Raw genomic sequence first — 44,052 nt, 5'->3', positions numbered from 1 at the left:
CTTAATACCGCTTGACAATTCTCTATATTTATTGATGTTCCAACTATTGCACTGTCATGAAGATCACCAAAAATGACTAAATGTCACTATTTTATTTTTTATTTTTAATATAATTCTTCCTTACGATGCCATACATCATAAGGTGCGTCACAACTAGGCAAATAATGAAGTGGAGGATTATATTTTTTTCTTCAAAACCTCCGATAAAATAGTCTACTGCTAAAAAACCTAGGGCTGTCAGAAAAGCAGGTAAAACAACTTTTTTGATGATAATGTTATTTTTCACGTTATTTCCTCACCTATAAATAATTGTAAACTGTTTTATAAGTTGTTGTCTGAAATTTATTAACTGAATCTTGGGAATTATGTTTATATTATACCAAAGGGTATGATCATTTCGAAAATCTGAAATAGGAAGTTCATTTCTCCCTTTTAAACAGTACGGATTTATTACAAAGGAAAAATAATCTTTTCCCTGCAATCTTGTTTGAGTATACAGAAAAAATGAATATAATAATTTCATACGTTATTTCATACGTCGCTTGTGAAAGGAGGGATATTTGGTGAAAAATGTCGTCATTCATAAAGTCGTCACGTTTATTTTTACAGAGGAACAACTGAAAGCCTATTGGGAAAGGAAGAAAGTGAACGTTCCGTTCTCTTCCTTAACCGATGAGCAATACATGCAATTAGCCGAAGAAATGCTATCCCAAACTTCCCATAGCCAGCTACAGCAGCACCTCATCGGCCAAGGATGGCGGACGGAAGAGGAAGCGACAGGGCTTGTCCTTGCTGAAGACGATTCTCGCGTACATATGCATGTAGAAATTGTCGATACATCCATACCTGCTAATCCGTTGCAGCCGTTATTTATCGACCGCGTAACAGAAATCATATGTCCGCATTGTTCGTTTTCTTTTTATTTGCGTCATGATGTGAAACGTCCGTCTTGGATGTGTCCATCATGCGGAAATTCCATTGATGGATCGCGCTAACGCGCAAGAAAGGAGTAACTTGTCATGCACGAAGCCGCATCCAATGAAATATCAAATATGCAATACTATGCCGCGATCGCCATTTTTCTCGTGACGTATGCGATAATTATTTCGGAAAAAATCAACCGTGCTGTCATCGCCCTAATTGGTGCCGCACTCATGATTATATTAGGCATTGTCGATGTACATAAAGCGTTTACACACCATATCGAGTGGGGGACGATCACCCTTCTGATCGGAATGATGATTCTTGTCGGCATTACAAGCAAATCAGGATTTTTCCAATATGTTGCGATTAAAACAGCTAAGCTCGCCAAAGGACGCCCGCTGCGCATTTTAATCATGTTGTCGTTGCTGACCGCTGTATTATCCGCGTTCCTTGATAATGTGACGACCGTATTATTAATCGTGCCGGTCACATTTTCAATTACACGTATGTTAAACGTCAATCCCGTTCCTTACTTAATATCAGAAGTACTGTTTTCCAATATCGGGGGAACGGCGACATTAATTGGCGACCCACCAAATATTATGATTGGTTCAGCCAATAAGCATCTTGATTTCAATGAATTTTTAGTGAATTTAGCACCAGTTGTCGTCATCATTATGATCGTTACTGTCATTATTCTCGCTTTTATCTATCGCCAGCAGCTAAAGTCTGACGAGAAGCTCATTCACCAATTAATGAACATTAACGAAATTGATTACATTAAAGATGCAACATTATTAAAGAAATCTGTGTCTATATTATCGTTAACCATTTTAGGATTTATTCTACATTCCATCATTCATGTTGATGCCGCTGTCATCGCCATGACAGGAGCAATTATATTGATGCTTATCGGCGTAAAAGAACATGAAATCGAAGACGTATTTATGTCGGTAGAGTGGGTAACGATTTTCTTCTTTGCTGGCCTCTTTACATTAGTCGGCGGGCTTGTGGACATTGGATTGATTAAAAGCCTTGCTGAAAAGGCTCTCGAAGTAACCGGAGGCGACATTTCCACCGCGGCGTACTTTATTCTTTGGATATCCGGAATCGCTTCCGCCACGATCGATAACATTCCGTTTGTTGCTACCATGATCCCGCTGATTAAAGATATGGCGGTCGGAATGGGATTATCACCAGATTCCCCGCAAATTGAAGTGCTGTGGTGGGCGTTATCGTTAGGCGCTTGTTTGGGCGGAAACGGATCGTTAATCGGCGCATCTGCAAACGTGATTGTTGCCGGCATCGCTTCTCGCGAAGGTCACGGCTTCAGCTATATGGATTTCTTAAAAGTTGGTGCACCGTTAACGTTTATCGCACTTTTGTTATCTCATGTTTATTTATTCGTCCGTTATTTGTAGAGGATGGGAAAAGGAGCGATTTCTCTTTGCAAAATCGCCCCTTTTTTCTTTTGTATATATCTGTCGGACAAAAGTTAACGATCTCTGCAAAAATAAGGGTAAAACTTTAAAAAGTAAATGATCAAAAAAAGGTAAGTGCATACTAACTTGTTTAATATGTATACTTACCTTTTTTCATTTTCCTAGTGTATTATTTGGAGCCTTGGTTCAAACATTAATACAACATAATAGCCATTATGTCACATCAGATCAATTTAACTAATCGCATAATATACATTATACGCAATTTAAAATGGCGCTTTTATGATATAATCGCCCCCTTGATGTTTCAAGGAGGATGATTTCTGGAGAAGTTTGGAATGCAACATAATCAAGATTATAGGAAGTTCATTCAGTGACATACGCCGTTTAATTCTAAGGATAACTAAAAAAATTAATAATAAAACGCAAAAAGTCCCTCTTAATAAAGAGGGACTTTTACCTTCACAGCTCCTATAAAAATAAGTGGAGGGCAATTGATGGTCTTTAAAAACCATGAATTGCCCTCCTACACAAGCATCGCAACCGATCGCTTGTTATTATTATTATATGCATGTTAAGCAGATTTGATACGTGTAGGAACGTCGCAACCGACCATTCCTATTAGAGCTGAACTAATTGTCGGCTGTTCGTAAACACCGAGAATTAGTTAGCGTCTATAATGATATTATATCTAAGCTTATCTGTCAACTATTTAGGTAGTTTTTTATAAAGATCTTTTTCGACAACTTTTGGTTTGATTTTCTTATAATAAAGTCGTTGTATCGCTTTAAAATTTTGTTTATGGGAGGCGTTTGTGTATACCAAATAATAACAATAAGTTATAATATCTATTAATTGGGTAAAAGCGTTTGAATATGATTCAACCACTATAGGTTCCGACCAGAAAAAGTCAGAATTGATCATATTAATCTTTTCGACAAACTTATCTCTTAAACCTGAATCGAGCTTATCTGGGATAAGAGCCCCTTTTTTGTTGAGTTTTTTAAGCCACGTATCATACTCCTCTATAATGAACTCAATGATTTTTTCATCAACATAATTGTCATCTATATTAATTCCTTTCTTATTTCCATAATTCAGAATGTTTGACTTGTCAATTTTAAAAATTAATATCTCTGAGATATAAGGAGTTAGTTTATCTATCAATGTATTTAAAATATTAAATGTTTCTCGAGGGTCTGAATATTTCCAAGGATTGTAACGTTTAATTTGTCCCTTTCTTATTGTGTGATCTGGGTTAAAAATTTGGGCAGCATGCAGTTCAAATTTATCAAATACTGTCTTCATAATCTTACCTTTATCTGGATTGCCTTTAAGGTGTTGTTTCATCCTCTCTTTTAGATAATTTTTGGCTCTTTGATATATGCCCTTAAAATCACTTAGTGCAGCATGAACATCCTTTTTATCTATAATCATGCCACCATATATATATACAGTATGATTATGATTGCTTATAAGATTTTTACAACATTCATCCATGTACATAAACTTCATTTTTAACTCTCCTTGTTTGTTATAAAAATAAAAATTTACAATATAAATTTACAACTTTTACATTTTTTCTACAAAGAAAAATTTTGAAGTATGTGATCTATCATATCATCATTAATGCCAATATACCTTAAGGTGATCGAAGGTGCAGAATGTCCAAATATTTGTTGCAACATTGCCACATCCTTCGTCTGTTGATAAAAGTGATATCCGAAGGTTTTTCTCATCGTATGGGTGCCAATCGGTCCTTCCACGCCACACGCTTTGGCTGCCTCGTTAATGATCCGCCAAGCCGTTTCTCGGCTAATCGGACGATTTCCTTTGCGTGACGGGAATAAATAATCGGAATCGGCCATTCCTCGCGTGTATTTCTCAATTTCCTGCTTTAAGGCTGCAGTCATTTTAATTTTCCGGACGTTACCGGTCTTTTTTTCTTTGACGCGCAAATGCTCGGTATATTTTACATCCATCACACGTAAAGGTAAGATATCGCTAATCCGAAGACCGGAATTAATTCCAAAGGTAAATAAAAAGTAATCTCGATATGATCTATGTAATAAATACTCTTTCATCGCTCGAATTTTTTCTGGATCTCGAATCGGTTCAACAGCCTGTTGTCCTACTCGTTCTGCCATAAAAATACCTCCAAAACGTTAGATTCAATACAACAAACATATTCTATATGTTACATTGAAGCTCCTTCCGAAGTCGAGAAAAATCAAAAACCCCTTGAAACTCAAGGGGTTTTTCTTATTTTGCAGGATATTGGCGAATGTAACATAATAGCCATTATGTTGCATTAAAAATTACAATTTTTATAAATCTAATAAATCATTAAAGATTTGTCGTCTTTCCTTATTGGATTTATTTGCAAAATCAACTTTATTATACCATTCAATAAGTTTTTGTTTACTTAAATCCGATAGATGCATGCCTTTTTTATAAACAAAATACCCAGTAAGATATGTGATGTAATCAATTCTTGAAGGCGCGGGTAAATTGTTTTCGTTAATAAAATCCAATGTTCTATCTAAGGCTGTTAGTGTCATTTCAAAACATTTTCTTAATTTATCAGGCTCCATATCACTAATAGTTGAGTCTTTTTTAGTGTCAGACGGAATAGGACTGTAATTAGATGTGTGTTTCTTACCAAGAATTATTTCAAAAGCCGGATTTAGCGTAGCTAAAGGAATGGAAACTTCAGTATTTTTTTGTACAAATAAATTATCAAATCCAGCAAGCTCTAGTTTTTCTCGGAATACATTTGAGTATTCTTTATAAAAGTCCAATCCTTTTATTTGTAAACGGGTAAGTTTCATTTGAATTTCAGGTACTCGACTGCCAGCTAGGTTTAGGACATCAAACCATTGAATTTGTTCTTCACCACTCAAATCTTGTGCGATGTTTATAGTGTAAAAATAATTAAAAAATTTTGTACGTATTTGTCCTAGTAAAGAAGACACTTCGAATTCAGCTAGTAAAGGATTGGCTTTAATGTAATCTGTAAAAACCCTAGGGTTTTTATTATATAGGATACCTACCGGTATTTGATTTTTTTTGATATCCTTTCCTTTTAAATCTAAAAAGTAGCCTTTAGTTATATCTAATACAATGTCTCTAATTGATTCATCGTTCGTGTACGCTTGATAGTTAGTCGAAATTCTTTGTTGTCCATCTATCACACTTAGTTTTCCTTCAGGATTTTCTACTTCGAGTCTATCTATCATACTAACATGTGGCATATCTAAACTTCTTGGTCCAATTTTATTAATAGAAATTGGAGATACTGGTGCAAAGCCATTTAATTGGAAATTATATAGTTCTACTTTTTTGGCTGTTGTCCATGCTAAATCTCGTTGAAAAATAGGCATAATAATTTGCCCTATATCTACCTCATTACATAATTGACTAATAGATTTCTGAACAGTTTCTTTAGTAGGATCACGAAATGCATTTTTTTGTAATGATCGGTTAATCCTAATAGCCATTTCCTAACTCTCCCATCCGTAAAATAATAAGCAGCTTCTTTAAAAAATTATAGTTATCATCAATGATAAAGTCAATTATTTTAAGCAGCTTCTTTATTTTTTTAAAAAAATCAATATTTCGCTCTAAAAATATATAGCAGCTATTTTAAGCTGCGTAATAAAAATATCAAAAAATTGTGGGGTGAATCATAATACAATTCATAACAATTCTTATGAATAAGACCGTTAGCAATCTTCATATAGACATATTGTCATTCTTTTTAATTATGTTGTATAAGGGGTGAGGACTATTTCATCGATGGATTCTGAATGAAATATAATATCCATTATGTGACATTAGACCAATTTAACTAGACGTATAATTTACGTTATATGTCTAACAATCTCGTCTTTTTTATGATATACTCGTCATATAATATTATTTTTTCAATCAATTATTTGCTCTTTGAATCTATTTAAACTCGTCGTATAAGTGAAAGGGTGGAAAAGATGCTAAACGAGTATGTTACCTACCTTCAGGAAAAAGGTGCTTCCCCGAACACCATCATCTCTTATACCAATGACTTGAATATCTTTTTCCAAGATTTACATATCGGCCCGGGTGATTACGTTACATCGGCCGACATTCGCAAATGGATTCAGCAAATGTTGAATCCGACCGAAGGGAAACCGTTGGCTATCTCTACCATAAACCGCCGGCTCAATTCCCTGCGAAGCTTTTATTCGTGGGCGGTCGAACATCATAAGCTTGAACAGAACCCAATGAAAGACATCCAGGATTTAAAATCGGCCGATGAAGAGAACGAAAAGATTATGTGGCTCACGGAAGAAGAATTTGAGGACTTGTTGCATCGGATGCGGAAAAAACCGGTTCGCAGCAGAGGAGTGGATCCCGAGGAGAAATATCGCCGTGATCGGGCTGTTGTATATCTGCTTACCTATGCAGGATTGCGGGTCGAAGAGCTATCGAATCTCAAATTAACGGACTTAGATTTAGAAATGAAACGAATTCGAATCGTGGGAAAAGGGATGAAGGTACGAACGGTGCCGATCTCGAATATCTTGTTGGCCGAACTCGAGGATTGGCTGAAATTTCGCGCGGAAATGGCGAAAAAGAAACCGCATGTGGCCGAATCGCCATACGTCTTTTACAGCCAGCGCTCACCAAAGTTTTCGGTGCGAGGTATTCAGCGAATGATTGAAAACTACAGCCTACCGAACAAAAAGCTCACGCCCCACATGTTCCGGCATACGTTTTGTAAGTGGATGTTAAAGGCGACGAACAACGATATTGAGAAAGTGCGGAGGCTCGCCGGCCACAGCAATATCGCCACAACGTCCCGATACTTAAAAGACAGCTATAGTGATTTGGCGGATGCTGTAGAGGCGTTGCCGAAATTTTAACAAAGTTTTTTGTGAGTAGGCGTCACCGATAACGATTCGGATAGTCCAGTACGGCCATGGAAATCATTCTTCGAAGATTGCCATGGCCTTTGGTGTTTTCTTATCCCATTTAACCAGTGCTTCCTCCATTCCTTGTAGGAGATGTGTTTCATAACAGAACGACGGTGGCCAAGGCGGACTTTCATTTTAATTCGGCTCAGCTTGCTTGTTTCTGAGATTATTCATTGAAAGTTCTTTGTTAAATTTCTTTAAAGCGATGAATAAGACTACAAATAACACAGAATAAACAATTCCTAAGGAGATGTTAGGAATTCTTAAAGCAATATCTCTACTCACATATTTTTCCGCCAGATTTACAATTCCTCCTCCAAGCAACATGCCTAATGGACTCATTCCCCAAGATAGTAATTGAAAGACTCCACCTACCCTGCCTAATTTATTATCAGGGATTATTCTCTGACGCAATGATAAGTTACAAATATTGAAAGTTACAATAAAAAAGCTGGCAATAAAATAAAGAATTCCAACAATAAACGGATTGCTTGTTAATCCAACACTTCCAAGTGTAAATCCCATCATTAATAGCGACGTTAAAATGGTGGCATTAAAACCGAATTTATTTTTCAATAACGATATACTTTGGCTACCAATAATGCTTCCAATAGTGCCAACGGCTATTAACAGTCCAAAGCCAGAGGAGTCTAGCTTTAATATCTCTTTCACATAAAAAACTTGTATGGCCAACGTAGAGGTGAACATGAGAGTAATTCCAATCCCCATTAAGGCTAAAGTCAACAATAATTGGTTTCTCCAAACAAATTTTACTCCTTCAAGAATATCTAACTTATTCTTTTTATTTAAAGCATGATTTTTCAAACTAGCTGTTGTCTTTAATAAAAATAAAAAAGGAATAGTGGCCAGGAGTGAAATGATATCGAGAGCAAATGGGATAAATATTCCAAAACTAATCAGGATTCCGCCTATGGACCGTCCTACCACATCACTCATAGTTAGTCTTGAAGTCATTATATAACCGTTGGCTTTCTCTAAAATATCTTTTGAAACTATAGAGGGAACTAATGTTTGAGCTGTACTGTCAAATACTACTTTTGTTATTCCGATGAGAAATGCTGCGAGAATTAACAGAGGGATGCTTATTATTTTGAATAAAATACTTACATTTAGTACAATTAACACTATTATTCTAATAATGGCTGCTAAAATCATTAATTTCTTTTTTGGATAATAATCAATGAGGGCTCCTATGTATAAACTGAATAACAACCAAGGTAAAGTCATCGAGGCAGAAACCAACGAAACAGAAAATGTATTAGATGTAATCGTAGATGCTAACCAAGGCATAGCCAGTAACGTCAGCCCATCACCAAAGGTGGAAAAAGATACAGCTATAAGTAAATGATAGAAATTGCGTCCTAATCTTTTCGACAATTTTATTCACTCGCTTTTTGAACAGTAAAATTAACTAATTTATTTAAGGATTCTACTAATGGAGTTAAATATTTACCATATCCACTAGAAAATGGATTTATAATCATAGAAAATGCTTGCCAGAAAACTGTATTAACTGTCCAAGCACTATCGTAATAGAACATTTCTTCATATTTATCCAAAATCCATTCAAAATACCAATTAAAGTGATTGGGATATTTGAATGTCAGACTTCCTAATGCTATGGGAATAAAAGAAGCCTCTGCTTTGTTCCTTTTAGCCAATTCCATGGTTATATTTTGCCCTATATGATTTTTTTCAAAAAGAAGTTGACTTAAATTTTCAGAAGTTATATTAAAGTTACTTTCATTGTATTTATTTAGTACTGAGAGTAAATTATCCCATCTTCTTTCCATTTCGTTATTTAAGGATTCCTTTGAACCGTTACTTGTATAGTTAGAGTCAATCCCATTCCTATTTTTAATTTTATATCGATATTTCCATCTAATATGTAACATGTTATATAGACTAAGATCTTGATTTGAAAGTTTAACATTAGGAGTTGTGAATGAAGGATTAAAATCAATATCTGTTGCTATTACTGTCAGATTCCTTCTATGGGGTAAATATGAAACAAAATTAAAATGTTTAAGAATATCAGCTACGACTTTCTTTTGTGGAGATTCTCCTTCTAAAGGATGTAAATGAAACGGCAATCCAAATGAATTAACTATGAGCATGCCATCAATTCTCAACAAAGATTTTATGTCTTTCCAAAAAGTTGATTTTAGTGTAAAGTCAGGATAACCTTCAGCTGTATATAAATCAACTGCCACAACATCAAATTTTTCTTTCTGAAGATAATTACAGATATCTTTTGCATCGTTTAGTATAAAATGCAAATTATTTATTTGTGGGAAGTATTTTTTAAAAATATTTTCACAAATAGATAAATTATGCAAATCATTATCAACTATATATATATGCGAATCAGGTGATTTTATTAAAAATGTACGTATAGCACCACCTAAGCCGGAACCTAGTAAAAGAATCTTTTTATTAATTTTAAGATTTGCTAATGCAAAATCGTCTAACTGAGTACCGGTAAATATGCTTTTACCTTCCATCAATGTATCAACATTATTAATAAGAATATCACTTATACTATAAAGGGTATTGACTACCATTTATAATCACCTCTAACTGTTAGTAAGCTGGGAACCTCTCGTATCTGCTCTAGATATGTCTACACCATCCATAAAAGAGTCACTTAAATCTACTTCCCACATATATGCAGCCCATAGTTCTGCTCCTCTTAGTGCAGTTTTTTTAAATTTACATCCTCTAAGATCTGCATCTCTTAAGTTAGCCCTTCTTAAATCAACTCTAGTTAGTATTGAGGAGTGTAGGTTAGCTCTGGCTAAATCACATCCTTGTAGGTTAGCATCTGTAAAATCAATATTGGAAAGGTTTGCATTAGCCAAATTACTCCTTGATAAATTAGCGTTTTTTAATAAAGCACCAGACAAATTTGCAGATTCTAAATTAGCACCTGGCATATTTAGGCCTTCTAGGTTAACATTCATACAATTATTTTTTATAAAATTTTCAATATTGAAATAACCTAGGAATTGAACTTTTTTTAACTTTGCTTTTTCATTATCTTCCCAAATAAGGTCATTTTTATCTCCCTTGAAAAGAGCGACAATTTTATTGTCAATCATTCCAAGTGACTTCACATTCTTTGATAATATATGTTCTGTCGGATTCAACGATAATACTTTATCTTTTGATTTTAAGATTTCAGGCAAATAAAATGAATTAAATATTTTGAGCTCTGGAGATATTTTTGTTATATATAATAGGTACTGACAATCATTTTCTTCTTTTAAGAAAGTTTCTTGAATTACAGATAATATCTCTTTCAAATCAAAAGACTCCTTTCGATTTTATAATAATAGAATTAATAGCAGAAACAGTATTAATTCCAAAATAATCTGTAAAGTAAGTATCAGTGTAGAATTCAGAGATATTAGATGACCAACTTTCCAAAATACTTTGTTTTGGGAGGCTATCTTCAATGATTATATAATCGCCGTACTTCATATAATGAGAAAAATATGTAAGAATACCCTCTGTATTAACATGACAGTCCTCAATAATAAGTAAAGGGTGTTCTAACTTTCCTAAAACTTTTTCTGTAAAGTAATACTCAATATACCTAGCATCTCCTTGAATAAACTTGCAGTTTGAACTATTTACATTTTTAATATTAAATCCATAAACCTGTGTTTTAGGACTTAGCAATCTAGTCATATCATAAAACCAATTTAAACTAGATTCTGTTGCGCCAATTTCAATTATTGTACCGGGGTTCAAGTCGTAAATTAGTAGTTGATATACAGCCATATCATAAATGCTCTTAAATAAAGGTTTTCCTTTCCATTGAAAAGGTTCTTTTTTTCCTTGACTATATAATTTTGCTATCGTATTCAACTCTGTACTTTTTACTTTCTTTACCCTCTCATAGACAGGAACTAGTCTTCTTAAATTAAATGTTTGAGAAAAGATCAATGATTCCAACAATTTGGAATCTATATCTTCTTGATTTATATACGCTTGCCCTTGCTGAAGAAAATAATTATCCAAGATTGTAGGTATATTTTGCTGTTTATTTGATACCTTTTCTTCTATGTTTTTAAGAAATTCTTTGACTTTAGCTACACTGATCACCGACATTTCACTCCGATTTTAAGTGTTGAAAAAGAAAACCTGACTTAATCGTGAATTATAAATTGAATCACCAAATTGTTGTGTAATGCCATGAAAGTATTTCGAACCTTTGAAGAGGATAAGTCGATTATATTTGATAGGGATTTCCTCAATAAGTTCCCAATACTCTTCTTGCTTTGAACATGGATAAACATATTTTTGATCAAATTCAATTATATTTTTACAACCTAGTCTTTTTAATTGTTCTTCAGTAGACGGAACTTTCTCTAAACCTGTTTTTTTATGTTTATAAATACCTAAGCCTCCTTTACAATGTTCATTCAAACTCAGGTATACTATTGCAGCCCAACTTACTTTATCAAAATGGATTTTAGTAGGAGCTTTATCATTTTCTAAACAATATCTAAATTTTCCAAAAACCAATCTTTCGGGGTTTATTTTAATATTACTACCTATAATTTCTTCAAATCGCTTTATATGATTTGATGTAAAAAAAGGTCTAACACTCTCAGCACCTGGAAAGTTTGCTTTATCCCCAAATCTTTGATATTCAGTGGAAAGTGCTAAATTTCTAACCTTATCTGGTTCTAAATAAAAATCATCAATTATAATTAAATCATCATTTGAGATAATCATTTTTTCTCACCTTGATAATCTTAAGTGTATAAAATATTTTCGTTCTCAGTTTTAACTTTTTCCCTAAAAAAGAAATTATGAGTAATTCTACAATTGCTTGGATCAGTCCCAAAACCTTTTAGTGGTGCATGATATAATTGACTTCCTCTAAATAAAACAAGTCTATTGTAAACAGGACCTACATAAGAAACTAGTTCCCATTTTGAAAAATCAGCCATGTCACGTCGAACCACTTTTTTTTCAAATTCATTTGCGTCTTCAAATCCTAACTCTCTAGCTTCCTCATCACTAGGTGGAGAAATTAAACCTGTTTCTTTATGTTTAAAAATTCCTAGTCCAGCATCTAAGGGAGCATTTGGTGTTAAAAAAACTAGACCAGCCCAATCAATTATTGTGTCAGCATGGACTTTTAGTATTGCTCCTGTTTCTTCAGTAATTAATCTGAATCCCCCAAAAAGATATCGCCCCTCATCATCTTCAATCTCTTTACCTATTAATTTTTCGAATGCTTTCTTGATATGGGTAGAATTAAACTTTTTTTGGCTTTCATATCCCGGATAATTTAATTTAGCAGCGGATTTGTAGTTAGATTGGATAGCTAGAGCACGAACTGCATCAGGATTACTATAAAAATTTTCTACAATAATGATTTGGTTTATCATATAGAAACTCCCTCTTTCTTTCCCTCTTTCTTGTTAAAAAAGAACCTTTGTGTTAACCTAGCGTTTTTTGGGTTATTTCCAAATCCTGAAGTTGCCCTATGAAACAATTTACCGGATCTCAGTAGAATGAGCCTGTTATATTTCATAGATATATGTAACGTTTCTTCCCAAGCATTTGGATTAAGTTTATCTCGATGATAAATTTCTTTCCATTCTTCAAATGATGAAAATCCAAGTTGCTTTAACTGTTTATCATCAGGAGGTCCAAGTAACTTTGTTTTTTTATGTCTATATAATGATAATCCACCCTCACAAAATTCATCAGGAACAAGATATATAATTCCAGACCATTCACAATCGTCATAGTGTGTAGTTAATTGTACATTAGATTCCCCTGGGTAGTATGCAAATACTCCAAAACCCATTTTTTTAGGATTTACTTCGATTTTAAAGCCTAATATCTCTTCAAATTTCTGTATTATATCTTGGTTATAGTAACACTTAACTGTTTCTACACTATATTTCTTTTTCCCATTAATATCTATATCAATCCAATCTTTAACATTTATTGCAAAGTTTCTTACTTTATCAGGATTTTCATAGAAATCATCTATTACAATAAAATCTTTTTCCATTTGCAACCAACCCCTTGGTATGAGTTTAAGGAATGCGTTGCACGTAAATGCAATCGCATTCCTTTCTTAATAGAATTAATTCTTTAATGCAAGAATTTCGTTTAATTCTTGTTCTTCTTCATCTGAAAGAGGTTTGTAAGATGTAGGAGTAGGCATATTGTTATCAGAAGTTCTTGCATATGTTTCGTGATCAAACTCCTCTAATGTTCCGATTTTTTTAATATTATCCATTTAAACCACTCCTTTCCATATATAATTCAAGGGCATTATAATATATTTATTTAAAAAAGTCAAATATTCATAATTTTGTTTATATTTAAAACCATCGACTATAAAATGTGCTTGATTTTAATATATAAGAGCACACGGAAGAATAATGCTTCTCGTCCAATAACAATCGTTTTGGTAATACCTTTTGTCCCTTTTTGAAGACAGAACCAAAGAACGAGCACTTGCCCAAGCGATGGACATGATCCGCAACAGATTCGGTCCCAACGCGCTATTGCGCGCTGTCAGCTACACGCCTGGAAGCGTCGCTCGCACCCGCAACGGCTATATAGGAGGGCATAAGGCATGAACCATCGCGATCGAGGAATCATCAAATACTCGCCCTTTTTAATGCCGGAACACCGCAAAATGCTAAAGGAACTTCGCGAAAAAGAAGAGCGAATCCAGCCCTCCTGTCACGACGAGCAACAATATGAAGAATGGAATCGGATCATTTTCAAGGCGATGGAGTTTGCTTCTTATCTCTCGATTCAATACATACATAATTATCGTTTATGTTGCGTCATCGGTCGTGTTCATTACTATGATCAGTTAAATCAAACATTGCGATTCAAAGAAAAAGACAGTGGGAAAATCCATTATATCCATGTTCCATCGATTAAGGAAATAAAAATAGCCCCTTCCTCACCATGAAAGGGGCTTATTGCTTTTCATACTCAACCAGCTCGTTCGTTAAATCTACAATTTCTTTTCTCCGATCACCAGTGTCTTCTTTGTTCATACGATTTTTTTTACATAGCAATATATTATTTAAAACTATGTTCTAAATAATCAATTAAAACAATATATAGTAGTTTCTCATCAAAAAAACCATACTATATATCGTTTATTTATAGTCAATATGGCATGGCGTAAATAGGTAAATATTCGCAAATCAAGAAAAAATAACCAATATTTTTTACGATTTTTTATTTTTTCGAGAATTATTCATATAAATTAATAATGAAAGGAGGGAGAAATGATGAATGATACTACACTCGTTACATTACTTTCTGGGCTAATAATGGGGATAGCTGGAAGTGCCTTGTATGAGATAATTACACACTTAGTTCAGCATCCCGATACACCCATTAAGGATGCTTTTGCTCTGCCGCAAGCAAAAGTACTGAAAGGGTGTATTATGATTAGCCTAATTATTGTGATGTACACATTGGCGAAACTGTAATACCTTTGTGCTCTGTAACTTTTGAAACCTGTGAAACTCAACCTTTTACTTTCGGCTACTCGATAACAGAGTAGCTCTTTTTTTTATCTATTATTCTATTATTCTCTCTTTAAAATAAATATTAGCATAAATTTTATGCTCCCGATCTTCATAAGTTGACTACTGATCTTCATAAAACGTTAATCATTTGTGGACGAATTTTTGACAACTATCCATCACATTCTTTAATGTATGATGTGATTCAATGAATGATGAGAGACAAAAGCACAAAAAATTTTAGGAAAAATTTAACATAGACAAGTGGAAAGAAAAACTGTTTCCGTGATATATGGAAACAGTGATGCTAATTTTCCGTCTTCAATTAGATTGGCAGCTCGTCGGCGATTTTCTGATTGCTTTCTTCTTGCTCTCCTTCGCTGTCACCGCCGAATTCTTCAATGATCTCCATTAAATCCTCCTCGGTGATCTCATCTTCCATTTCATCGAATTCGTCTAATTCCTCTTCAATTTCATTCAAAATGGATTGCAGTTCTTCTGCTTCTCCCCCTTCTTCAGATTCGTTTTCTTCATCTTCGTTTTCATCCACGGTGTTACCAAGCAACACCCTCAATTCCTCTTCGGTGATCTCTTCACCCTCTTCGTCGATCTCATCAATCATTTCGTTGAGAAGCGATACGTCCTCTTGCTCGTCTTCTTGGACGTCTTGGGTAACGAAATCTTCCTCATCCCATACCCATTCTCCATTCCACAACGGCGCAGTATATCCTAAACGGCTTCGGTATTTTTCGTAGTTGCTCAATAAATCACCATAAATTTCAAACTGCCAGGATTTCTCTAACTTCATGGGATAAGCGCCAGATACAAATAAATAACAAGTGTTTTTGTCCATGTTCATGAGTTCCCCAGGCGTAATCAATGGGCGTTTCACATATTGCTCTGAAATGCTTTTAGTGCCGTCTTTTCGTCCATAGGAAGCGCTTTTCTGTTTGTGCTTCACCGTAGTCTCTCCGGCGAGTTCGCTAAAGTATTTCGCTGTTTTCGTGTCTTTCGTTCGCAGAAACAACTGAGTATCGTGGTTATTGATGATCGAACGAGCCATTTCCGGGCCATATCGTTTTTTGTCCTCTAGCTGTCCGATGTCTTGGATGATCGTCATCATGGCCATACCAAGTCCGCGACAGGTCGCCAATACTCGAGGATATTTGTTGATCGTGCCGATGTTGGCGAATTCGTCCAAAAGGAAGATGGTTGGAATCGGCAGCTTCGAATTGTTTTTGTCAGCGATGTCATATAAAACAGCGATTAGCTGTTCAAAGAACGTGGCGGTCAATTGCACAAAAGGATTTTCATCCATGCGAATCTTGATGTACAAAACGGATTTTTCTCTCTGCAAGTCATGAAATTTGAAATCGCTTTTGGCGGTCATTTTTGCGATCTTTTGCATCGAAAAAATGGAGATTTGTTGCGCCAAGGTCGCCATGATGCCGGCTCTAGTGTTCCCACTGCTCATGTTTGCAAGGGTGAACATATGATAAGCCGGATGGTCTGGAGACATGTTTTTAATGATTTCATCCAAATATTCTTCGTCTTTTCCTGCTCTTGCCACCATTTCAACGACATGGCGCATATTGGCTTTGTCTTTGTATTTTTCCTTCACGTACAGGATGAATGCTGACAGAAAGGCGACAGCTGATTCACTCCAGAAATCGCGTTTTCCTTCGTCAACCGAGTTAGAAGCGATCGTATTAGCAATTGCCCTAGCATCCTCATCATCTTCGACGTAGTCTAATGGATTGTATCGATCACAATTGACGAAATTGATAAAGTCTACCTGATAGACTTTGTATCCTTGGTCCCTTTTGATCTGATGGGTAGCTTCGTATATTTCCCCTTTTGGGTCTGTAACGATGATTGTTTCTTCCGTATGGTTTATCATGTTCGGGAACACAAAGGATTGACCTTTCCCCGATCCCGACGAACCAATGACCAAGACATTTCGGTTATCAATCGTCGTGTTTTTGGGGATGATGAGAAGTTCCCGTTTTTTCGGCACTTTGCCAACGATAATCCCTTTTTCCATCTGAAAAGCGTCAACAGGGTCTTTCGTATACGAGTTGTTTTTCGAGAACATCTTGCCGTCGATCACTTCATCCGGCGTTCCCCACCGGGAAGTCCCGTGCAGACCGAAATCGCTGGCATATTCCAACTTCGGAATGAGAATGGATGACCGAAAAGTGTATAGCAGCGCTGCTAAAATCACAAACGGAGCCAATGAGAAAACTGTTTTTAAGTTTTCTTCTGCATAAACAAACGTGATTAACTCTTTCGGTCTTAATAAAATTTCTTTTAAGTCGCCTCCGTTCCCGATCATATAAAACAATCCCATCAGAACATAGGCAGCTATAACGGTCAACACAACACTAGCGAATATCGGCTTCCAGGCATCTTTTTTAAAGTTCATCGTGATTTCCTCTCCCCCTTAGCGTTCAAATTCTTGACCACGATATCTTCTGCGTTGCCGTTTCTTCGTTGGGTCTTTCTCATATTTCTTGCGATCATTCGCTCGTTGTGCTTCTTCTATCGCTTCTAACAAGCCATCAGCCACATGTTGCCGGTATTGATACTCCATGATCTGCGCTTCTGTTTCAGGTTTTGGCATACGTTCGAGTTTTTGTTGTTCGCTAACGTGGATATGGCGTAAATCTGCTTCAAGGTCTTTACTGCTTTCTCCACGTTCCACCAGCTCATGCAACCGCAATAAGGCTGCCGTGTTCGTGATCGATACATCTCTGCCATAATGCTCGCTCAAAATGGCTTGCAAAACGGCTTTATTTTCTTCAAGCTCCTTGCTCATCTTTTCTTTTCTTAACATGCATTGCTCGATCTTCCGGCTTACTTCAAAAGCCTTGTCAAAGTCTCTTGCCTTCAATGCCTCCATGCGCTCTTTCGATTGCTTCTGAATCGTGCGATTCAAAACGAAGAGACTTTGATACATGTTTCGGGTTTGCTCCGCGAAGGTCGGCATCCGATGAGTCTCTTGCTCTTTCTTCGCTGCATAAGCCGGAATGTCACTTTCCGGCAACACATTCCCTGTGTCTTTAAAGTATTGGACAGCGTGATATTTTTCTTCAATCCGGAAATCAACTGTGGCATCAGGATACAAGACTCGGAACTCTTCTTTTGTTAACCGTTTTTGCACTTCAAGTGCTAATTCAGCTTTCTTCAGAACAGCTTCGTATTTGGTTAACTCGTTTTCAAAGGATTTCTCCATCTCTTTAAGTTGAGCGATTTTTTCTCTTAGTTGCTCATTAAATTTTCCTGGATGGAAGCCGTACTGAATCACTTGTTTTGGTTCTTGCTGATACGCATGATACGCCTTATTGATGACATTCTTAAGCGCCCGCAGCTTCAGCTTCTGGCTGTCGATTTTTTTCTTCCAATTGCCTTCAGCGAGATCATGATATACACGTCTTGCTACAGCAAAATCAACATACGATTTTGCTCGCTTGGCAACCAAAAGTAACGATGCTTTTTCTACATCGTTTAGAGAAGCATTTTTGCGAATGGATTCGATCGTTTCATTGAGCGATTTTTCTTCTCGATAATCAGAAATGGATACAACTTTTTCTTTTTGTTTTAGCGCTTTTAGTTCTTGGTTGATGCGTTGAATTTCTTGATTCAATTTACCGTAATACGTAACCGGTTCATATGGTTTCCCTTGTTTCTCAGCTTCTCTTTTCATTCGTTGTTCGTATTGATACGCCTCACGAGAAAGACGAATTTGAGGCACTTTATCGATTCCTTGTTTCTCATAGCTTTCATGAGAAACGCGATCATCGATTCCTTTTTCTTTAAATTTTTCGTTGATCTTATCGGCGAAGTTTTTCCGCCATTTCAGCAGCGTTTCTTTATCATTCCAGTTTGTTAAATGAACGGATTTTCCGTTCACTTTTTTACGTTTCTTCCCCCATGTTCCATCTTCATTAAACGGACGCATCGTTAACATGATGTGAGCGTGTGGATTGTGTTTTTTATCACGGTGAATGGCGATGTCTGCTACCATTCCTTCATCTGCAAAATTCTCTTTACAGAAATCCAAAAGCAATTGTGTTTGCTCTTCATTGGTTAATTGTGTTGGAAGAGCGACGATGATTTCTCTGGCTAATTGAGCGTTATGTTGTTTTTCAACTTTCTCCACTTCGTTCCATAAACGTTCGCGATTGTAGACCCAATCCGGAGCATGTTTTGGCGCAAGAATATAAGTTTCCGGAGGAACGTCGCGATGGCCATATTTTTTTGTTAATCCATCTCGTTCAGAATACAATGCTTCTCCACTTCGATAAGCAGCGCAAGCAACGGCTGAACGATCTGCTTTATTGATGATTTGTGTACGGAATAGAAAGTATGCCATCGTCATTCCTCCTTTCTTAATTTTTTTAGCCCCTGCGGGTCATTTGTCGAAGACAAACTTTTTATCGAGCGAAGCGAGTTCCCATTTACCCCTGAAAGGGGTATAAATGGGCACTTATTTCATTCGCGACTTCATTATACCATAATTTTCTTATTTTGGATAGACATAAAATTCCTCATCATGTAAAATATTCTTAAGAAATATTCAAAGAAGAAAGGATGAATGAAATGGCAAGAAAAGACCCTTTGTCCAGAGCACAAGAGATTGAGGAACAAATCAAAAAATTGCAGGAAAAGCAGCGAAAATACATCGAGCAAGCTCAAAAAGAAATCGGTCAATATCTAATGGAAACGTGGGATATTGAAGATATTGAACAGGCGAAATTGTTGATCGACGAATTCAAAGAAGAAGCAAAAAAATATTTCAACGATGAACGCAACGCGGAGGAATCCAATGGAAAAGAAACGTCCGATCAGTGATCTGCAAAAACGAATTGAACAGCTGGAAGAAAGGAAACGACAAGTATTAAGATTAACAAAAGAACGCGAACGTAAAAAAAGAGCGCATCGGTTAATACAAACCGGCGCACTGGCGGAAAAATACTTTGAATTGGAGCACTTGACAATCCCAGAACGAGAAGAATTGTTTAAGATTTTTGCTAACTACATCAACGAAAAAAAGCCGGATAAATTTAAGAAAAAAGAATAAGGAGGCCACGGTTAAATATGGACTCCCGAGATCACATCAACCAAAGTTTGTATGAGATACTTGAAGAAATTTTGGCAAAGGCTAAACGAGCGCAAAAGTTGAATACCACCTCTCCTGGAAAAAGCAGCTTGGAAGAAACCAACTCAAACGAAAAATCACTCAAAAATCTACTGAAAGCGAAAGAAAACCTAGCCGATCTCAAACAGAAACTGATGCAAAATCCAAAAAAGAATAAAAAAGAGTTGGAACGTCTCCAACGCATAGAATCGAAATTAGAAGTAAGCATTCGCAAAGCAGAACGAAGGGAAATTGCAAGAGCTTTAACTGCGTTAAAAAAAGATCCAAAACGAACCGTTTTGCGTTTGGTGGAAACTAAAGATAAGTTAATGATGCTAAAAACAAAACTGAAGGAAAATCCCCGGCGATATAAAACAGAGTTGCAGCGAATGGAGAAACTAGAACAACGGCTGAATCAAAAAATCGAAAACGCTCGGTTAAAAACACTAAGAAGAGCCATCATGTATATTGAAAAAAATCCTAAACGATACAAGGAAGAACTTCAGCGCTTCAACGAATTGGAAGCAAGACTAAAACAAGAGTTAGAAGAAAAACGAACGCAAGAAAAAGCTAAAACTAAAGAAAAGGATTTAGAGTTAATCCGATGATCCTTTTCTTTTATACACCAATCTGAGAAGCCGTTTTTTTTAGGTATTTATTTTTGGCTCTTTTATTCAGCTGCCATAGCATCGGCTTTTGTTACGTGTACAGTACCATGTGGATGTTGTGGAGGCGCATATATCGAGTAAAGTTTTAGCGGGATATTACCTGTATTGATTACATTGTGCCATGTTCCAGCAGGTATCATAATGGCAGAGTCATCATAGACTTTTCTTTCAAAGTTTAAATTATCTTTACTTCTGCCCATTTGAACAATTCCTTGACCTTGTTCAATACGTAAGAATTGATCAACGTTAGAGTGAATTTCCAAACCAATATCTTCTCCAACATTGATACTCATCAATGTGACTTGCAAATGTTTTCCTGTCCATAAAGCAGTACGATACGTATTGTTTTGCTTTGCAGCCGCATTGATATTAACTACAAACGGTTCTGGTCCATAATCTTTTAACTTGATTTTACCTCTTCCCAAACCTAGTTGTTTAGCATACTCTATCTCATTAGGAATAGTCCAGTAAACAGGCTGTCTTCCATAGTTATACATTGGCACGTTAACATAATAAGGATATGGATATGGGTAAGGAACATAGTACATTTTTCCCGCCTCCTCGTATATTTCAAAAATAATCCTATGCATTATGTTTAGGGAAAAATGATCCTTTATTTTCACTTCTCTGATCCTCTTTCTGTTGATTTTCATTCGTTCTGATAGACCTCTCCATTTTACAGAAAAAGTCGCCTGAAAGCCCACGGTTTCAATCGTGGGATGAAAGGCGACGTTGCTTGGTGCCCTCTGAAGAGGGCGCTTAGAGCAACATCTTTTGTTTTTGGTTGTTGCAGTATGAATAAAAAGGCAAGAATTCAATCACTTGTCTCATTTGCCAAGCTTGTGGACACGCTCATTCTTTGTTAGTACGGCTGGAAACGTTTCAAGTGAAACGATCCGGCGCTATGTGGAAGAACAAAAGAAAAGGGGGTGAGTGGATGCCCACCATCACACTCAAGCTGGAACTGTACAAACCAACCAAATTCAAACAGGACATGTATGAACGAATGACACAGATCAACACGAAATTTGCAAATTGGCTCTTGCTTCATCCCGACGTGAACAAGGCGACCAGCAAGGTTTTCAAGGAGTTTTCTGACGAGAAGTTCCCGTCTGCAATCATTAACCAAACGATCCGGGATGTGAAATCACAGAAGAAACACCAACAATCTCGGGCATTCAGAAAGATGTGGTGTTCGTTCAACAATCAGAACCTGAAAATCGAGAAAAATGGCGACTTCTACACGGTGTCGTTTCCTACATTGGAGAAGCGCATCGGGGTGCCGGTTGTGGCTCGGTCATATCAGCAACAATGGCTGGATCGGATCATCGGCGGAATGGCCAAACAAGGAACGGCAAAGCTCTACAAGAAGAAGCGCAAATGGTTCATTGCCTTGCCGATCACGTTTGATGTGGAAGCCAGCCAGGGCGAAAAGGTGATGGGCATTGACCTCGGACTCCGCTATTTGGCAGTGGCAAGCATCGGAACCAAATCCCTGTTCTTTAAAGGCAATCAATGTGCATACATACGCAGACGCTACGCTGCCAAACGGCGGAAGCTGGGCAAAGCCAAGAAGCTCAATGCGATCCGCAAGCTCAAGGACAAAGAAGCCCGGTGGATGAAAGATCACAATCACAAGATCAGCCGTCAAATTGTCAACTTTGCGGTATCCAACGGTGTTGGACTCATCCGCATGGAAGACTTGACGGATATCCGAAACCGGGCCAAGTCAAAGAAAGAAGCCGGAAGGAACCTGCATTCCTGGGCGTTTTATCAGCTGAAAGAGATGATTCGCTACAAAGCAGAGATGGCGGGCATTCGGGTGGAGATCGTCAACCCTGAATACACCAGCCAAACCTGCAGGTGCGGTCATCGCGAAAAGGCGAACCGAAACGGTATTCGCTTTAAGTGCAAACAGTGCGGATACACCATCCACGCCGATCTGAATGGAGCGATCAACATCGCCAAAGCCATTTCAGGGTTAGTAGCCTAGCACACTGGTAACAGGTGTGCCGCCCATCCGGGTACGTACTAACCGGGTGGGACGGGCTGATGACACAGCCCTTAGCTTGAGGGTTGCCCGAAACAGAAATGGACTGAGGGCGTTAACCACTCAAGAATCCCACGTCTTTAGCCGTGTGGAGTGTCAAATGTACAGTACCATGTGGATGTTGTGGAGGTGCATATATCGAGTAAAGTTTTAGCGGGATATTACCTGTATTGATTACATTGTGCCATGTTCCAGCAGGTATCATAATGGCAGAGTCATCATAGACTTTTCTTTCAAAGTTTAAATTATCTTTACTTCTACCCATTTGAACAATTCCTTGACCTTGTTCAATACGTAAGAATTGATCAACGTTAGGGTGAATTTCCAAACCAATATCTTCTCCAACATTGATACTCATCAATGTGACTTGCAAATGTTTTCCTGTCCATAAAGCAGTACGATACGTATTGTTTTGCTTTGCAGCCACATTGATATTAACTACAAACGGTTCTGGTCCATAATCTTTTAACTTGATTTTACCTCTTCCCAAACCTAGTTGTTTAGCATACTCTATCTCATTAGGAATAGTCCAGTAAACAGGCTATCTTCCATAGTTATACATTGGCACGTTAACATAATAAGGATATGGATATGGATATGGGTAAGAAACATAGTACATTTTTCTCGCCTCCTCGCAGATTTACAAAATAATCCTATGCATTTGTTTAGGGAATTTACTTAGATTCAAGGGGACTGATTTAAGAAATCGTTGTTAACCCAAAGCACTTTACTCAATTAAATGATCCTTTAATAAAAGGAGAACACATATTACACATGAATAATATGTGTTCTCCTTTATTTTTACCTCTCTGATCCTCTTTCTGTTGATTTTCATTCATTCTGATAGGCCTCTCCATTTTATAAATGAATGAATAAAAAATTCAATTTGAATGAATAGTGAATGATAATATCCCTCAATAAATGAATAATGAATTTAAAATAAATTAAATATGAATGAAAAATAATAGTGAATCTTATATAAATTAAATTTGCATTTAAAATACATTCAAAAATATTTATTTTTTAAATTCATTTTGATTGATTATACAATATTAATGCTTTATAATGTAGATAAGAATTAATTATAAATTCAATTTGAATGCAAAATGAATTATTAGGGGGAGTTTAAATGAAATTAGTGGTGGCTAATGATATTGGAAATTCGGAAACAAAAATGATCGTGAACGATACGCTCATAAAACAACCATCGGTGGTCAAACGTCTGTTATCCAAGCCAAATGTGACGGAAACAAATGTGGAAAAAAACATTGCTAATTTGTTGGATGAATTGATTGTTCATGTAACAAGTAACGCTATTAAACGAAGTGGCCTATACTTCATCGGAAAACGCGCCAATATGACGGCCGATAAAGTAGAAAATATGAATATCAAATTAGGGAATAAATCAAAACACGATATTCCAGTCCTAATGACGCTATCGATGCTTGCTGCTCGATCGGTTCAATTGGCATATCAAGAAAATCAAGAGCTTCCTCCATCAATTTCAGTAGATGTCTCAATGACAACAGCAATCCCTGCGTCAGAATATAGTGCCGATCAAGCCAGATACCTTGGAGGACGTTTCACTAACAACGATCATGTGGTGATTGTATATGTTGGAGAAACTCCTGTGACTGTCACACTCCATTTTCAGACTGTGAAAGTCACTCAAGAAGGCATTCCAGCTCTATATGCCTTATTGGAAAGTGAGAATGAAATTCTGAAGAATTATAACGAGCACTATCAAAAACAAGCTGTGCCAAAAGATTTCGCTAACAAACGAATTCTCCACGTGGATATTGGCGATGGAACAACGGAATATGTCTATACTGTTGGAATGAATCCTGTGACAGATGTTTGTTCAGGGGAAAAACGAGGAGTGGGTCATGCCACGGAAGAAGCTACTCAATTGCTGAAAGAGGAAGTTGGCGGCTTTTTGAACCTAAATCGCCAGCAGTTTATGGACATTTTTAGAGACCCTTCTCATCATCTTCACGATTTAGCCGTTCGCTTCATGCAAGAAGCACGGTATTCGCAGGCTCAACGTATTCTAGAAGACATTCAAGAAAAATACAGCGACATCGCCGGAAACGTAGATGTAATTGCCGTGTATGGTGGAGGTAGCATCCAGTTCAAAGAAGAGCTATATGAGGAGCTATTGGACTTTGCAAATACCGTACACTGTGAAGTCCTTTGGATTCCAGAAAAATATGCCGTGGACATGAACGTGAACGGATTGCATGTCATTAACGAAAAAATTCTATTTAAGCAACACGCTTGATCGAGGTGAGTGATCGTGGCAAAACGAAAAATCGTCACTTGGAGGGTGGCTGACACCCCTCAAAGTGACTTGATTAATGAATGGCTGGACAAGCAACAAAATATTCAAGTCTCTCTTACTAACATTGTTTTACACATGATTAATCGTTTCGGAATCAAAGACATCATGGATTACGGCATACAAAAAATACTGTATCAAGAGTTTTCTTCCGGTACATCCAAAGAGAACAGAACAGTATCAAACCAAAATGAAGAAGCAGAGAAAGCAGACAATGAAGAGACAGAGAAAGTAGCCGCGAAATCCTTAAACAATCCCGATTCGAAAAAAGCCCAAGATAAAGAAGGCCAAGATGATGATAATGATCTCTATAAAAACGTGGATATAAACAATCTCTTCTAAACAGGCTGATTCTAAGGTTTTGACCTTCAGGTCAGCCTGATTCATTATTCTTTAACTGACGAACAAAATGAAAGAAGAAGCGAGAACTACGCTCCTTCATTTAACGCCCAAATGAATCTTGATCCCTCCACTATATTTCAGTTGGGACACTGTCCTTGGTTTCAGTTGTTGTTCTTCTTTCGGCTGCGCTGGCTTCAACGACTCCATAAATTGCGTGAACGATTGCGCCTGTATCACGCGAAACGGATAACTCCCGTCTATCGCATACCGATGTTCCGATATGATTAGAACGATCGGAAAAACGGGCGGACGATCGGACGGCTGCCACGGTTCCTGCGCGATTATTCTACTCTGATAAAGTTCCTCGTATCGCTTTAGCTTTTGCGTTATGACTTTTTGCGAATAGAACGTATTTTGTACCTCGATAAAAAACGGAGTCCGGCCAGTCATGCCGTGCTTGCGGAATATGCAAAACACGTCAGGCTCAACCGTTCCTTTGCCTCCGTACTTCGGCTCGACTTGAAAGACGTCGGCCGTGCCATGTCGCAGAATGTCTTTATATACGTTCAAAATCGCGAGGTAATGACCGATTTTGGCGGAGTCCTCGCGTAATGACGTTTCCTTACTTAAGTAAAGAAAAGGCGTCCCGAATTTCGTTGATCGGCGAATATGTCCGTTGGTCACTAATCGTTTGAGGACAGAGTTTGCGCTGTTTATAGGTCGTTTAAGTCCTCCAAAATGAAGCTTGGCAATAGAGTCGCGGTCCATGACGCGAAATCGGTTAATGTCGCGGATAATCGCCTTGTCGCGTTGTGATAGGCGCATTTTAAAGTCCCCCCAAAATGTCGTCCGTTAACGGCTCGCTGGACATCCTAGAATCGCCCGTAAAACGATTTTTCCAGTCAGAAGACTTATATGTCGCTAGAATCTTTTCGGCATGTTTCTCGTCAAGAAATGGCGCTTGTAGCTCAATAATATCGCTTCGTTTAAGAAGAAAACGTCCTGGAGTCTCCTTTGCGATTTTCTCGGCGCCGGGTGTCCCGATTATTTTAGCGTTGGAAAAATCACTGACACGAAAGCCCATGCGGACAGTTAAACAGCTCCGAATCTTCGTGTCGAGAATGTCGTGGCTCGGACGTTGCAAGCTCAATATGCAAACCATGCCCAGCGCACGACCTAGCGCTACGAGCTGAATCAACATCGCTTTCATGTCCTTGTCGTCCATAATCATGACAAATTCGTCTATGCAAATGAGAATGTATGGTACTTTTTCCGATTCCGGCAGCTTGTTAACGTGCGTCACGCGGTATTTGTTTAACAGCTCTCCTCTCCGTTTCATTTCTCCGGTCAGGTATGTGAGCATTTTTCGCAAGTCTTCTGGGTAAATACAAACGCTCTTTACATGCTCGATGTCGTAGAAAAGGTGAAATTCGCTCATTTTGAGGTCGCCGAGGTAGATTTCGAGTTCGTGAGGCTTCTTGTATTGAATTAAGGTGGTTATAATGCTGCGGACTTGTGAGCTTTTTCCTGCGCCTGGTTCACCGGATATAAGCAATCCTGGCTCATTAATTGCGTCGTAAACGTGCCATTGACCATGTCGATCCATTCCTGCTACTATCGGCAAGTGCAGTCCATTGATTATCGGCAAAATAGCATCATAATTATATTTCAGTTCTTTCGGGAACGTCTTACGGTAAACGGTGAGAGTAAACGTTTTGTGATCGCCGTCTAGCTCGATATTTGCGCCGAAATGTTGCATAAATACGTATTCTTTTTTGCTAACCTCTTTCGGGTCCATGCCGTTTATCAATGTAAACACGTATTCCGTTTGGTCGTCGTCAATTTTAACGCTGTGAATCTTCGGGAATATCCTATATGTCTTATCACCATTTTTGTACGAAATGAATAAGTTAGCATCGTAAAACGCCTTTTTGAGCGCTGATTTGGCCCGTTTTCTCTCGATAAATTCAAAGACCTTTTGCATTGTACCCCCCTCCTTATAACGTGAAGAAAAACCAAAAAATAGCACCGTAGACCACTACCGGAAACACGAATCTGCTAATCACCCCGATTGCTTCCGAAATCGCTGGTGAACCACTTTTTGCAGCAAAGTGCTGGAAAAAGGCGGAGCCAGCAATTGCAGCACTCCCGGTCAAGAATAACGCAAACACAGGGTCGTGAACCGGAAAAAACGAGCCGGGCGTAATCGCTGCTGGAAAAATTGAGTATATACTTGTATTAGGAGACGGTTGTCTTGGCGTGCGATGGTTGCCGGCCATGAACTCGCGAAAGTCAATCGTCTCCGTTTTGTTTTTCCGAAGCATCTTATCACCTCCTCTGGTAAAAAATGTTTGGTTTTCCCCTCGCGCTCCCCCTTCCGTCGTTCGCGTTCGCTCTCTCTTTTAACAAATCGGCTTTTTAGCGCTATTGCGGCGTTTCTGCTCTTACTTTTGTGTCGCAATACATTTCCGAAACATTGTTATTGAAACGTTGCTACAACGTTGCTTTTTCGTTGATTGGCAGACCTTAACGAGTATTCGACGAGAAAGCTACAACGTTATTGCTTCGTCACTTTTGTGTTAATAGCCTATGCGACACTGCTTGTCCAAGTTGTCACTTTTTTGCGTTAGGTTTAAAAAATGACATCTCGGACAAGAATGGTACCGAGGAGGTTTATAACCATGTTCAATTGGCTAGGGCTTGGAAAGAAACGGAGTAAATTCGGCAAATGGCTTGACCGCGAGGGAATATCACAATTAGAGCTGGAAAGGCGGTCAAGACTAAGTCGCGGCACTATCTCGCGGTTGTGTAACGATGACTCGTATCGGCCTAAACACTCGACGATAGCAAAGATTAAAAAAGCGCTGAAACAACTCGGTAAAAACGTACCGGACGACTTTTTTAACGTGTGATAGCTATGATTGAGTACGTTGTCTTTTTCGGGTTAATTATCGTTGGTATTGTCTTCTTTGTACTCGATTTGAGGAGACCACAAACACAAACCATTTTGGTCGATCAAGAGCGTTTAAAATGCGAAAGTCCGATCGAACGCCACCTTTACGATACACTTCGAATACTAGGTTATTACGTACAAACACAAGTACCTTGCGGCAAGTACCGCATTGACCTAGCATTACCGGTGTATAAAATCGCCATAGAGTGCGACGGCAAAGCATATCACTCCACGCCTGAGCAAAAAGCCCATGATCGGCGAAAAGACGCTTATTTGCGCAAAAATGGCTGGAAAGTGCTACGGTTTAGTGGGCGCATGATCTACCACGACTTGCCGAAAGTGATTGCGCAGATTGAAAAGGAAATACAGAACTAGCTCCAGGAAAAAGTTGGCGCTCGCCGGTTCCTTCGTGACATCGTACCAAATATTAAGCCGGCAGGTTTATAGTCTGTCACCTCGGTTGGCTTGCGGCGAGCTTTTTCGGCTTTAGCCTTCGTTTTCACACGCTTCATTGAGTCGTTAAGAGTCTTATCGATGCTAGTCTCATTGGTTATTCGTCTCTATATTTTTTCAACCGTTCCTCAAGTTCCCGTCGTGCCTGTTCAATGTCGAAATCCTCATCATCCTTCGGTTGGTTGTAGTCCATCTTCAACCAATCTGGAATTAATTCTTTACGTACCTGTTTCCCAATGGTTTGCTCTTTACTAGAATTAGATTCCACCATGTTTTTCACAGTTTCAAATGTCTTTTCTATGTAGGCCATGTATTTGAATCGTTTTCCTTTCAGTTTCTCCAATAGTTTATTTTTCAGATCATCATCATCAATCGCATGTTTCTCAAAAAACTCATGAATCAGATTAGATTGTTGCTGGTTGAATCCTTCGATCAGGGGATGATGATGATTAGTATTATTAAGATTAGTATTATTAAGATTAGTATTATTAAGATTAGTATTATTAAGATTAGTATTATTAGGTGACCAATTTGGCCATTCTTGGTTGGCCAAATTGGTCATTCTTGGTTGGCCATTTTGACCAACCTGATAACCATGCGGTTTTTCGGCATTTTTATCGCTAGAAACATTGATTTTATCAGGTTGGCCATTTTGGCCATCCTTGGTTGGCCATAACCCCAGAATCTCAAAAATTTTATCGGTTATACGATAATGGATTTTAGCTGGCAAGCCTTTTAGTTCTTTTTCGATAAGACCCAGCTTGACTAATTCGGCTACTTTTCGTCTTACTGTTCTTTCTGGAATTGTTGTATTTTCTGAGAGTTTTTCATCTGTACAGAAAAACCATTCGCCGTCTACCAGTCCTCCTCGACTAGCCCAATATTTATACAGGCTAACAATTTCGCTATAAACGACAGCTTCCATCAATCCAATGGCTTTGGCCAAACGTTTATTCACTACAATTGAACCATCCGAACGTAATAAATCAATAATGACGTCTTTCATCATGTTCCCGTTTTCCTCCCGTTTCTCCCGAATTTTTCGGGACAAACAAAAGAGCGTGTCGCCGCACTTTTTTAGCACAGCAAACACGCTCTTATCCTTTAATATGATAAATAAAATATATGGAAAACGAGATTTTCCAAGGATAACCCCTTGCATTAGCCACAGATATGCATTAAAATGGAGACAAAGCATATCATGGTTAATGAGGGAGCTTTCGAGCAGGTGTTTGCCGTAGGGTAGGTACGGCGAACGGTGTAAGGGTGTTGGCAGCACCACTTACACGCGCTTGGAAGCTCTTTTATTTTGTCCCGTTCATATTAACTTATCTATATTTTACTATTACTTCCTGTGTCGCGACAAGATTTATTTTCCAAAAATTCGTGACAACCATCCCCGTTTTTTTGTCCTTTTGTCCTCCGTTGTCTTGTCCTCCGTTGTCGCTGCTGTCTCCAACGCGGCCTGCTTCTGTTCTTGAATGGTGCGAATAGATTCCATGAGTTTTCGGTCGCGTTCTTCCAGTCGTTGGTTGATGTAGCGTTGCTGCTCGTTGAGCTTCTCAATCAATTGACGATTCACTATTTCCAAGCGCTCGATTCGCTCGATTAGTTGATCTAGCTTGTCGTCATAGCGCGTCATATCGCTAGGTACGTCTAACTCTTGAGCGATTTCCTCCGTTTCTTTGACACGCTTAACGACTTCGTTCACTGCGTTTTCAAGCGACATTCCTTCGTCTTGTGTGAGCCGTTTTAAATGTCGTAGGGCTACGATGTCTTTTTCGTAATAGAGACGCTGTCCTTTGTCGTTCTTCTTAAACGGGTACCCAGCGTCTTCGAGCATGGCGCTCCATTTCCGTAAAGTTGACGCGGCAATTTCCAAATTATCCGACACGTCTTTCGAATAAAATGCGATTTTGTCCGACATAGCGCTATCAGCTACCTTCCAAACAGTTTTTCTTTATTATACAACGTTTCGGACTCGCTATGTAGCGATTTTTGTGCGATCCCGTGCGCTATGAGATAGTAAATGTTGAAAATGCATTTTGGAACTGATCTTGAATGGCGCGAATAGATTCTATGAGTTTTCGGTCGCGTTCTTCCAGCCGTTGGTTGATATAGCGTTGCTACTCGTGAGCTTCTCAATCAATTGACGATTCACCATTTCCAAGCGCTCGATTCGCTCGATTAGTTGATCTAGCTTGTTGTCATAGCGCGTCATATCGCTAGGTACGTCTAGCTCTTGAGCGATTTCCTCCGTTTCCTTGACACGCTTAACGACTTCGTTCACCACGTTTTCAAGCGACATTCCTTCGTCTTGTGTGAGTCGTTTTAAATGTCGTAGGGCGGCGATGGTCTTTTTCGTAATGGCTCTGTTAAATTTCGATATTGATTTTTACCTAAAGAAAGAAGACTTATTTTATGCGTTCTTTTTGTGTGCTTGTTAAACTAACGCACCCGTTAATTTAACAAGCTTTATTTCTTTTTAGATAAATAAATTCCAAACATAATAACAAAAATTACGGCGACCCATATATACCAATCCATATAATTTCCTCCTTAACCGACGAACATATCAATACGATAATTCGTTTAATAGCAAAAACGTTTAGAAAACAGCCATATATTAAGAGTAATTCTCTGATACACCCGAATGTTCCTTCTTCAACTAACCTGCTCTATTAGTTCAATAAGAAAATCAACACTATTCTTTAACATAGCCTTCGTAATAGAGACGCTGTCCTTTTGTCATTCTTCTTAAACGGATACCCGGCGTCTTCGAGCATAGCGCTCCATTTCCGCAAAATTGACGTGGCAATCTCCAAATTATCCGACACGTCTTTCGAATAAAACGCGATTTTGTCCGACATAGCGCTATCAGCTACCTTCTTCATAGTTTTTCTTTGTTATACAACGGTTTAGACGCGCTATATAGCGATTTCTGTGCGATCTCGTACGCTATGAGATAGTAAATGTTGAAAATGCATTTTGGAACTGATCTTGAATAGCGTGAATAGATTCCATGAGTTTTCGGTCGCGTTCTTCCAGCCGTTGGTTGATGTAGCGTTGCTGCTCGTTGAGCTTCTCAATCAATTGACGATTCACCATTTCCAAGCGTTCGATTCGCTCGATTAGTTGATCTAGCTTGTCGTCATAGCGCGTCATATCGCTAGGCACGTCTAGCTCTTGAGCGATTTCCTCCGTTTCCTCGACACGCTTAATGGCTTCATTCACCGCGTTTTCAAGCGACATTCCTTCGTCTTGTGTGAGTCGTTTTAATTCTTGTTTGAACTCATATGAAAAAAATGGTATTTTTTTAGATATAAATAAAAATCCAATACAATTTTTGTTTATTTAATTTAATTGTAGTTATCGAAAAATTCTTAGGTGAATAAAAGAGCTAATTTGGGAGGGGGATGTTTCTTGAAATTGAATATTTTCATCAATAAAGAAATTAATCATTTTATCGAATTAGCAGCAAAAAAAATGGGAACAAGCAAACGAAATGTCATTTCCATTGCTCTAGCAGATATTCTTAATAAGTCATATACTCAGGATGAGATTGAAAAGCTAAAAGAATCTATTCAGCTGGATTACGCGACTACTGTGACTATTAACGAACACGTTGCTAAAAAAATTGATCGCATATCTAGATATGGTATTTCAAAAAGGTTATTCTTTGGCTACTTGATCTGTGACTACTTCTATCGTTATTACCATTATTTCATAACAAAAGATGAAATAGATGAGGAGAAAGAAGTGAATACGGAACGAGACTATTTGCAGATCAAGCTCGATAAGACAGTGAAAGATAAAATTGTAGAGTATTGTGAGAAACAATATATTTCTATCAACAGTCTCTTCTCATACTACATCTTAAATAAAGAAATAACTGTAAAGTCGTTCCATATTAAAGAACCAGAGCTGTTATATTTAACCTTAGGGAAAAACGTGAAGGATATGATTCGAAAAAAGGCAATCGAGATGAATGTGTCTTATCGTTTTTTTCTTAACTTGGTGGCAGCTCAGATTTGTCAAGATTTATCTTTGTAAAAACAGCTAAATTTTGCTGTTTTTTCTTTACATTTCCAATTTATTCTGATAAAATTGTATTAGATTATGTAGAAAATTTAGGGTAATGAGTTAATTTTTAAGAATTTAAAAAGGAGGAATATCTATGTTTGACCAACTCCGAGGGCTATTGAATTCTTTGTTTGGAGACATTACGTCTACATTTATTACCTTGTTCGCCATTGGGATTCTTATTTGTGGCCTATTGGCGGCATTTGGTGGAGAAGAAAATCAAGCAAAGTTCAAACGGGGGTTGTTTTTGTGCATCTCTGGGTTGATTGTGTTCTTGCTTGCACGCCCGATCGTGTACTACTTCCAAAGCAACCTCTAATCGGAGGGGTGAATGAATTTGGCATATGAAACACAGTCGATCGCTGGACGAAGGGAACAGTTGCGGGAAGAGGGGAAGATAGAGCTACCTCTAAACGTTGATACACGAAAGTATTTACTCTCTTTCATTCGTTATCGAGACGTGCTGATCTCCCTTCCTTTATTGATTGCTGGCATTGTGGCACTGTATATCATCCATCGAACGGGAATCGGCATTAATTCGCAAAACGTGATTGTCTGCTTTGCGCCCTGGGCAACGTTCTTACTGTTGCTGACGATTCAACATCCCGATCGGAAGAACATTTCGTTTTTCGAACACCGGATTGTTTGGCGCATTAAGTATAACAACCGTCAAAAATTGTTCGTATATACAAAGGGTGATCTGATGGGAAAGAAGAAGGAAAAAGATGTTCGTGAACAGCTTGGCATTTCTAACATTTATTCCGACTGCTACGAAACAACGGACAAACGATTAGTCAAAGTGATCAAAGTGTCGAGCATTAATCTTTCGTTGCTAAATAACAAAGAGAAACGCATGATTTTTCAAGCCTACGAAACGTTCCTCAACGACCTTCCAAAAAATCTAACGCTACAAATCAGTCAGATCGCGCAACCAGTCAATTTGAAAAACTACTTCCTGTTCATCCAAGAGCAGACATTCCGAGAACAAGATATGGCAAAAAAATTGTTGGCGAAAGGATATCTTGATTTTATCGACGATATTCAAAAGTCTAAAAACATGGTATCTCGAAACCGATATGTCATTATCTCCAAACCATTCACAGCGCAAAACAGAGAAAGTGTACTAGAGGAACTCGACAGACAAGCGAAAATTCTTGTTTCTCAAATCGAGAATATGCTCGGCGGTCGCTTTCAGCTGAAAGCAGAAATCCTAAATAACGAAGAGTTATTCCATCTCATCTACACCTGCGTTGACTATGAAAATGCACAAGTCAATGCGGAAATCAAAACAAGTACATTCCCAATTACGTTGGGAAAAGAGACATATATCGAGATGAAAAAGAGATGGGAGAAAGAAGTAACGGAGAAAATCATTTAAGCCAGGGGGAAGGACGATGAGACTTACACTTCCTTTTTTTCGAAAAAAGAAAGAAGAGAGTTTGGAGGAATCGTATCACAACGCTAATGAACATATTTTGAATTTGCTTTCTCCTGACAGTATCGAAGAAAAAGAGAGTTATGTCCGTTCGGGTACGAACTATACCCGAACGCTTGTGGTTGTAGAGTATTCGTCCATTATTGTGCAAGAATATGTTCAACGTCTAAATGATCTGAGTGATAACATTAGCGTCATTCAGTATATCACAGAGTACGATTCTTCAGAAGTGCGGAGACATCTATCGGAGAGCATTAAGCAAAACAGTCAAAAACTATATTCCAAATACGTCAATGATGCAGGAAAAGCCGAAGCACAAGCGCAGATCGATAGTGCCAGAATGTTGCTTCATCAGCTGAGTTTCAAGAACGAAAAAATGTTCATGTTTCAAATGCTGATTCACATTGTTGCAAACGACCTGAAAGAGCTGGATGCGCTGACTCAACAAGTGAAGGCCATCGTCGGGCCATTTGCCAAAACATTAACCCCAACAACCAGAATGAAAGATGCGTTTGATAGCTTCTTGCCAATCGGCAAAAACAAAGTATATGACTTGACATATCGCCCGATGAATGCCGAGGCTGTTTCTTATTTCTTTCCATTCCACGAAAACGAGATTTTTGATGAAAAAGGCATTATCAAAGGTCGCAACATGACAACCGGCAACGTGGTAATCGTGGACGACGATTTGTTGTTAAACCGCCATGAATTTGTCATTGGGATTTCCGGTTCGGGAAAATCCACTTACATTTTTCAAGATATGATGCGGAAGTACATGTTAGGACGCAGAATCATTGTGATTGACCCGAAAGGAGAATTCGGGGAGGTATTTCGTACACTTGGCGGTGAGTGGGTGAAAATCAGCTTAAAAGGCGGGAACATCATCAATCCGTTTGACATTCCAAAGAATCAACATGGAACAGAAGAAGGGAATCCTCTGATCGCTAAAATCAGTACCTTGTTGACGATGTTTCGCCTCATGTATCCGCAGATGACAGATTTGCAGGAAGATGTCTTGTCAAAATTATTGCTTGAGCTATATGCCAAGTTCGGCATCGCGGAAGAAACAGACGTAAACGCATTAACGTTAACGGACTTTCCGATCATGGAAGACTTGTATCAATTTCTTGAAGAAATCAAGGAAACAAACCCTGAAGAGTATGAGCACGTAAGGGACTTCCATACCACGTTACACGCTTATGCGAAAGGTATGTTTGCCAAAGTGTTCAATGGGCATACCAACGTGGATGTGTCGAATCCACTTGTCGCTTATGATATTTTTGACCTTCAAAATCGGGAAAAAGCACAACGAGTAGTATACTTCAATTTATTGTCTCACATCAATTATGACATTTTAAACGGCGACCGGCATCCAACGCAAGTATACATTGACGAAGCACATATTATCGCTGACCCAAAAGTGCCTCTGGCGATGGAATATGTGTATTTCATGATGAAAGTCTTGCGGTCATTTAATTGTGGTGTGACACCGGCTACCCAGTCCATCAAAGACTTTCTTTCTGCAAAAGATGATAAACGAAACTATGGGGAAGCTGTCATTTCACAAGCTATTCAACGTTTGTATTTGCCGATGCAAGAAGTAGAAATCAACTTCTTGGAGAAAGAACTTGGACATCAATTTTCTGAAGAGGAACGAACGACATTAACGGTCGTTGAGGGGCGAAAAGACGAGCAAGCAGGTAAGGGCATTTATTTTGTTGGCTCGAAAAAAATCAAATTGGAAGTGCAGCTAACGGATGTTGAAAAACAACTATGGTTTGAACGGAAGAAATTAAGCGAGTTGGTTTTATGAGAGATGTCGTTTATTGGTTTCTTCTTCGCAAACCACTTGTATGGATGGGTATAGGCATACTAAGTGTGGTTGTACTGATCGGGGCTATAAGTAATGCAATTTTCGGAGAGGAAGAAACCTTCTCTAATATTTCGGGCGGGATGGCGATGTGTACGAAGGGGAAAGTGGATGAAGCAAGAATTGAAGAAGTGTTATCTAACGCCGGAGTTTTTGCTGGAAAAAAAGATGTGTTCATGAGTGCAGCTGAAAAATACGGTATTGATCCCGTGCTACTCATCGCCATTGCGCTTCATGAGACCGGATATGGAACATCCAATGCGATCAAAACCAAAAACAATCCTGGGGGCATTATGGACCCGAACACTGGAAAGCTGAAAGTATTTGATAGTCTGGAAGACGGCATCAATTTCATGGCAGGAAACCTGTATCGGGTCTATATATCTCAAGGATTGGTGACGATTCAACAGATCGGGGCAAAGTACGCTCCAATTGGAGCGAATAATGACCCCTCGAATTTAAACGCGAATTGGGTGCCAGTAGTCACCAATATCGCAAATGAACTAGGCGGCCTTTCGATGAACTGCGAAGTCATGGGGACAGGAGAATTCGCGCTGCCTACCGGTTCGATGAGCATCACGTCCAATTTTGGATATCGGAGTGATCCGTTCGGAGGAGGAACGGAATTCCACAAGGGAACAGACTTCGCTTGTTCGCGAGGCGATGCAATTTATGCAGCTGACAGGGGGCAAATTGTAGTGTCCGTGAAGTCCGGATATGGTGGCGGATACGGACACCATGTCATTATCAGCCACGGCGATAAATTCACCTTGTACGGCCACATGGAACATGTGGATGTAGACGTAGGAGACACGGTGCAGAAAGGACAGAAGATCGGTACTTGCGGAACAACCGGTTCCTCAACGGGATACCACTTGCATTTTGAGGTTCAGCTAGACGGCATCTATGGTGAAAGAGTAGACCCAATGACGTACTTCCAGCCAGCAAAGAAGGAGGAAGATGAATGAGAATCACCGTTACTAACCTTGTGCTAGTCGCTCTTCTATTGATTGCAGGAAGCTTTAGCTTCCTCTTGTATACGGACCTTCAGGAAGCAAAGGAAAAGATTGAGAAGTATCAAGATATCGAAAAGCTGAATCAACGATCAGAGGATTTTATCGAAGCGTTGGTTTATGGGAAACATAAAAAGTATCTGACCGGAGAACAACTGGCGCGATATGAAGCTGGACTGAAAGAGCATGGAGAACCAACGGAAAAAAACATGGCGAAAATAAACGAATTTAAAATTCATCAGCTGTTCACAAAAAAGCAGAAAAATAAAGATGATGAGGCGGAATCGTATGCCATTGTACAGATTCGCTATGAAACAGGTGACCCTAATCAATACGGTGATGACTATATTCATACATTAACGGTCAACTCTCATTGGGTGAAAGACGCTGGGGAGTGGAAAGTCGATCATATAGATATGGCTTTGCTTGAAGACAGTCGAGATGAAATGTTGCGGAAACAAGCTGAAGAAGCGCTGCAGAAAGCTGGCCAAGCCAATTAAAGAAAAGGGGGAGAGGAAAAGTGAAACTGACGCCGGAACGGCGTAGACAGATATACGAGATCACGCAAAAAATACTCGCTGTCTACGATCGTTTTTTCTCTTTTGTACTTAAGCTGTATGAAAAGCCGGTGGAACGAAAGAAAAGAGAGTTTTTCCTCACGTATCGCACAGAAATGACGGAAGAAGAAATTCGGGAGTATCAATATCGATTGACGGCGGGTTGGACAGTTCTCTTATTTATCGTCATTTTACTTTTGCTAGAGATCGGGGGGAGAATCTTTGGCTAAATTTGTTCGAGTCCTAATCGTTGTATTTCTGTTGTCCTTGGTGATCTTTCCAACGTCAAGTTTGGCGAAAACAGGAGATTTTTATGAAAAAAACAAAATGTTCTTTGAAGAACCGAAAAACTCAGATGACGAGAATGAATCTATGAGCGCTTATATCGAGATTCTGAAAAACTACGATCAAAACAGTCAAACGATTGAGTGCGGAAAATTTCAGGTTACTTGCCATATCTATAAATTCATCTTTGAAACGGGAGTTTCAGCGATGGAATTCATTAAGGAAATCATGAAAAAGACGATTATTTCCCCTACAGACATCATTCAGAATCCGTTGTATGAAAGATACCAAGATGGACTGTTCGCATTATCAAAAACGGTATTGGCGATTTTTATCGTATTTAGCATGACAAAAATCATGAGCCTTCGCATGGCGGATGCAGATGACGGCCCGATTGTCATGAATGAAAAGCTCGTAAGTATCTTCGTGATCTGTGTGTTCCTGTTCTTGTACGAATCCATCATCCATTGGATTTTAAACTTCCAGGAAAAGCTCATGTCTGAGATTATTGACACAATTCAAACTAAGGATATGGTATTGAATATGATCTCCAATATATTGCTTTCTCCTGGAGTTTTCGCTTTCATCGCTGTTTTAGTCATCGGAATCATTCTGGTGGTTCTAGCGCTACAGTTTTTCTATCGAATCGCTCTCGTTGCAATCTTGTACATTATCGGCCCGATCGCCATCGTTACGAAAGTCAATGATACTTTTAACTTCTTTGATTTCTGGCTCAAACAATTCATCAGCGCATTTCTCACGCTGGCGTTACAATTGATCGCTACGGCCATTGGGCTGCAACGCTTTTTTGAGAGACCGCAGTATTTCGGTGACACAACGAATTTGTTTATCGGAACCGCCTTTTTCATTCTCGCTGTGACGTTGCCATCCCTCTTAGGCCAATGGGGATTGAGCACCGGTTCAGCACGCTCTGTAATGTCAGGAGCGAAAACCATCGCCAGAGTAGCGATAAGACGCTAGACGCTAAGGAGGATGATAGACATGAAAAAATGGATGATAATCGGCACAGTTGTTTCATTGATGTTCCTGTTTGGATGTCAGAACGATCAAAAAGAAGTACAAAGTACGAAGGTAGAGGAAAAAACAAAGGCGAAAGAAGACAATTCGAAAGAAAAAGCAAAAAGCGTCTTCACGCGAAAAGATCGTCAGATCGCAAAGGAAAAAGCCGAAAAATTCATTGTCCTTCTCACGGAATTTCATGGTCGTTCTATTTATCCCAACGATCGATATAAAGCAGTTTACGAAGAATTAACCAAAAAAGCTCGTGAACAAAAATTGATCCACCCAGATACACAATTTATAAATTTAGAATACGATACGACTTTTGTTGAGCGTACGAAAGAAGACAGCAAATTAATCCTTCGACGAGATCGCTTTCAATTAGGCGATGAATTTCAAGAAATTTATTACAAGTATTTAGATGTACATGAATTAACGCTACCAATTAAGTACATGGCCAAATCCGATACATCTTCAAAAGATGTGGAGTTAGAGTCGTTTATTCGTTTCGTTAAAACAACAGACGGAGAAATTTATATTTTGGATGCGCCAATGTTGATCGGAATGGACTTGGAGAAAAAAGATGAAGACGCTTATTACGATGAATACAATCGGAAAGAAATCCAGCAAGAAGTAAAAGAAGAACTGAACATCCAATAAAGAGAGGTGATACTTATGCAATTTCCTCTGAACAAATATGGCGAAGTTGAGGTACAAAATAATGAGCTTCGGTATTTTATCCCTATCGCCTATACGGAAGCCAGTGATTTAGGAGAATTAGAGGAATCTTACAGAAAAAAAGGAAAAGAACTAATGGATTCCCCTTACTATCTCTTTGCGAGCAACCTCGAAGTAGTACGAAATCGCTTCTGTTTCACGTTCCAGTTGGAGGAAATGAAAGCTTTTCATTATATTCGGCAGTTCCCGTTTGAGGAACAGTTATACTATCTGCGTTCGTTAGTCGAACTGGCGAAAAATATTGAACAGACACCAGTTTTGTGGGATAAAAATAGCCTTCTTGTGGACTTGACGGACGGAAAAATTAAAACGTTCATCTTTGGATTTGATAAACATCCGATTCATGTATCGCAAGATGTAGTGGACGGACTAAAAGAAACGATTATCCTGGCTTTGACGACGCTTCATCGTGTGTTAGGGAAACCAAGACGGATTGATTTCATCGATCAACGGGAGATCGTCATCCGTTTTGCGGAAAACATTTTGCACGGAAAATCCGTTAGTGAAATCGGGAGAGTTGTAGAAGATACGATTTTGGAAATTGAACGTCAGTTAGAACAGGAGAAAAAAGAGCAGCCGAAACCAAGCATCTTTGTATCCTTTACGGAAAAATGGAACGCAAAAAAAGAAACGGCTGCTACTGTTGAACAGCCAGTCTGGCGTTTCTCCAAGAAAAAATCGAATCTTCCGGCACCATATGAAAAGAAAAAGTCTTTTTGGGATAATAAATACGTGTATCTTTCTGCTTCGGCACTCGCTTTGGTCATTCTCATTGGAAACTCAACAGGGGCATTTGATTTTTCTAAACCTGAAGAAGCAAAAGCTAAACAAGAACAAACAGAAGTCATTCCATCCAGTAAGCTTGTCGGTGTTTATCAGAAAGCATTAACAGGTAATGAACAAGAAGCGTTAGATCAGTTAGAGCGATACGGATATGACAATCTAAGCAAGAAAGACCAAAAAGTGATGTTGAGTTTATATAAAGAGACGGGGCAGTCCGAAAAAGCGATTAAGCTGAAGCCGGAATATGCGGAAGAAGTCGTGAACGACTTAATCAGTAATCAAAAGTACGACGATCTACGAACGCTGCAAAGTAAAATCGATAATCCAGTTATTAATTATGAGGTCGCTTTTTTAGATAAGAAATGGGAAGATGTAGTCCAATTAAAAGACAAAGTGAAAATGACCGACAGACGAGAAAACCAATTATTAAGCGCATATCTTCATTTGGGAAGAATGGATGAAGCTAAAAAATTGGCTGCGGAATCTCCTGAACTGAGTCAGAAAGTCCAGGATTTCGAGATGAAGAAAAAACAAGTCGAGGATTTGAAAATGCAGGTGCAACAGGTGCAAAAAAATGAAAAAGACGCGAAAAAACGTGATGAACAAGTGAAAAAACTGAATGAACAGATTAAGCATCTGGAAACAGCGATCAACAACATTTAGAAAAGTGGAGAGGCGGTCATTTCACCTTCTCCACTTCTTTTTTGGGAGGCTGGATGTTCATGTCTTTCACGGGTTGCTGCATCCGTTGTATCATATTTTGAATAAACTCTTTATTGATTTTCTTAGGGATGAATCCGATTCGTTCACGAATGAGGTTTTCGATGACAAAGCATTTTCGTGTCCAGTATTCGTATTCTTTATAGGTATACTGTTCTGCATCAGAAAATTCTTTTGCTCCTTGCTTCAGCGCCTGAATGAAAATGTACCGGTTGTTATACGTATCTGATCGTTCTTTCCGAGCTAGCTTAAGTAAACAGAGGAGTTCGATCGTGGAGAGTTTCATCAGTTCAGGAGTGGGTTTTTTAGCGTCTTCGATCGTCGGGTGCTGTTGAGGAAGGAGATTTTTTCTTTTCCCGTTCTCTTGGATTTCACTTCGATCGAGTTCCATTTCGCAAAAACCACAATAATAATGATGATGGTGATTTTGCACTCCACTTCCGCAGTATGGGCAAGTTTTCATGTCTCTCCCTCCGATTATACATTCTTTTGAAAAAGTCCCTTTTCCTTTCGAATGAGTTCAGAAATGGTTCGTTCACAAAGAGGAAAAATAAGAACACTGTGATTCAAAGCGTTATAAAGATTAGCATTACACTCATTCGTTTTTCCTCCTTTTGCCTTCCGAATTGATTCAGTTCCCCAAAGGGGGATCAATTTCGCCCTTTTGGCATGGAGAAGCGCAAAACACGCATAGCCAAACAGTCAAGGGTTTCAGCAAAAAAGTTTTTCCTACATTCTTTTCATCAAAGGAAAAAGTTTTTTGCCCCTTGACTGTTTGGCTCGCCGACTTACCTTCTGGCCGGAAAGGTTCGGGTGTCCTGCCGGCCAAGAAGGTTAGTCGGCTTGCGTTGTTTTAAGATTCGGAAGGCAAAAGGGCGAAAAAAATAAAAAGCCCTATATTAAATAGACAAAATATTGAAATAAATTTAAACCAATACAATATTGCAATAAATCGGAAATCAATATATATTGATTGATAGAATTACAATCATATCGTCGAGGGGGGTCTGTATGTTCAAAAAGCTGGCGGCGTCACTTGGAGCCCTTGCGATGGCATTTGGTGTTTTCTTCGGTTCGCAGGCGTATGCCTACACTCAATTTGGTCCAGCTTCTTGGAGGACAGAGGATGGAAAATATGAACTGACACTGACTACCACCAGTACTAATAATGATGTGACCGTGGTAGTCTGGGATCTCTATCGGGTGAGCTACAGTACAGGTAAGGCAGTCCCTTATTGGACTGAAAACTTGAAAGTACGACTTTGCAATGCAAGCACGGGGAACTGCACGTCATTCAAGAATCTGACGGATCCTTTGGGTCATGCCGCATTTGGGGCCGATTTTACGAATATGAAACCGGGTACTTTCTATGTTGACATCCGTGACCCTGATCCGGGTTACTATTACAAAGGTCTAATCAGAGCGACTGTACAGAATGTTTACTGATTTATTACAAAAACGGATTGCTTGATGAGGGCATTTGGCCCTCTTTTTTCATGGTTTTGTAGTGGACTTGCGAGCGATACTTTCACGGAAGGCGAAAAAGGGAGGTCTCCTGAATTTTTCAGCCCCCCTTAAAAAAACGGCTTCTCAGATTGGCGTATAACGCGTTTTAAACAGCAAAGTAATGGTTTTATATTCGGAAGAGGAAAAACGTCTCTAAAGGGCATTTATAGCGTTTTAAACGTATATTCACAAAAATACGTGATTTTTTTACGATCATCGCTTCTGTTGCTCCATTGAACTACCCCCATTTACCGGCTAATGCCGGTGGAAGTGGGGGTAGTTCAATAGAGTGGCTAATAGTTTCTTAAATGCAAAATAAAAAGCCTTAGGAGCCATCCTAGAGCTTCTGAGCGAGCCGTTCTCTTAAGCTGTTTCCAAAACTAATATATATTAAATAGAAAAAATATTTAAATAAATTTAAACTAATACAATATTGCAATAAATTGAAAATCAATATATATTGATTGATAGAATTGTAACCATATCGTCGAGGGGGGTCTGTATGTTCAGAAAGCTGGCGGCGTCACTTGGAGCCTTTGCGATGGCATTTGGTGTTTTCTTCACTTCGCAGGCGTATGCCGACGCTCAATTTGGTCCTGCTTCTTGGCGAACAGAAGATGGAAAATATGAGTTGACCGTGAATGCTACTTCAACTGAACGTGATATCTTTCTTAACATCTGGGACGTCTGGTATGTGAACTATAATAACGGCGTCGCAAAACGTCCAGCCGATGTAACCGGATTATATGCAAGATTGTGCAGTGCGTCGACCGGAAATTGTACAGCATTTAAACAGTTTTATGGATTTTACTACGACGGTTTTGTTTACTTCTATGATATGATTCCAGGAACGTACTATGTAGATATTGCTGATGGTTGGCGATCTTACTATTTTAAAGGCCAAATTCGCGCAGTTCGTAGTAATTTTTATTGATGGAAAGTGAATGATTTGTATTTCGTCATCCAGAGGGCATTTCGCCCTCTTTTTTCATGGTTTTAAATAACATTTTCTTTCTAAACTCTTGGCTTAATGTGTTAATCCTTCACTTAATTTACCGGTAATCTTATCAATTTGTATTTCAAATAATTCTGTTTTAGAAAGGGCTGGATATCCTTTTTCGAAAGACCATTCTGGATTTCCATACTTCTCAAGCAATCGGTCAAAAAACCATTCTTTTTTCGCATCATCTTCAATACGTCTAATGGTTCCAAATAAGACAACAC

General features: G+C 38.5%; 49 protein-coding genes and 2 pseudogenes. 26 read left to right on the top strand and 25 right to left on the bottom strand.

The window, feature by feature from the left end:
• Nucleotides 1-91: 91 nt before the first annotated feature.
• Nucleotides 92-286 carry a hypothetical protein gene (locus HT574_RS19170; RefSeq protein WP_061578720.1) on the bottom strand — a complete coding sequence of 65 codons (195 nt, stop codon included), beginning with the start codon at nucleotides 284-286 and terminating at the stop codon, nucleotides 92-94.
• A 277-nt stretch (nucleotides 287-563) separates the two neighbouring features.
• On the opposite strand from HT574_RS19170, the gene HT574_RS19165 reads away from it, so the two are divergent.
• Together HT574_RS19165 and HT574_RS19160 are read left to right on the top strand one after the other, a co-directional pair.
• Entirely contained in the window at nucleotides 564-995 is a 432-nt protein-coding gene (locus HT574_RS19165) for a hypothetical protein (protein ID WP_061578719.1), read from the top strand.
• A 24-nt stretch (nucleotides 996-1,019) separates the two neighbouring features.
• Nucleotides 1,020-2,345 carry an ArsB/NhaD family transporter gene (locus HT574_RS19160; RefSeq protein WP_061578718.1) on the top strand — a complete coding sequence of 442 codons (1,326 nt, stop codon included), beginning with the start codon at nucleotides 1,020-1,022 and terminating at the stop codon, nucleotides 2,343-2,345.
• Nucleotides 2,346-3,074: 729 nt separating this feature from the next.
• Here HT574_RS19160 and HT574_RS19155 read toward each other — a convergent pair.
• The 3 genes from HT574_RS19155 to HT574_RS19145 form a co-directional block, all read right to left on the bottom strand.
• On the bottom strand, nucleotides 3,075-3,881 hold the full coding sequence (locus tag HT574_RS19155; protein ID WP_175245788.1) for a DUF3800 domain-containing protein: 807 nt from the start codon (nucleotides 3,879-3,881) through the stop codon (nucleotides 3,075-3,077).
• A 68-nt stretch (nucleotides 3,882-3,949) separates the two neighbouring features.
• On the bottom strand, nucleotides 3,950-4,513 hold the full coding sequence (locus HT574_RS19150; RefSeq protein ID WP_175245787.1) for a site-specific integrase: 564 nt from the start codon (nucleotides 4,511-4,513) through the stop codon (nucleotides 3,950-3,952).
• Between the two features lie 180 nt (nucleotides 4,514-4,693).
• Nucleotides 4,694-5,866 carry a DUF262 domain-containing protein gene (locus tag HT574_RS19145; RefSeq protein ID WP_175245786.1) on the bottom strand — a complete coding sequence of 391 codons (1,173 nt, stop codon included), beginning with the start codon at nucleotides 5,864-5,866 and terminating at the stop codon, nucleotides 4,694-4,696.
• A 489-nt stretch (nucleotides 5,867-6,355) separates the two neighbouring features.
• Here HT574_RS19145 and HT574_RS19140 point away from each other — a divergent pair, with 489 nt between their 5' ends.
• Nucleotides 6,356-7,270: a tyrosine-type recombinase/integrase gene (locus tag HT574_RS19140; protein WP_175245785.1), complete on the top strand. Its 915-nt coding sequence runs from the start codon at nucleotides 6,356-6,358 to the stop codon at nucleotides 7,268-7,270.
• Nucleotides 7,271-7,456: 186 nt separating this feature from the next.
• Here HT574_RS19140 and HT574_RS19135 read toward each other — a convergent pair whose 3' ends face one another.
• The 8 genes from HT574_RS19135 to HT574_RS19100 all read right to left on the bottom strand — a co-directional run bounded on the left by HT574_RS19135 (nucleotide 7,457) and on the right by HT574_RS19100 (nucleotide 13,616).
• On the bottom strand, nucleotides 7,457-8,719 hold the full coding sequence (locus HT574_RS19135) for an MFS transporter (RefSeq protein ID WP_175245784.1): 1,263 nt from the start codon (nucleotides 8,717-8,719) through the stop codon (nucleotides 7,457-7,459).
• A 2-nt stretch (nucleotides 8,720-8,721) separates the two neighbouring features.
• The gene (locus tag HT574_RS19130) at nucleotides 8,722-9,906 is read right to left on the bottom strand and encodes a spermine/spermidine synthase domain-containing protein (RefSeq protein WP_175245783.1); all 1,185 of its coding nucleotides are present in this window, start codon (nucleotides 9,904-9,906) and stop codon (nucleotides 8,722-8,724) included.
• 12 nt (nucleotides 9,907-9,918) lie between these two features.
• Entirely contained in the window at nucleotides 9,919-10,647 is a 729-nt protein-coding gene (locus HT574_RS19125) for a pentapeptide repeat-containing protein (protein ID WP_175245782.1), read from the bottom strand.
• Nucleotide 10,648: 1 nt separating this feature from the next.
• On the bottom strand, nucleotides 10,649-11,452 hold the full coding sequence (locus HT574_RS20285) for a CmcI family methyltransferase (RefSeq protein WP_175245781.1): 804 nt from the start codon (nucleotides 11,450-11,452) through the stop codon (nucleotides 10,649-10,651).
• 18 nt (nucleotides 11,453-11,470) lie between these two features.
• Complete coding sequence (locus HT574_RS19115; protein WP_217499617.1) at nucleotides 11,471-12,088, bottom strand: DUF6445 family protein; 618 nt, start codon at nucleotides 12,086-12,088, stop codon at nucleotides 11,471-11,473.
• Between the two features lie 20 nt (nucleotides 12,089-12,108).
• Nucleotides 12,109-12,750, bottom strand: coding sequence for a DUF6445 family protein (locus HT574_RS19110; RefSeq protein WP_175245780.1), 642 nt, complete (start codon nucleotides 12,748-12,750; stop codon nucleotides 12,109-12,111).
• Complete coding sequence (locus HT574_RS19105) at nucleotides 12,747-13,385, bottom strand: DUF6445 family protein (protein ID WP_175245779.1); 639 nt, start codon at nucleotides 13,383-13,385, stop codon at nucleotides 12,747-12,749. Before HT574_RS19105 ends, HT574_RS19110 begins: the two co-directional genes overlap by 4 nt.
• 75 nt (nucleotides 13,386-13,460) lie before the next feature.
• Nucleotides 13,461-13,616: a hypothetical protein gene (locus HT574_RS19100; protein WP_175245778.1), complete on the bottom strand. Its 156-nt coding sequence runs from the start codon at nucleotides 13,614-13,616 to the stop codon at nucleotides 13,461-13,463.
• 342 nt (nucleotides 13,617-13,958) lie between these two features.
• Here HT574_RS19100 and HT574_RS19095 point away from each other — a divergent pair, with 342 nt between their 5' ends.
• A complete protein-coding gene (locus HT574_RS19095; protein WP_175245777.1) occupies nucleotides 13,959-14,306 on the top strand; it encodes a YolD-like family protein in 348 nt (115 codons plus the stop codon).
• 325 nt (nucleotides 14,307-14,631) lie between these two features.
• Nucleotides 14,632-14,838 carry a hypothetical protein gene (locus HT574_RS19090; RefSeq protein WP_153018002.1) on the top strand — a complete coding sequence of 69 codons (207 nt, stop codon included), beginning with the start codon at nucleotides 14,632-14,634 and terminating at the stop codon, nucleotides 14,836-14,838.
• Between the two features lie 361 nt (nucleotides 14,839-15,199).
• Here the strand turns inward: HT574_RS19090 and HT574_RS19085 are convergent, their stop codons facing one another.
• Together HT574_RS19085 and mobQ are read right to left on the bottom strand one after the other, a co-directional pair.
• Entirely contained in the window at nucleotides 15,200-17,299 is a 2,100-nt protein-coding gene (locus HT574_RS19085; protein WP_175245776.1) for a VirD4-like conjugal transfer protein, CD1115 family, read from the bottom strand.
• An 18-nt stretch (nucleotides 17,300-17,317) separates the two neighbouring features.
• A complete protein-coding gene (gene mobQ / locus HT574_RS19080; RefSeq protein WP_175245775.1) occupies nucleotides 17,318-19,249 on the bottom strand; it encodes a MobQ family relaxase in 1,932 nt (643 codons plus the stop codon).
• Between the two features lie 227 nt (nucleotides 19,250-19,476).
• Between mobQ and HT574_RS19075 the strand changes: the two genes are divergently transcribed.
• The 3 genes from HT574_RS19075 to HT574_RS19065 are packed head-to-tail and all read left to right on the top strand — an operon-like array spanning nucleotide 19,477 to nucleotide 20,622.
• Nucleotides 19,477-19,728, top strand: a complete 252-nt coding sequence (locus tag HT574_RS19075) for a hypothetical protein (RefSeq protein ID WP_175245774.1) — start codon at nucleotides 19,477-19,479, stop codon at nucleotides 19,726-19,728.
• Entirely contained in the window at nucleotides 19,703-19,957 is a 255-nt protein-coding gene (locus tag HT574_RS19070; protein ID WP_175245773.1) for a hypothetical protein, read from the top strand. The genes HT574_RS19075 and HT574_RS19070 overlap by 26 nt, the downstream gene beginning before the upstream one ends.
• Nucleotides 19,958-19,974: 17 nt before the next feature.
• The gene (locus HT574_RS19065; RefSeq protein ID WP_175245772.1) at nucleotides 19,975-20,622 is read left to right on the top strand and encodes a V-type ATP synthase subunit I domain-containing protein; all 648 of its coding nucleotides are present in this window, start codon (nucleotides 19,975-19,977) and stop codon (nucleotides 20,620-20,622) included.
• A 62-nt stretch (nucleotides 20,623-20,684) separates the two neighbouring features.
• Here HT574_RS19065 and HT574_RS19060 read toward each other — a convergent pair whose 3' ends face one another.
• A complete protein-coding gene (locus tag HT574_RS19060; RefSeq protein ID WP_175245771.1) occupies nucleotides 20,685-21,230 on the bottom strand; it encodes a cupin domain-containing protein in 546 nt (181 codons plus the stop codon).
• Between the two features lie 256 nt (nucleotides 21,231-21,486).
• Between HT574_RS19060 and HT574_RS19055 the strand changes: the two are divergent.
• Both HT574_RS19055 and HT574_RS19050 read left to right on the top strand, forming a co-directional pair.
• Nucleotides 21,487-21,615: pseudogene (locus tag HT574_RS19055) on the top strand (transposase); the annotation flags it as partial.
• Nucleotides 21,616-21,619: 4 nt separating this feature from the next.
• Nucleotides 21,620-22,675 carry an RNA-guided endonuclease TnpB family protein gene (locus HT574_RS19050; RefSeq protein WP_175245770.1) on the top strand — a complete coding sequence of 352 codons (1,056 nt, stop codon included), beginning with the start codon at nucleotides 21,620-21,622 and terminating at the stop codon, nucleotides 22,673-22,675.
• Nucleotides 22,676-22,787: 112 nt separating this feature from the next.
• Here the strand turns inward: HT574_RS19050 and HT574_RS19045 are convergent.
• Nucleotides 22,788-23,351 (bottom strand): annotated as a pseudogene (locus HT574_RS19045) (cupin domain-containing protein).
• 510 nt (nucleotides 23,352-23,861) lie between these two features.
• On the opposite strand from HT574_RS19045, the gene HT574_RS19040 reads away from it, so the two are divergent.
• On the top strand, nucleotides 23,862-25,013 hold the full coding sequence (locus tag HT574_RS19040) for a ParM/StbA family protein (RefSeq protein ID WP_175245769.1): 1,152 nt from the start codon (nucleotides 23,862-23,864) through the stop codon (nucleotides 25,011-25,013).
• Between the two features lie 15 nt (nucleotides 25,014-25,028).
• Nucleotides 25,029-25,412 (top strand): hypothetical protein, encoded by a 384-nt coding sequence (locus HT574_RS19035; RefSeq protein WP_309138316.1) that lies wholly within the window; start codon nucleotides 25,029-25,031, stop codon nucleotides 25,410-25,412.
• A gap of 96 nt (nucleotides 25,413-25,508) precedes the next feature.
• Here HT574_RS19035 and HT574_RS19030 read toward each other — a convergent pair whose 3' ends face one another.
• Genes HT574_RS19030 through HT574_RS19020 form a run of 3 tightly spaced genes read right to left on the bottom strand, consistent with a single transcriptional unit; the run spans nucleotide 25,509 to nucleotide 27,736 of the window.
• Nucleotides 25,509-26,237 carry a replication-relaxation family protein gene (locus HT574_RS19030; RefSeq protein ID WP_175245767.1) on the bottom strand — a complete coding sequence of 243 codons (729 nt, stop codon included), beginning with the start codon at nucleotides 26,235-26,237 and terminating at the stop codon, nucleotides 25,509-25,511.
• A gap of 1 nt (nucleotide 26,238) precedes the next feature.
• Complete coding sequence (locus HT574_RS19025; RefSeq protein ID WP_175245766.1) at nucleotides 26,239-27,396, bottom strand: FtsK/SpoIIIE domain-containing protein; 1,158 nt, start codon at nucleotides 27,394-27,396, stop codon at nucleotides 26,239-26,241.
• Nucleotides 27,397-27,409: 13 nt separating this feature from the next.
• Entirely contained in the window at nucleotides 27,410-27,736 is a 327-nt protein-coding gene (locus tag HT574_RS19020; RefSeq protein WP_175245765.1) for a hypothetical protein, read from the bottom strand.
• A 357-nt stretch (nucleotides 27,737-28,093) separates the two neighbouring features.
• On the opposite strand from HT574_RS19020, the gene HT574_RS19015 reads away from it, so the two are divergent.
• Entirely contained in the window at nucleotides 28,094-28,324 is a 231-nt protein-coding gene (locus tag HT574_RS19015) for a helix-turn-helix domain-containing protein (protein WP_062756303.1), read from the top strand.
• Complete coding sequence (locus tag HT574_RS19010; RefSeq protein ID WP_175245764.1) at nucleotides 28,321-28,740, top strand: endonuclease domain-containing protein; 420 nt, start codon at nucleotides 28,321-28,323, stop codon at nucleotides 28,738-28,740. The genes HT574_RS19015 and HT574_RS19010 overlap by 4 nt, the downstream gene beginning before the upstream one ends.
• 175 nt (nucleotides 28,741-28,915) lie before the next feature.
• Here the strand turns inward: HT574_RS19010 and HT574_RS20670 are convergent, their stop codons facing one another.
• From HT574_RS20670 to HT574_RS18990, 4 genes are all read right to left on the bottom strand, one after another.
• Complete coding sequence (locus HT574_RS20670; RefSeq protein ID WP_483874553.1) at nucleotides 28,916-29,827, bottom strand: RepA protein; 912 nt, start codon at nucleotides 29,825-29,827, stop codon at nucleotides 28,916-28,918.
• A gap of 360 nt (nucleotides 29,828-30,187) precedes the next feature.
• Nucleotides 30,188-30,745 (bottom strand): MerR family transcriptional regulator, encoded by a 558-nt coding sequence (locus HT574_RS19000; RefSeq protein ID WP_175245763.1) that lies wholly within the window; start codon nucleotides 30,743-30,745, stop codon nucleotides 30,188-30,190.
• 150 nt (nucleotides 30,746-30,895) lie between these two features.
• Nucleotides 30,896-31,111 (bottom strand): hypothetical protein, encoded by a 216-nt coding sequence (locus HT574_RS20120; protein WP_254698729.1) that lies wholly within the window; start codon nucleotides 31,109-31,111, stop codon nucleotides 30,896-30,898.
• A 665-nt stretch (nucleotides 31,112-31,776) separates the two neighbouring features.
• Nucleotides 31,777-32,070 (bottom strand): hypothetical protein, encoded by a 294-nt coding sequence (locus tag HT574_RS18990; protein WP_254698728.1) that lies wholly within the window; start codon nucleotides 32,068-32,070, stop codon nucleotides 31,777-31,779.
• Between the two features lie 171 nt (nucleotides 32,071-32,241).
• Between HT574_RS18990 and HT574_RS18985 the strand changes: the two genes are divergently transcribed.
• The 10 genes from HT574_RS18985 (at nucleotide 32,242) to HT574_RS18940 (ending at nucleotide 41,265) form a co-directional block, all read left to right on the top strand.
• Nucleotides 32,242-32,871 carry a hypothetical protein gene (locus HT574_RS18985; protein WP_175245762.1) on the top strand — a complete coding sequence of 210 codons (630 nt, stop codon included), beginning with the start codon at nucleotides 32,242-32,244 and terminating at the stop codon, nucleotides 32,869-32,871.
• Between the two features lie 124 nt (nucleotides 32,872-32,995).
• Nucleotides 32,996-33,220 carry a hypothetical protein gene (locus HT574_RS18980; RefSeq protein ID WP_008881746.1) on the top strand — a complete coding sequence of 75 codons (225 nt, stop codon included), beginning with the start codon at nucleotides 32,996-32,998 and terminating at the stop codon, nucleotides 33,218-33,220.
• A gap of 12 nt (nucleotides 33,221-33,232) precedes the next feature.
• Nucleotides 33,233-34,279 carry a hypothetical protein gene (locus HT574_RS18975; RefSeq protein ID WP_175245761.1) on the top strand — a complete coding sequence of 349 codons (1,047 nt, stop codon included), beginning with the start codon at nucleotides 33,233-33,235 and terminating at the stop codon, nucleotides 34,277-34,279.
• A gap of 16 nt (nucleotides 34,280-34,295) precedes the next feature.
• Nucleotides 34,296-36,149 carry a VirB4 family type IV secretion system protein gene (locus HT574_RS18970; protein WP_175245760.1) on the top strand — a complete coding sequence of 618 codons (1,854 nt, stop codon included), beginning with the start codon at nucleotides 34,296-34,298 and terminating at the stop codon, nucleotides 36,147-36,149.
• A complete protein-coding gene (locus HT574_RS18965) occupies nucleotides 36,146-37,174 on the top strand; it encodes a M23 family metallopeptidase (protein WP_175245759.1) in 1,029 nt (342 codons plus the stop codon). Before HT574_RS18970 ends, HT574_RS18965 begins: the two co-directional genes overlap by 4 nt.
• Complete coding sequence (locus HT574_RS18960; protein WP_175245758.1) at nucleotides 37,171-37,719, top strand: hypothetical protein; 549 nt, start codon at nucleotides 37,171-37,173, stop codon at nucleotides 37,717-37,719. The genes HT574_RS18965 and HT574_RS18960 overlap by 4 nt, the downstream gene beginning before the upstream one ends.
• Nucleotides 37,720-37,739: 20 nt before the next feature.
• Nucleotides 37,740-38,006, top strand: coding sequence for a hypothetical protein (locus tag HT574_RS18955; protein WP_097354993.1), 267 nt, complete (start codon nucleotides 37,740-37,742; stop codon nucleotides 38,004-38,006).
• Nucleotides 37,999-39,042 carry a conjugal transfer protein TrbL family protein gene (locus HT574_RS18950; protein ID WP_175245757.1) on the top strand — a complete coding sequence of 348 codons (1,044 nt, stop codon included), beginning with the start codon at nucleotides 37,999-38,001 and terminating at the stop codon, nucleotides 39,040-39,042. The genes HT574_RS18955 and HT574_RS18950 overlap by 8 nt, the downstream gene beginning before the upstream one ends.
• 21 nt (nucleotides 39,043-39,063) lie before the next feature.
• A complete protein-coding gene (locus HT574_RS18945) occupies nucleotides 39,064-39,741 on the top strand; it encodes a hypothetical protein (protein ID WP_254698727.1) in 678 nt (225 codons plus the stop codon).
• 15 nt (nucleotides 39,742-39,756) lie between these two features.
• Nucleotides 39,757-41,265, top strand: coding sequence for a hypothetical protein (locus HT574_RS18940; protein WP_175245755.1), 1,509 nt, complete (start codon nucleotides 39,757-39,759; stop codon nucleotides 41,263-41,265).
• 16 nt (nucleotides 41,266-41,281) lie between these two features.
• Here HT574_RS18940 and HT574_RS18935 read toward each other — a convergent pair whose 3' ends face one another.
• A complete protein-coding gene (locus HT574_RS18935) occupies nucleotides 41,282-41,785 on the bottom strand; it encodes a hypothetical protein (protein WP_175245754.1) in 504 nt (167 codons plus the stop codon).
• Between the two features lie 548 nt (nucleotides 41,786-42,333).
• On the opposite strand from HT574_RS18935, the gene HT574_RS18930 reads away from it, so the two are divergent.
• Together HT574_RS18930 and HT574_RS18925 are read left to right on the top strand one after the other, a co-directional pair.
• Nucleotides 42,334-42,768: a hypothetical protein gene (locus tag HT574_RS18930; protein WP_175245753.1), complete on the top strand. Its 435-nt coding sequence runs from the start codon at nucleotides 42,334-42,336 to the stop codon at nucleotides 42,766-42,768.
• Between the two features lie 562 nt (nucleotides 42,769-43,330).
• Nucleotides 43,331-43,762: a hypothetical protein gene (locus HT574_RS18925; protein WP_061578722.1), complete on the top strand. Its 432-nt coding sequence runs from the start codon at nucleotides 43,331-43,333 to the stop codon at nucleotides 43,760-43,762.
• 93 nt (nucleotides 43,763-43,855) lie between these two features.
• On the opposite strand, the gene HT574_RS18920 is transcribed toward HT574_RS18925, so the two are convergent.
• On the bottom strand, nucleotides 43,856-44,052 hold a 197-nt coding region (locus HT574_RS18920; protein WP_175245719.1), incomplete at its 5' end, for a PNPOx family protein.

The organism is Parageobacillus sp. VR-IP, assembly GCF_013357975.1.
Classification (GTDB): Bacteria; Bacillota; Bacilli; order Bacillales; family Anoxybacillaceae; genus Saccharococcus; species Saccharococcus caldoxylosilyticus.
Note: the sequence above shows the minus strand (reverse complement) of the source record. Positions and strands in the feature narration are given on the sequence as shown.

Coding starts and splice junctions, on each gene's coding strand:
- HT574_RS19090 (WP_153018002.1), top strand. CDS start 14,632: ATGATGAATGATACTACACTCGTTACATTACTTTCTGGGCTAATAATG.
- HT574_RS18980 (WP_008881746.1), top strand. CDS start 32,996: ATGTTTGACCAACTCCGAGGGCTATTGAATTCTTTGTTTGGAGACATT.
- HT574_RS19160 (WP_061578718.1), top strand. CDS start 1,020: ATGCACGAAGCCGCATCCAATGAAATATCAAATATGCAATACTATGCC.
- HT574_RS19075 (WP_175245774.1), top strand. CDS start 19,477: ATGGCAAGAAAAGACCCTTTGTCCAGAGCACAAGAGATTGAGGAACAA.
- HT574_RS19155 (WP_175245788.1), bottom strand. CDS start 3,881: ATGAAGTTTATGTACATGGATGAATGTTGTAAAAATCTTATAAGCAAT.
- HT574_RS19095 (WP_175245777.1), top strand. CDS start 13,959: ATGAACCATCGCGATCGAGGAATCATCAAATACTCGCCCTTTTTAATG.
- HT574_RS18930 (WP_175245753.1), top strand. CDS start 42,334: ATGTTCAAAAAGCTGGCGGCGTCACTTGGAGCCCTTGCGATGGCATTT.
- HT574_RS18925 (WP_061578722.1), top strand. CDS start 43,331: ATGTTCAGAAAGCTGGCGGCGTCACTTGGAGCCTTTGCGATGGCATTT.
- HT574_RS20670 (WP_483874553.1), bottom strand. CDS start 29,827: ATGATGAAAGACGTCATTATTGATTTATTACGTTCGGATGGTTCAATT.
- HT574_RS19145 (WP_175245786.1), bottom strand. CDS start 5,866: ATGGCTATTAGGATTAACCGATCATTACAAAAAAATGCATTTCGTGAT.
- HT574_RS19100 (WP_175245778.1), bottom strand. CDS start 13,616: ATGGATAATATTAAAAAAATCGGAACATTAGAGGAGTTTGATCACGAA.
- HT574_RS18965 (WP_175245759.1), top strand. CDS start 36,146: ATGAGAGATGTCGTTTATTGGTTTCTTCTTCGCAAACCACTTGTATGG.
- HT574_RS18975 (WP_175245761.1), top strand. CDS start 33,233: ATGAATTTGGCATATGAAACACAGTCGATCGCTGGACGAAGGGAACAG.
- HT574_RS19085 (WP_175245776.1), bottom strand. CDS start 17,299: ATGAACTTTAAAAAAGATGCCTGGAAGCCGATATTCGCTAGTGTTGTG.
- HT574_RS18960 (WP_175245758.1), top strand. CDS start 37,171: ATGAGAATCACCGTTACTAACCTTGTGCTAGTCGCTCTTCTATTGATT.
- HT574_RS19025 (WP_175245766.1), bottom strand. CDS start 27,396: ATGCAAAAGGTCTTTGAATTTATCGAGAGAAAACGGGCCAAATCAGCG.
- HT574_RS19015 (WP_062756303.1), top strand. CDS start 28,094: ATGTTCAATTGGCTAGGGCTTGGAAAGAAACGGAGTAAATTCGGCAAA.
- HT574_RS19130 (WP_175245783.1), bottom strand. CDS start 9,906: ATGGTAGTCAATACCCTTTATAGTATAAGTGATATTCTTATTAATAAT.
- HT574_RS19000 (WP_175245763.1), bottom strand. CDS start 30,745: ATGTCGGACAAAATCGCATTTTATTCGAAAGACGTGTCGGATAATTTG.
- HT574_RS18970 (WP_175245760.1), top strand. CDS start 34,296: ATGAGACTTACACTTCCTTTTTTTCGAAAAAAGAAAGAAGAGAGTTTG.
- HT574_RS18945 (WP_254698727.1), top strand. CDS start 39,064: ATGAAAAAATGGATGATAATCGGCACAGTTGTTTCATTGATGTTCCTG.
- HT574_RS19050 (WP_175245770.1), top strand. CDS start 21,620: ATGCCCACCATCACACTCAAGCTGGAACTGTACAAACCAACCAAATTC.
- mobQ (WP_175245775.1), bottom strand. CDS start 19,249: ATGGCATACTTTCTATTCCGTACACAAATCATCAATAAAGCAGATCGT.
- HT574_RS19060 (WP_175245771.1), bottom strand. CDS start 21,230: ATGTACTATGTTCCTTACCCATATCCATATCCTTATTATGTTAACGTG.
- HT574_RS19115 (WP_217499617.1), bottom strand. CDS start 12,088: ATGATTATCTCAAATGATGATTTAATTATAATTGATGATTTTTATTTA.
- HT574_RS19065 (WP_175245772.1), top strand. CDS start 19,975: ATGGACTCCCGAGATCACATCAACCAAAGTTTGTATGAGATACTTGAA.
- HT574_RS19110 (WP_175245780.1), bottom strand. CDS start 12,750: ATGATAAACCAAATCATTATTGTAGAAAATTTTTATAGTAATCCTGAT.
- HT574_RS18940 (WP_175245755.1), top strand. CDS start 39,757: ATGCAATTTCCTCTGAACAAATATGGCGAAGTTGAGGTACAAAATAAT.
- HT574_RS19140 (WP_175245785.1), top strand. CDS start 6,356: ATGCTAAACGAGTATGTTACCTACCTTCAGGAAAAAGGTGCTTCCCCG.
- HT574_RS18935 (WP_175245754.1), bottom strand. CDS start 41,785: ATGAAAACTTGCCCATACTGCGGAAGTGGAGTGCAAAATCACCATCAT.
- HT574_RS19030 (WP_175245767.1), bottom strand. CDS start 26,237: ATGCGCCTATCACAACGCGACAAGGCGATTATCCGCGACATTAACCGA.
- HT574_RS19020 (WP_175245765.1), bottom strand. CDS start 27,736: ATGCTTCGGAAAAACAAAACGGAGACGATTGACTTTCGCGAGTTCATG.
- HT574_RS19070 (WP_175245773.1), top strand. CDS start 19,703: ATGGAAAAGAAACGTCCGATCAGTGATCTGCAAAAACGAATTGAACAG.
- HT574_RS19105 (WP_175245779.1), bottom strand. CDS start 13,385: ATGGAAAAAGATTTTATTGTAATAGATGATTTCTATGAAAATCCTGAT.
- HT574_RS19150 (WP_175245787.1), bottom strand. CDS start 4,513: ATGGCAGAACGAGTAGGACAACAGGCTGTTGAACCGATTCGAGATCCA.
- HT574_RS18990 (WP_254698728.1), bottom strand. CDS start 32,070: ATGTCGCTTGAAAACGCGGTGAATGAAGCCATTAAGCGTGTCGAGGAA.
- HT574_RS19040 (WP_175245769.1), top strand. CDS start 23,862: ATGAAATTAGTGGTGGCTAATGATATTGGAAATTCGGAAACAAAAATG.